The organism is Mycobacterium sp. NGS48 (genome assembly GCF_059812585.1).
Window position 1 is genome coordinate 342,340 of the sequence record NZ_JCALCY010000002.1, and the last position, 54,172, is coordinate 396,511.

At 65.9% G+C, this 54,172-nt stretch carries 59 protein-coding genes, 1 pseudogene and 1 riboswitch (2 of these 61 running past the window's edge); of the genes and pseudogenes, 25 read left to right on the forward strand and 35 right to left on the reverse strand.

The window, feature by feature from the left end; translation table 11 throughout:
* Together AC5Y42_RS05295 and AC5Y42_RS05300 are read left to right on the forward strand one after the other, a co-directional pair.
* Positions 1–1,443: the 3' portion of a carotenoid oxygenase family protein gene (locus tag AC5Y42_RS05295; RefSeq protein WP_499896332.1), read on the forward strand. It extends 75 nt beyond the left edge of the window; the window shows 1,443 of its 1,518 coding nt (coding positions 76–1,518); its start codon lies beyond the left edge, outside the window; it ends in the stop codon at positions 1,441–1,443.
* Complete coding sequence (locus AC5Y42_RS05300) at positions 1,444–2,415, forward strand: winged helix-turn-helix transcriptional regulator (protein WP_499896333.1); 972 nt, start codon at positions 1,444–1,446, stop codon at positions 2,413–2,415. It begins immediately after the preceding gene.
* On the opposite strand, the gene AC5Y42_RS05305 is transcribed toward AC5Y42_RS05300, so the two are convergent.
* Positions 2,351–2,788: a hypothetical protein gene (locus AC5Y42_RS05305; RefSeq protein WP_499896335.1), complete on the reverse strand. Its 438-nt coding sequence runs from the start codon at positions 2,786–2,788 to the stop codon at positions 2,351–2,353. The genes AC5Y42_RS05300 and AC5Y42_RS05305 overlap by 65 nt on opposite strands.
* A 34-nt stretch (positions 2,789–2,822) precedes the next feature.
* On the opposite strand from AC5Y42_RS05305, the gene AC5Y42_RS05310 reads away from it, so the two are divergent.
* Positions 2,823–3,263, forward strand: coding sequence for a cupin domain-containing protein (locus AC5Y42_RS05310; protein WP_499896336.1), 441 nt, complete (start codon positions 2,823–2,825; stop codon positions 3,261–3,263).
* On the opposite strand, the gene AC5Y42_RS05315 is transcribed toward AC5Y42_RS05310, so the two are convergent.
* From AC5Y42_RS05315 to AC5Y42_RS05335, 5 genes are all read right to left on the reverse strand, one after another.
* Entirely contained in the window at positions 3,260–4,033 is a 774-nt protein-coding gene (locus tag AC5Y42_RS05315; protein ID WP_499896337.1) for a VOC family protein, read from the reverse strand. The two genes, AC5Y42_RS05310 and AC5Y42_RS05315, sit on opposite strands and share 4 nt — an antisense overlap.
* A gap of 96 nt (positions 4,034–4,129) precedes the next feature.
* Positions 4,130–4,567, reverse strand: coding sequence for a type II toxin-antitoxin system Rv0910 family toxin (locus AC5Y42_RS05320; protein WP_499896339.1), 438 nt, complete (start codon positions 4,565–4,567; stop codon positions 4,130–4,132).
* Positions 4,568–4,569: 2 nt separating this feature from the next.
* Positions 4,570–4,749, reverse strand: a complete 180-nt coding sequence (locus AC5Y42_RS05325) for an antitoxin (protein WP_499896340.1) — start codon at positions 4,747–4,749, stop codon at positions 4,570–4,572.
* Positions 4,750–4,774: 25 nt separating this feature from the next.
* The gene (locus AC5Y42_RS05330) at positions 4,775–7,165 is read right to left on the reverse strand and encodes a cation-translocating P-type ATPase (protein ID WP_499896342.1); all 2,391 of its coding nucleotides are present in this window, start codon (positions 7,163–7,165) and stop codon (positions 4,775–4,777) included.
* A gap of 43 nt (positions 7,166–7,208) precedes the next feature.
* On the reverse strand, positions 7,209–8,597 hold the full coding sequence (locus AC5Y42_RS05335; RefSeq protein WP_499896343.1) for a 13E12 repeat family protein: 1,389 nt from the start codon (positions 8,595–8,597) through the stop codon (positions 7,209–7,211).
* A gap of 274 nt (positions 8,598–8,871) precedes the next feature.
* Between AC5Y42_RS05335 and AC5Y42_RS05340 the strand changes: the two genes are divergently transcribed.
* Positions 8,872–9,111, forward strand: a complete 240-nt coding sequence (locus AC5Y42_RS05340) for a restriction endonuclease (RefSeq protein ID WP_499896781.1) — start codon at positions 8,872–8,874, stop codon at positions 9,109–9,111.
* Positions 9,075–9,782: pseudogene (locus AC5Y42_RS05345) on the forward strand (type ISP restriction/modification enzyme); the annotation flags it as partial. The gene AC5Y42_RS05340 and the pseudogene AC5Y42_RS05345, both read left to right, overlap by 37 nt.
* Positions 9,783–10,092: 310 nt before the next feature.
* Here the strand turns inward: AC5Y42_RS05345 and AC5Y42_RS05350 are convergent.
* The 4 genes from AC5Y42_RS05350 to AC5Y42_RS05365 form a co-directional block, all read right to left on the reverse strand.
* Positions 10,093–11,478, reverse strand: coding sequence for a WXG100 family type VII secretion target (locus AC5Y42_RS05350; protein ID WP_499896344.1), 1,386 nt, complete (start codon positions 11,476–11,478; stop codon positions 10,093–10,095).
* The gene (locus AC5Y42_RS05355; RefSeq protein WP_499896345.1) at positions 11,478–11,789 is read right to left on the reverse strand and encodes a WXG100 family type VII secretion target; all 312 of its coding nucleotides are present in this window, start codon (positions 11,787–11,789) and stop codon (positions 11,478–11,480) included. The genes AC5Y42_RS05350 and AC5Y42_RS05355 overlap by 1 nt, the downstream gene beginning before the upstream one ends.
* Before the next feature lie 386 nt (positions 11,790–12,175).
* Positions 12,176–13,285, reverse strand: a complete 1,110-nt coding sequence (locus tag AC5Y42_RS05360; RefSeq protein WP_499896346.1) for an MBL fold metallo-hydrolase — start codon at positions 13,283–13,285, stop codon at positions 12,176–12,178.
* 4 nt (positions 13,286–13,289) lie between these two features.
* Positions 13,290–14,018 (reverse strand): enoyl-CoA hydratase, encoded by a 729-nt coding sequence (locus AC5Y42_RS05365; RefSeq protein WP_499896348.1) that lies wholly within the window; start codon positions 14,016–14,018, stop codon positions 13,290–13,292.
* Between the two features lie 26 nt (positions 14,019–14,044).
* On the opposite strand from AC5Y42_RS05365, the gene AC5Y42_RS05370 reads away from it, so the two are divergent.
* The 3 genes from AC5Y42_RS05370 to AC5Y42_RS05380 all read left to right on the forward strand — a co-directional run bounded on the left by AC5Y42_RS05370 (position 14,045) and on the right by AC5Y42_RS05380 (position 17,690).
* Entirely contained in the window at positions 14,045–15,547 is a 1,503-nt protein-coding gene (locus AC5Y42_RS05370) for a carboxyl transferase domain-containing protein (RefSeq protein WP_499896350.1), read from the forward strand.
* Positions 15,548–15,637: 90 nt separating this feature from the next.
* A complete protein-coding gene (prrA, locus tag AC5Y42_RS05375; protein WP_499887105.1) occupies positions 15,638–16,339 on the forward strand; it encodes a two-component system response regulator PrrA in 702 nt (233 codons plus the stop codon).
* A 10-nt stretch (positions 16,340–16,349) separates the two neighbouring features.
* The gene (locus AC5Y42_RS05380) at positions 16,350–17,690 is read left to right on the forward strand and encodes a sensor histidine kinase (protein ID WP_499896351.1); all 1,341 of its coding nucleotides are present in this window, start codon (positions 16,350–16,352) and stop codon (positions 17,688–17,690) included.
* A 13-nt stretch (positions 17,691–17,703) separates the two neighbouring features.
* Here the strand turns inward: AC5Y42_RS05380 and arfC are convergent, their stop codons facing one another.
* From arfC to pdxH, 7 genes are all read right to left on the reverse strand, one after another.
* The gene (gene arfC / locus AC5Y42_RS05385) at positions 17,704–17,862 is read right to left on the reverse strand and encodes a channel accessory protein ArfC (RefSeq protein WP_499896353.1); all 159 of its coding nucleotides are present in this window, start codon (positions 17,860–17,862) and stop codon (positions 17,704–17,706) included.
* Positions 17,859–18,011: a channel accessory protein ArfB gene (gene arfB, locus AC5Y42_RS05390; protein WP_499896355.1), complete on the reverse strand. Its 153-nt coding sequence runs from the start codon at positions 18,009–18,011 to the stop codon at positions 17,859–17,861. Before arfB ends, arfC begins: the two co-directional genes overlap by 4 nt.
* 27 nt (positions 18,012–18,038) lie before the next feature.
* Positions 18,039–18,668: a channel-forming protein ArfA/OmpATb gene (arfA, locus tag AC5Y42_RS05395; RefSeq protein ID WP_499896357.1), complete on the reverse strand. Its 630-nt coding sequence runs from the start codon at positions 18,666–18,668 to the stop codon at positions 18,039–18,041.
* Positions 18,669–18,722: 54 nt separating this feature from the next.
* Positions 18,723–19,085 carry an FKBP-type peptidyl-prolyl cis-trans isomerase gene (locus AC5Y42_RS05400; protein WP_499896359.1) on the reverse strand — a complete coding sequence of 121 codons (363 nt, stop codon included), beginning with the start codon at positions 19,083–19,085 and terminating at the stop codon, positions 18,723–18,725.
* Between the two features lie 38 nt (positions 19,086–19,123).
* A complete protein-coding gene (locus AC5Y42_RS05405; protein ID WP_499887115.1) occupies positions 19,124–20,419 on the reverse strand; it encodes a citrate synthase in 1,296 nt (431 codons plus the stop codon).
* Positions 20,420–20,528: 109 nt separating this feature from the next.
* Positions 20,529–21,842, reverse strand: coding sequence for an MFS transporter (locus AC5Y42_RS05410; protein ID WP_499896360.1), 1,314 nt, complete (start codon positions 21,840–21,842; stop codon positions 20,529–20,531).
* A 32-nt stretch (positions 21,843–21,874) separates the two neighbouring features.
* On the reverse strand, positions 21,875–22,531 hold the full coding sequence (gene pdxH, locus AC5Y42_RS05415; protein ID WP_499896361.1) for a pyridoxamine 5'-phosphate oxidase: 657 nt from the start codon (positions 22,529–22,531) through the stop codon (positions 21,875–21,877).
* 83 nt (positions 22,532–22,614) lie between these two features.
* On the opposite strand from pdxH, the gene AC5Y42_RS05420 reads away from it, so the two are divergent.
* Complete coding sequence (locus tag AC5Y42_RS05420) at positions 22,615–23,736, forward strand: citrate synthase 2 (RefSeq protein ID WP_499896363.1); 1,122 nt, start codon at positions 22,615–22,617, stop codon at positions 23,734–23,736.
* Positions 23,737–23,763: 27 nt separating this feature from the next.
* Here AC5Y42_RS05420 and AC5Y42_RS05425 read toward each other — a convergent pair whose 3' ends face one another.
* Both AC5Y42_RS05425 and AC5Y42_RS05430 read right to left on the reverse strand, forming a co-directional pair.
* Complete coding sequence (locus AC5Y42_RS05425; RefSeq protein ID WP_499896365.1) at positions 23,764–25,458, reverse strand: FAD-dependent oxidoreductase; 1,695 nt, start codon at positions 25,456–25,458, stop codon at positions 23,764–23,766.
* A gap of 16 nt (positions 25,459–25,474) precedes the next feature.
* Complete coding sequence (locus AC5Y42_RS05430; protein WP_499896783.1) at positions 25,475–26,497, reverse strand: AurF N-oxygenase family protein; 1,023 nt, start codon at positions 26,495–26,497, stop codon at positions 25,475–25,477.
* Between the two features lie 174 nt (positions 26,498–26,671).
* Here AC5Y42_RS05430 and serC point away from each other — a divergent pair, with 174 nt between their 5' ends.
* A complete protein-coding gene (gene serC / locus AC5Y42_RS05435) occupies positions 26,672–27,790 on the forward strand; it encodes a phosphoserine transaminase (RefSeq protein ID WP_499896367.1) in 1,119 nt (372 codons plus the stop codon).
* Between the two features lie 90 nt (positions 27,791–27,880).
* Positions 27,881–28,657, forward strand: coding sequence for a septation protein SepH (sepH, locus tag AC5Y42_RS05440; RefSeq protein WP_499896369.1), 777 nt, complete (start codon positions 27,881–27,883; stop codon positions 28,655–28,657).
* A 25-nt stretch (positions 28,658–28,682) separates the two neighbouring features.
* Here sepH and AC5Y42_RS05445 read toward each other — a convergent pair whose 3' ends face one another.
* From AC5Y42_RS05445 to AC5Y42_RS05455, 3 genes are read right to left on the reverse strand one after another with little or no spacing between them, the layout of a single operon-like run.
* Complete coding sequence (locus AC5Y42_RS05445) at positions 28,683–28,958, reverse strand: DUF2537 domain-containing protein (protein WP_499896371.1); 276 nt, start codon at positions 28,956–28,958, stop codon at positions 28,683–28,685.
* Between the two features lie 9 nt (positions 28,959–28,967).
* A complete protein-coding gene (locus tag AC5Y42_RS05450) occupies positions 28,968–29,798 on the reverse strand; it encodes a TrmH family RNA methyltransferase (protein ID WP_499896373.1) in 831 nt (276 codons plus the stop codon).
* The gene (locus AC5Y42_RS05455) at positions 29,795–30,178 is read right to left on the reverse strand and encodes a MarR family transcriptional regulator (RefSeq protein ID WP_499896784.1); all 384 of its coding nucleotides are present in this window, start codon (positions 30,176–30,178) and stop codon (positions 29,795–29,797) included. The genes AC5Y42_RS05450 and AC5Y42_RS05455 overlap by 4 nt, the downstream gene beginning before the upstream one ends.
* A 155-nt stretch (positions 30,179–30,333) precedes the next feature.
* On the opposite strand from AC5Y42_RS05455, the gene AC5Y42_RS05460 reads away from it, so the two are divergent.
* Together AC5Y42_RS05460 and AC5Y42_RS05465 are read left to right on the forward strand one after the other, a co-directional pair.
* Positions 30,334–30,642 carry a DUF2530 domain-containing protein gene (locus AC5Y42_RS05460; RefSeq protein ID WP_499896375.1) on the forward strand — a complete coding sequence of 103 codons (309 nt, stop codon included), beginning with the start codon at positions 30,334–30,336 and terminating at the stop codon, positions 30,640–30,642.
* Between the two features lie 15 nt (positions 30,643–30,657).
* A complete protein-coding gene (locus tag AC5Y42_RS05465; protein ID WP_499896376.1) occupies positions 30,658–31,113 on the forward strand; it encodes an SRPBCC family protein in 456 nt (151 codons plus the stop codon).
* Here the strand turns inward: AC5Y42_RS05465 and AC5Y42_RS05470 are convergent.
* Positions 31,110–31,910: a DUF3027 domain-containing protein gene (locus AC5Y42_RS05470; RefSeq protein ID WP_499896786.1), complete on the reverse strand. Its 801-nt coding sequence runs from the start codon at positions 31,908–31,910 to the stop codon at positions 31,110–31,112. The genes AC5Y42_RS05465 and AC5Y42_RS05470 overlap by 4 nt on opposite strands.
* A gap of 148 nt (positions 31,911–32,058) precedes the next feature.
* Between AC5Y42_RS05470 and AC5Y42_RS05475 the strand changes: the two genes are divergently transcribed.
* Complete coding sequence (locus AC5Y42_RS05475; protein WP_499896787.1) at positions 32,059–33,690, forward strand: MFS transporter; 1,632 nt, start codon at positions 32,059–32,061, stop codon at positions 33,688–33,690.
* The gene (locus AC5Y42_RS05480; RefSeq protein WP_499896377.1) at positions 33,687–34,175 is read left to right on the forward strand and encodes a DUF2771 domain-containing protein; all 489 of its coding nucleotides are present in this window, start codon (positions 33,687–33,689) and stop codon (positions 34,173–34,175) included. Before AC5Y42_RS05475 ends, AC5Y42_RS05480 begins: the two co-directional genes overlap by 4 nt.
* Positions 34,176–34,232: 57 nt before the next feature.
* On the opposite strand, the gene AC5Y42_RS05485 is transcribed toward AC5Y42_RS05480, so the two are convergent.
* The 3 genes from AC5Y42_RS05485 to AC5Y42_RS05495 form a co-directional block, all read right to left on the reverse strand.
* Positions 34,233–35,231 carry a glutathione S-transferase family protein gene (locus AC5Y42_RS05485; RefSeq protein WP_499896378.1) on the reverse strand — a complete coding sequence of 333 codons (999 nt, stop codon included), beginning with the start codon at positions 35,229–35,231 and terminating at the stop codon, positions 34,233–34,235.
* Positions 35,232–35,235: 4 nt separating this feature from the next.
* Complete coding sequence (locus AC5Y42_RS05490) at positions 35,236–37,173, reverse strand: acyl-CoA dehydrogenase family protein (RefSeq protein ID WP_499896379.1); 1,938 nt, start codon at positions 37,171–37,173, stop codon at positions 35,236–35,238.
* A gap of 100 nt (positions 37,174–37,273) precedes the next feature.
* A complete protein-coding gene (locus tag AC5Y42_RS05495) occupies positions 37,274–37,681 on the reverse strand; it encodes a cold-shock protein (protein ID WP_499896380.1) in 408 nt (135 codons plus the stop codon).
* Between the two features lie 210 nt (positions 37,682–37,891).
* Here AC5Y42_RS05495 and AC5Y42_RS05500 point away from each other — a divergent pair, with 210 nt between their 5' ends.
* The 4 genes from AC5Y42_RS05500 (at position 37,892) to AC5Y42_RS05515 (ending at position 41,004) form a co-directional block, all read left to right on the forward strand.
* Positions 37,892–38,296: a YccF domain-containing protein gene (locus AC5Y42_RS05500; RefSeq protein WP_499896381.1), complete on the forward strand. Its 405-nt coding sequence runs from the start codon at positions 37,892–37,894 to the stop codon at positions 38,294–38,296.
* Entirely contained in the window at positions 38,293–39,375 is a 1,083-nt protein-coding gene (moaA, locus tag AC5Y42_RS05505; RefSeq protein ID WP_499896383.1) for a GTP 3',8-cyclase MoaA, read from the forward strand. Before AC5Y42_RS05500 ends, moaA begins: the two co-directional genes overlap by 4 nt.
* A 3-nt stretch (positions 39,376–39,378) precedes the next feature.
* On the forward strand, positions 39,379–39,657 hold the full coding sequence (locus AC5Y42_RS05510) for a MoaD/ThiS family protein (protein WP_499896385.1): 279 nt from the start codon (positions 39,379–39,381) through the stop codon (positions 39,655–39,657).
* A 236-nt stretch (positions 39,658–39,893) separates the two neighbouring features.
* A riboswitch (cyclic di-AMP (ydaO/yuaA leader) is annotated at positions 39,894–40,086 on the forward strand.
* 9 nt (positions 40,087–40,095) lie between these two features.
* Positions 40,096–41,004 carry a transglycosylase family protein gene (locus AC5Y42_RS05515; protein ID WP_499896387.1) on the forward strand — a complete coding sequence of 303 codons (909 nt, stop codon included), beginning with the start codon at positions 40,096–40,098 and terminating at the stop codon, positions 41,002–41,004.
* 8 nt (positions 41,005–41,012) lie between these two features.
* Here AC5Y42_RS05515 and AC5Y42_RS05520 read toward each other — a convergent pair whose 3' ends face one another.
* From AC5Y42_RS05520 to AC5Y42_RS05535, 4 genes are read right to left on the reverse strand one after another with little or no spacing between them, the layout of a single operon-like run.
* Complete coding sequence (locus AC5Y42_RS05520; RefSeq protein WP_499896389.1) at positions 41,013–41,438, reverse strand: molybdenum cofactor biosynthesis protein MoaE; 426 nt, start codon at positions 41,436–41,438, stop codon at positions 41,013–41,015.
* A 52-nt stretch (positions 41,439–41,490) separates the two neighbouring features.
* A complete protein-coding gene (locus tag AC5Y42_RS05525) occupies positions 41,491–41,973 on the reverse strand; it encodes a MogA/MoaB family molybdenum cofactor biosynthesis protein (RefSeq protein WP_499896391.1) in 483 nt (160 codons plus the stop codon).
* Positions 41,973–42,458: a cyclic pyranopterin monophosphate synthase MoaC gene (moaC, locus tag AC5Y42_RS05530; protein WP_065013273.1), complete on the reverse strand. Its 486-nt coding sequence runs from the start codon at positions 42,456–42,458 to the stop codon at positions 41,973–41,975. The genes AC5Y42_RS05525 and moaC overlap by 1 nt, the downstream gene beginning before the upstream one ends.
* A 7-nt stretch (positions 42,459–42,465) precedes the next feature.
* Positions 42,466–42,675 carry a hypothetical protein gene (locus tag AC5Y42_RS05535; protein WP_499896392.1) on the reverse strand — a complete coding sequence of 70 codons (210 nt, stop codon included), beginning with the start codon at positions 42,673–42,675 and terminating at the stop codon, positions 42,466–42,468.
* Positions 42,676–42,784: 109 nt separating this feature from the next.
* Here AC5Y42_RS05535 and AC5Y42_RS05540 point away from each other — a divergent pair, with 109 nt between their 5' ends.
* Entirely contained in the window at positions 42,785–45,037 is a 2,253-nt protein-coding gene (locus AC5Y42_RS05540) for a helicase-associated domain-containing protein (protein WP_499896394.1), read from the forward strand.
* 8 nt (positions 45,038–45,045) lie between these two features.
* On the forward strand, positions 45,046–46,695 hold the full coding sequence (locus AC5Y42_RS05545; protein ID WP_499896395.1) for a DNA repair helicase XPB: 1,650 nt from the start codon (positions 45,046–45,048) through the stop codon (positions 46,693–46,695).
* Positions 46,696–46,708: 13 nt separating this feature from the next.
* Here the strand turns inward: AC5Y42_RS05545 and AC5Y42_RS05550 are convergent, their stop codons facing one another.
* The 4 genes from AC5Y42_RS05550 to AC5Y42_RS05565 all read right to left on the reverse strand — a co-directional run bounded on the left by AC5Y42_RS05550 (position 46,709) and on the right by AC5Y42_RS05565 (position 49,915).
* Positions 46,709–47,851 carry a thiolase family protein gene (locus AC5Y42_RS05550; RefSeq protein ID WP_499896397.1) on the reverse strand — a complete coding sequence of 381 codons (1,143 nt, stop codon included), beginning with the start codon at positions 47,849–47,851 and terminating at the stop codon, positions 46,709–46,711.
* 15 nt (positions 47,852–47,866) lie between these two features.
* The gene (locus tag AC5Y42_RS05555) at positions 47,867–48,280 is read right to left on the reverse strand and encodes a Zn-ribbon domain-containing OB-fold protein (protein ID WP_499896398.1); all 414 of its coding nucleotides are present in this window, start codon (positions 48,278–48,280) and stop codon (positions 47,867–47,869) included.
* Between the two features lie 83 nt (positions 48,281–48,363).
* Complete coding sequence (locus AC5Y42_RS05560) at positions 48,364–49,353, reverse strand: LLM class F420-dependent oxidoreductase (protein ID WP_499896399.1); 990 nt, start codon at positions 49,351–49,353, stop codon at positions 48,364–48,366.
* Positions 49,354–49,375: 22 nt separating this feature from the next.
* Entirely contained in the window at positions 49,376–49,915 is a 540-nt protein-coding gene (locus tag AC5Y42_RS05565; protein WP_499896401.1) for a TetR/AcrR family transcriptional regulator, read from the reverse strand.
* Positions 49,916–49,989: 74 nt separating this feature from the next.
* On the opposite strand from AC5Y42_RS05565, the gene AC5Y42_RS05570 reads away from it, so the two are divergent.
* From AC5Y42_RS05570 to AC5Y42_RS05585, 4 genes are read left to right on the forward strand one after another with little or no spacing between them, the layout of a single operon-like run.
* Complete coding sequence (locus AC5Y42_RS05570; protein WP_499896403.1) at positions 49,990–51,195, forward strand: FAD-dependent monooxygenase; 1,206 nt, start codon at positions 49,990–49,992, stop codon at positions 51,193–51,195.
* A 3-nt stretch (positions 51,196–51,198) separates the two neighbouring features.
* On the forward strand, positions 51,199–52,062 hold the full coding sequence (locus AC5Y42_RS05575; RefSeq protein ID WP_499896404.1) for an LLM class F420-dependent oxidoreductase: 864 nt from the start codon (positions 51,199–51,201) through the stop codon (positions 52,060–52,062).
* A gap of 10 nt (positions 52,063–52,072) precedes the next feature.
* Positions 52,073–52,498, forward strand: coding sequence for a pyridoxamine 5'-phosphate oxidase family protein (locus AC5Y42_RS05580; RefSeq protein WP_499896406.1), 426 nt, complete (start codon positions 52,073–52,075; stop codon positions 52,496–52,498).
* Between the two features lie 4 nt (positions 52,499–52,502).
* Complete coding sequence (locus AC5Y42_RS05585; protein WP_499896407.1) at positions 52,503–53,123, forward strand: class I SAM-dependent methyltransferase; 621 nt, start codon at positions 52,503–52,505, stop codon at positions 53,121–53,123.
* Here AC5Y42_RS05585 and AC5Y42_RS05590 read toward each other — a convergent pair.
* Positions 53,098–54,172 carry the 3' portion of a 3-hydroxyacyl-CoA dehydrogenase NAD-binding domain-containing protein gene (locus AC5Y42_RS05590; RefSeq protein ID WP_499896409.1) on the reverse strand. It continues 1,058 nt past the right edge of the window, so 1,075 of the gene's 2,133 nt are visible here — the last part of the coding sequence; its start codon lies off the right edge, out of view; it ends in the stop codon at positions 53,098–53,100. The two genes, AC5Y42_RS05585 and AC5Y42_RS05590, sit on opposite strands and share 26 nt — an antisense overlap.

Genomic DNA, 54,172 nt, shown 5'->3' on the forward strand with positions numbered 1-54,172 from the left:
TGGCGACCCCAGAGCACCGAATGGGATGCCGACGACCTCACCGTTGTCGAGGGTGAGATCCCCGCCGATCTCGACGGTGTTTATCTACGCAATACCGAAAATCCGCTGCATCCGGCGTTGAAGACATATCACCCGTTCGACGGCGACGCCATGTTGCACGTCGTGGGCTTCCGCGAGGGAAAAGCGTTCTACCGCAACCGCTTCATCCGCACCGATGGCTTCCTGGCCGAAAACGACGCCGGCGGACCGTTGTGGCCGGGCTTGGCCGAGCCGCCGTCGCTGGCCCGACGCGACGACGGGTGGGGCGCCCGGGGCAGGATGAAGGACTCGTCGAGCACCGATGTCATCGTGCACCGGGGGACCGCGCTGACCAGCTTTTACCAGTGTGGTGATCTGTATCGGGTCGACCCGTACTCCGCCGAAACCCTTGGTAAAGCACAGTGGAGCGGTCATTTTCCGTTCGACTGGGGAGTGTCGGCACATCCCAAGGTCGACGCCAAGACCGGTGAACTTCTGTTCTTCAACTATGGCAAGCGCGCCCCGTACATGCACTACGGGGTCGTCGACGCGGACAACAACCTGGTGCACTATGTCGATGTTCCACTGCCCGGGCCGCGGCTGCCACATGACATGGCATTCACCGAAAACTATGTCATTCTCAACGATTTTCCGCTGTTTTGGGAGCCCGAGCTGCTGGCCCGCGATCTACACGTGGCGCGGTTCCATCGCGAGATGCCGTCGCGGTTCGGGGTGCTGCCGCGGCGCGGGCACACTGCTGACATTCGATGGTTCGAAGCCGACCCGACGTTCGTGCTGCATTTCGTCAACGCCTACGAAGACGGCGACGAGATCGTGCTGGACGGCTTCTTCCAGGCCGACCCCGAGCCGGCTGACACCGGTACCGGCACCAAATGGCAACGGGCCTTTCGTTTTCTGGCCCTTGACCGCATGCAGGCACGGCTGCACCGGTGGCGGCTCAACCTGGTGACCGGTTCAGTGCGAGAAGAACAGCTGTCGGAGACGATCACCGAATTCGGCATGATCAATGCCGATTACGCCACGCGTGACTACCGCTATGTCTACGCCGCCACCGGTAAGCCCGGCTGGTTCCTGTTCGACGGGCTGGTCAAACACGACGTGCTTACCGGCCGCGAGCAGCGTTATGCGTTTGGTGACGGCATCTATGGAAGCGAAACCGCGATGGCGCCGCGCCCAGGTGGTGGCAGTGAAGACGACGGCTATTTGGTCACGCTGATCACCGACATGAACGCCGATGCCTCCTACTGTTTGGTGTTCGATGCCGCACAGCTCAGCGATGGGCCGGTATGCAAACTCCTGCTGCCGGAGCGTATTTCCAGTGGCACCCATTCCACGTGGGCGCCTGGGCCGCAGCTGCGGCGCTGGGATTCCGTCGACTCGGCAGCCGAAGCGATCGGATTGTAGGTGCCGACCGCACTAACTCCCGGAGGCACCAACGCGGTGGGCCGGATCCTGGGGTTGCTCGGCGACGAGTGGACGCTGCTGATCATCCAGCAGGCACTATTGGGAGCGACTCGCTACGGCGAGTTCATGGCGCGATTGCCGATCTCCAATTCGGTTCTCACCAACCGGCTGCGGGCGCTGACACAGAACGGGCTGTTGAACCGGATGGCCTACCAGACGCGTCCGGTCCGCGCCGAATATCAGCTCACCGAACGCGGCCGGTCGTTGTGGCCGGTGCTGCTGTCGATTTGGGAATGGGAGCGGCGCTGGTCGCCCCAGCACACCCCTCGGCTTCCCGACATGCGCCACCACGTCTGTGGCGCTGATTTCGCACCGTTGTTGACGTGCCGGTCATGCGCCGAGGTAGCGACCGAGAAGCAGGTGGCGGTCCGCTGGGGCCCCAGCGGCTCGTGGCCGCGGTCGGTGCCCGAGGCGGCGACCCGTCGCCGAACGGCTGCCGGCAACGGACAGACCCAGGCCGGGCTGTTTCCCGAGACCATGAGCGTATTCGGAAACCGTTGGTCGGCAGCCTTATTGGTGTGCACGTTCTTGGGCGCTACCCGCTACACCGACTTTCAGTGCCAGCTCGGCGCACCGCCCACCCTGTTGGCCGGCCGACTGCAGACATTCTGCGCGACCGGTGTGCTGACGACGTCGCGGCAGGACGGTCCGCAGAATGCTCGCTACCAACTCACCGAAAAGGGACGAGCCTTCTTCCCGGTGCTGATCACCGCACTGCATTACGGGCAGCAGTGGTTTCACGCACCCGAGGGTCCGGCGGTGCTGCTGACCCATCGCGCTTGTGGCGCGGCGTTCACCGGCGAGTTGAGCTGCGACCAGTGTGCCCAGCGGCTGGCAGGTGCACAGATCAGCGCGGTCGACGGCTCCGGTCACGATAGAGCGACGACGCCAATGCCCACACTGAACACATGACCGCGCCCGCAGCGCCGACGAAACCGACATACAACCCGTAGGCCGCCGATACCGGCGGACTGACATTCACATCGTAATACCACATCGTCAACGCCACTATCAACAGCGAAAGGATCAGCGCGGCAACCGATGCCAGCTTGACCGACAGCCCGCGGCCGACCATCGCGCCGGCCACCAGCAGCGTCGAGGAGAGCAAGACGATCAGCTGTCCCGTCCCGAATCCGCGCGGCAGGTCCAGGCTTCCCATGCTGCCACCGATGGCGCTCGCCCGGCCGCCGCCGTTGACACTAGTCATCAACCACGGCAGCCACGTGCTGATCGACACCACCGCCGCGAACAGCGCAACCAGCCAACCGGGATGCAGGCGGGACATACTGCGACAGTAGCGCGCACTTTAGGGTAGATGCATGACCGAGCTGCCCGATTGGGCACAACAGCTGGACCTGGCGCCCAACCCAGAGGGCGGCTGGTTCCGGCAGACCTGGCGCAGCGATGTCACGGTCGGACAATCTGCACTGCCGCCGGACTACACCGGGCCACGCAGCGCCGGAACAGCGATCTTGCTGCTGCTGATGCCGGGCCAGCAGTCCGCATGGCACACCGTGCGCAGCGCCGAATTGTGGCTGCATCATCGGGGCAGTCCGCTGCTGCTCGACATCGGACCTGAACGGCCCAGCAGCACAACACATGTGCTCGGTAGCGACATCCTGGCCGGTGAGCAACCCCAGCTGCTGGTGCCGCCACGGCACTGGCAGCGGGCCAGACCGCGCGATGACGAGCCCAGTTTGGTGAGCTGCGTCGTGGTGCCCGGCTTCGACTACGCCGATTTCGGCCTCGGCGCAGATTAATCCTGCAGCGACGACAGGTTGAACACCGCACCCGTCGGGTCGGCCGCCGCGGCCAGCCGCCCATAGGGGGTGTCCTCCGCGGCCTGCAGCACCGCGCCACCGTTGTCGGCGATCATCTGCAGCGTCTTGTCGACATCTTCGGCGCCGAAGAACGTCGTCCAGTGGGACGGGATGCCGTCGGGCAGACAACTGCTGCCGTCCATCACCCCGAGCAACTGCTGATCGCCGAACCATGCCGTGGTGTAACGGAATTCACCGGTGTCGGAGATCTGCTCGGTCCGCCATCCGAGTATCTCGCGGTAGAAGTCGACTGCGGCGCCGTAGTCGCGTGTCGTCAGCTGGTGCCAGACCGGTGCGCCGGCTTCGCCGATCACCTCGAAACCGACGTGCTCCGCCGGCTGCCATAAGCCGAACGCTGCGCCGGACGGGTCGATGGCCATGCTCATCGTTCCCTTGGCCGGTATCTCCATCGGCCCAAGGCACGACGAACCGCCGGCCGCAGTCAGCGCAGTCACGGTGGCGTTGACGTCAGCCGTGTGAAAGTAGGTGGTCCAGACGTCGGGACCCTGCCATTCCGGATTGTTGGCCATCAGCCCGGCAACCGGCCGGCCGGCGGTGGTGACGTTGATGTAGCCGCCGTATTCGGGGCCCGCCGATTCGAAGGACCAGCCGAACACGGTGCCGTAGAAGTCTTGGGCGCGGTCCAGGTCCGACGAAGTCAGGTCGATCCAGGTGGGCGCGCCCAGCGGCGCGTCGTGACGAATGGGCACGATGGTCTCCTTCGGTGCGGTCTGGCCCCCGTACGGGGCTCACTGATACCGACTACCGCTGACGCCGAAACTCATCGCGGCGCGCGTGAAACCGGGTCATGCCGGGGCGAACACCGTGACGAACTTCTGCAATGACTCGCGGATATCGCCCTTGAGTGCACCCGCGACCACCATGCCGATCGGACCGAACAGTGCCGGACCACCCAGATGCACATCAAAACTCACGACCGAGCCGTCGCCCTTGGGTTGGACTTTGGCGAGCAGCTTGACTTTCACACCGCCGACCCCCTGGCCATTGAGGGTCATGGCCTCCGGTGGCTTGTAATGCACGATTGTCCATTTGATCCGGTTGGGCATGCCCTTGACTTCGACGATCGACTCGATGACCGTGCCTTTTTCCAGGGTCTCAGGAATCTTGCTGCGCCAGACCCGGTGAATGGTCAGCCAGTCCTTGAAGCGGGAGAGGTCGGAGGCATGTCCCCAGGCTTGCTCGGGCGGCAAGGGCACGTCGATGGAGCCGGAAAGTTTTGCCATGACTAATTCTGCGGGTCGCCTTTGTCGACGGCCTTTTTGGCAGCGTCCTGCACCTTGTCGACGGTGTCCTTGTATTTGCCTTGCGTCTTGGTGTCAACGAAGTCGCCTGCTTTGTCGATCGCCTGATCAACCTTGTCGGCGTTCTGCGACAACAGATCCTTGGCCTTGTCCAGGAATCCCATGAGTCCCTCCCTTCCGCTGCAGAGCCTACTGCCACAGCTGCCGGCGTTCGCCCAGGGCAAAGCCCTGAATCCACCACACCGCCTCGACCGCTGCCGCACCGAGCACACCGATGCCCATGGCCGTCGACGTGATAACCAGGTTCGAGGGATCCAGCAGGAACTTCTCCTGCGCCAGCGGCAGACTGAGGATCACCGCATAGGCCAGTCCCGACGCGATGACCAGCGCTAACCGCCACCACTGATAGGGGCGCGCCACCACGGCCAGCACCCAGATCGCGGTCATCAGCAACGTGATCAACGCACCCGTCGACGCCTGGGTCTGCTGCTCCGGTCCGGCCGCCCGGCCCTGATAGGCCGCCAGGTACGAGATGAAGGTGGCGACGCCGACGACGAGCCCGAAGGGCAGCGCAGATGTCATCACTCTGCGGACAAAGCCGCGGTGAGCGCGCTCGTTGTTGGGCGCCAGCGACAGAATGAACGCCGGAACGCCGATGGTGAACCAGGCCGCGATCGTGACGTGGATGGGCTGAAAGGGATACAGCAACGGATCGGCGCCGAACAGCTTTGAAATCAGCCCGGCAATACCCACCAACAGCGCCAGCAATACCGAGTACACCGTTTTGGTCAAGAACAGATTCGCGACCCGCTCGATATTGCCGATCACCCGGCGGCCCTCGCCGACGACGTAGGGCAGCGTGGCGATTTTGTTGTCCAGCAACACGATCTGTGCCACCGCGCGCGACGCCGGACTGCCCGAGCCCATCGCGACGCCGATGTCGGCGTCTTTGAGCGCCAGCACATCGTTGACTCCGTCGCCCGTCATCGCCACCGCGTGCCCGTGCGCCTGCAGCGCATGCACGATCGCCCGCTTCTGGTCGGGACGCACCCGGCCGAAGGTGGTGTACTGCTCCAGCGTGTCGGCCAGCTCGGCCGGCTCGGTGGGCAATCGCCGCGCATCCATGGTCGCTCCGTGCAGGCCAAGCTTGTCGGCTACCGCACCAACCGACACCGCGTTGTCGCCGGAGATGACTTTTATCGAGACCTGCTGTGCGGCAAAATATTCCAGGGTCTTGCGGGCGTCGGGACGCACCTTCTGCTCAAGAACGACCAGCGCGATCGGCGTCACCCGGCCGGGCGCATCCGGGTGCTCGACGGATAAGTCACTGGACCCCAGCAGCAGGACGCGCAGGCCCCCCGCGCCGATCTGTTCGGCCTGCTTGGCGGCCGCCGATGCCGGGTCGGCCAGCACATCGGGCGCACCGATCACCCAGTTGCCGTGTTCGCGGTAGGAAGCGCCACTCCACTTGGTCGCCGACTTGAACGGCGCCATCGCGGTCGCTACCCAGCCGGGCGGCCGGTTGTAGGCGCTGCCGATGGCCTGCATGCTGGCATTCGGCCGGGCGTCGGCCACAGCCAGCGAAGCCAGCACATCGGTAAGGTCTTCGCGGTGTCGGCTCGAATCGGCGACCTCGACGACCTCCGAGACCCGCATGCCGTTTTCGGTCAGCGTGCCGGTCTTGTCCGCGCAGACCACGTCGACTCGGGCGAGACCTTCGATGGCGGGCAATTCCTGCACCAGGCACTGCCGCTGGCCGAGCCGAATGACGCCGACCGCGAACGCAATCGAGGTCATCAGCACCAGCCCTTCGGGCACCATCGGCACCAGCGCGCCCACCATCCGCAGTACCGACTCCCGCCAGCCCGCGTGCGTGGTGAACAGTTGGCTGTAGATCGTCAGCAGACCTGCGGGCACCAGCAGGTAAGTGATGAACTGCAGGATTTTGTTGATGCCGACGCGAAGTTCGGATTTCACCAGCGTGAACTTGCTGGCTTCCTCGGCCAATCTGGCCGCGTAGGCTTCCCGGCCCACCTTGGTGGCGCGGTATGCGCCGATGCCGGCGACGACGAAACTTCCCGACATGACCGGATCATCGGCATTCTTGCCGATGGGGTCGGCCTCCCCGGTGAGCAGCGACTCGTCGATTTCGAGGCTGGCCGCCTCCACAAGTTCACCGTCGACGACGATCTGGTCACCAGGACCCAGTTCGATGATGTCGTCGAGCACCACCTCGTTGGCCAGTACCTCGCGAATCCCAGATTGCCGCCGCACCACCGGTTTTGACTGTCCGACGATCGCGAGCTTGTCCAGCGTCTGCTTGGCCCGGATCTCCTGGACCATGCCGACGATGCTGTTGGCGATGATGAGCAAGCCGAACATGCCGTTGATCACCGAACCGGTTGCCAACACGATGACCAACAGCACACTCAAAATGGCGTTGATGCGGGTGAAGACGTTGGCACGGATGATCTCTGGCACGCTGCGCGTGGCGCGCGCGGGGATGTCGTTGCTCTTACCGTCTGCTACCCGCTGCGCCACCTCGGCGTCGGACAGGCCAGCGCTCAGCGAGGTGGTCATCACCGCATGCTAGACCGCGCACCTTTCAACCAGCAGAACCCGGCTACGGGTCCTCATCATCGAGAAGCTCGTCGGGGCGGTGGATGCGGTTGACGCGTGGTGGCCCGGTGCCGTCGCTCCAGGCAAGACGACCATCGTCGGTCACGGTCGTCGTGGCGTTGCCGCAGGTTTCCTCGGCGTGGTCGGGCGCACATGCGAAATACAAGCTGTCAGCATCGGTTTGGCCGCCGCTGGCCCAGGCGACTGCGTGGTGAACCTCGCAGTGGTAGCCGGGCTCGAGGCAGTCCGGCCGGGTGCAGCCGCGGTCCCTGGCGTAGCACACAATGCGTTGGTCCACCGTCGCGATGCGTTTGCTGCGGCCCAAATAGAGCGGTCGCTCCGAGTGGTCGTCAAAGACGACGAGGTAGTGAATGCTCTCGCCGGCCATTCGAATCAGGTCGCGCATGGGCAGTCGAGTGTTTCCGCCGGTACGTGCCGGCGCCGGCATCGGGATGTCCGGATCGTTGACCGCGCGGGCGGCCTGATCGAGCTCAGTCAGCGTCGTCGTCGCGATCACGGTGACCGGGATGCCACGATGCGCGCCCAGCCCGCCGGAGCAAATGCCTTGGCGCAAGCCAAACTTCACGGCGTCGTGGCAACGCTGTGAAGGTGTGCGCCGATCGCGTTCGTCGTCGGCCGCCGTCTCGGGTACGTGACGACCGGGCCGCATCGCCGCCGTGACGGCTTCCAGATAGGCGCGGGCCTCGGGATCCAGCCAGCCGCTGAGCCGGCTCATCCCATCGATGCCCTGCCGACCCAAGACCAGGCCACGGCGCTTTGCGCGGTCCTCATCGGAAAAGTTGCCGTCGGGGTTGAGGCAGTCGGCGATGTGCTGGCCCACTGCGGTCACGAATTTCGCGTCTTGCCTGCCCGCATGGCCGACCAGCGTGCGCTCGGCCTTCTCGCGGTCGGCGGCACTGACCGCCGCAGGGAGTACATCAAGGGCATGGCATACCACGGCGATGTGATCATCACCGACGCTGCCCGATTCGACCGCGGCGGCCAGCTTCGGCAACTCCGGCGGCAAGACCGGCCCGGTCAACGACCGTCGGGGGCGGATTCGCAGCGCGACCCGGAACCGGCGCTTGACTTCCGCCGAGGTAATCCGCAGCCGCGAACACAGCACACGACGTATCGACACGTCGGCCGGCAGCGCCGGATCGTCGGGTCCGTCGACCGGGTCGGCGATCTCACCGAAAACCCGGTAAGACAAGCCGCGGTTGATTCGGTCCAGCGTCTCCAACTGCTCGGCCATTTCAACGCGAAAAGCATTGCCCACCAGGTCGGTGCAGGTAGCGCGTAGCCGGGCGTAAACAGCGTCGATCAGCTCGAAGTCGTCCCGTATCTGTGCGCGCGTCGCGTCGGCGGGAAGAGCATGACCGGCGGAATCCATACTTTCACGGTATCGAACCTCTGTTCGATCCACATCGCCGGAAAGGCCATCTGTGGATAAAGGCTCAACTGTGGATAACTGCCGCGGGCCACCATTCATCAGCCGGGTGTCGGCTGTCGGCAGTATGGTCGTCCGGACTGGGAAGAGTGAAGGGAATCGGCCGGCGATGGGGTCCGTGCACGAGGTCATCGAGGCGTTCCGCAAGGCTCCGTCGAACTCGGAGCGGGGAACGAAGTTCGAGAAGCTAATGGTGCGGTATTTCGAACTGGACCCGATGCTGTCGCAACGGTACGACGCGGTGTGGCGGTGGATCGACTGGCCGGGGCGGCAGGGCAAGACCGACACCGGTATCGACCTGGTGGCCCGCGAACGCGACACCGGTGACTACACCGCGATCCAATGCAAGTTCTACGAGCCGATGCACACGCTGTCCAAGGGCGATATCGACTCGTTCTTCACCGCGTCAGGCAAGACGGGACCTACGAGAAGGCTGAATCCGCAGAAGGCAAGCTAGATTACGCCCCTGGCACCTCTGACGTCGACCAGCACGGCTACGGCTACCGCCGCGTCGACAACATCACCGACGGCATCCTCAATCTCTACCGCGACGCGATCGGCGAGAACGTCGCCAAGGACGACATCTTCTACTACGTGTACGGGCTGCTGCACGACCCTGCCTATCGCGAGAAGTACGCAGCTGACCTGAAGAAGATGCTGCCTCACATCCCGACACCGGAAACTCCTGCACGTTTCGAGCAGCTTGCCGATGCTGGCCGCAAGCTGGCCGAACTGCATGTCGGTTACGAGGACGTGGACCCGTATCCCCTTGATGTGCAAGTGAAGCCAGGTGTCGACCTAACGGACCGCGAGACCTGGCGAGTGGAGAAGATGAAATGGCGGTCCAAGCAAGACCACTCAGCGATCGTCTACAACACCAAGGTCACTATCGCCGGAATCCCTGAGGATGCCGAACGCTACATGCTCGGCTCACGGTCCGCGCTGGGCTGGATTATCGACCGGTATCGGGTGACCACCGACAAGGCCTCGGGAATCGTCAACGACCCCAACGACTGGTGCGACGAGCACGACGATCCGACCTACATCGTTGACCTCATCAAAAAGGTCACCACCGTCAGCGTCGAGACCATGAAGATCGTCGACAGCCTGGCGCCGGCAGGCGACTAGCCGGATTCGCTTCTTTCTTCGGCCGCGGGATGCTCGGCTGGAGTTCGGCGCGCCCAGGCAACTAAGAAGCCGAGAGCGAGGATTATCGGGACGGTAACCCACCAAAAGAACAGCACGTACATCGGGGCAGCAAATACTATGTCCCACATCAAAAGACCGACATATGGGTTTGAGGATGCCGATTCTGCGACGTTGTTCGTCACCAGAGCCAGGACATATACCGCGACTATCGCGACAATGTAAACCAAGAACGCTGCCGCCACGACGGACCACAAGAGCCGCCACCAAGACGGTTTTGCGAACGTCAGACTCATCGTCCCACTGCCACGTTGGGAATGCCGCCCTGGAACGGACTGGTCAGTTGTGTGGTGTGCGACAAGAAGGGGTCGCCTCCCAATGGATTGGCGTTCTCCAGCTCCCACAACCAACCCGGCATGTTGGGCCGTACCGGCGGAATCGTGGCGTCGCCGATCCAGTGATGCCGGGAAAGGCTGGTGCCTGGTCCGTACTCGCTGCCTGAGTTCGCAGGCGTCCATTGCAGTTGAGAAGGTGCGGCGCCGTCGCGGTATTGATATGTCTCCATGCTCGGATAGATCGTAGTGTTTCCACCGAGGGCGACCGTGCCGTCCGCCTGCGGACTCAGGGTGATCCTTCCATTGACGGTGATGCCTAATGCCTTACCTACGGGGTTCTCGTAGGCGTCGTAAGCGTTGTAGTCGATGGTCATCCGCCCGTCCGGCGCCTGGACGACGTGGACGTTAGGAGTACCCGCTGCCGCACCGCCGCGTTGCCCATCGACATTCACGGTCGGGTTTTGGCGGACGACGACGACGCCGTGGTCGTAATCCACGAACACGGACACGCGCGACGCTTCGGGGTCCGCTGTAGCGCTCGGGCCACGGTTATCTCCGAGATTCATCGGGAACAACCGCCCTTTGCCGACATCGTCTAAGTCCTTAGCAGTATTTATCACCTGGTCGGTAGGGATGAACATGTTGGACCGAACGACCCCTTTGCCCGGCTGCGGTGTGACCCGCCCAGCAACGACCTGCGGCGGCACCCCGCCGTACTTGGGGTCATAGCTGTGCGGATCCAGAGCCGCTGCCATCCGCCAATCGTTTGCGCTGACCGGCTCGCGTCCGTACACCTTTTTGAACGCTTCCTCTTGGTTGTGTGTGCGCTCGCTGTTCGGGTCCAGCGGGACAGTCGGCGGGCTTCCAGGCTGGTCCACTCCGTCGAGCAAGTTCACCGCGTGCGTCAATTCGGCGTCGGTCTTCTCACCGGCGGCGTGAATTTCCTTAAGTGCGTTTACGATTCGTTCCTGGTCTTCCGGTTTGGCGTCTTCGGTAAGCGGTGTGACGGTGCCGGTGGCCATGTCGATGGCAAACTTGCCTTCGGCAAGTGCTTTGATGTCCCTCAGCTGCTTCTGAACAGCTTCGATGTCATCGGCCGCGCCTGTCATCGCCTTGGCCGCTTCCTGGTGGGCCTCGGTATGGGTCGCCAGGTAGGCGGCGAGTTTGTCCAAGCTCTGATTCGCTGCCTCCGCAGCTTGTCCGCTCCACGTGCTGTTGATCGGCAGGTGCTTCAGCGCACCCTTGATCTCGTCCATCGACGCGGCGCGATTGTTCAGCGCTTTGGCCACGTCACGAACGTCGTGGGCGTCCCATCGCTCGATGTCGGCCAGGGTCAGCGGCATCAGAGATGATCTTCGCGCACTCGGATAATGTCCGCCGCGGCGTTATCGTCGATGTTCTCGTAGGCATGCCCGATCTTCGTGAACGCCTCGCAGTGGTGCTGCAACTCATTGCTGATTTGGGCCGTGATGCCTTGCAGATGGGCAAGTTTGTCCCGCAACGCTGCCGTCGACGAACCGACCCATCCCGACGCTGCTGATTCGATGGTGGCGTTCGCCGCTTCGTGCGCCTCGGTGTGCTCGGCGCGGTGCATGGCGAGGTGATCCGACGAGATGAACAGGTCGGCGGGATCAACCTCCAGCGGCTCAGGCACCGTTCCTCCTCCCCGGCTGTGCACAACCCCTACCACGTGATTCTAAGTCTCGCTCACTTCTTCGTCCGACACAGATTCGTCTTGTACCCTTCTGAGCTGGGGCTTGTCGCGCCTCAACGCCTGCTGAACGGTGTCACCATCTGGCATCGACGCCAGGTAGTCGGCCTTGGTGAAGGGCTGACCGGTCTGACGCCGCGTTCGGATTCGGCGAAGATGCGCGCGTGCACCGTCCACGGCTCGTGGCGAACCACGTCGCGGAAAAGCTCGTTGTCCATCGCATAGACACCGGGCACCGACAGATTTTTCGGCTCGCGGACTTGCAAGATTTGTGTTGGAGACGGACTTACTTGACAGGTACCAAATGCACAACGGCCGGTGTCATCGGCTCAAAGCCGCCACCATGGTTCGAATTCCGCCGGCAGCTTCGGATCCACGCGCTGGCCGGGCTTGGGCACCACCACTCGGACGTCGGACGCCTCGGCGGCGGCCAGCAGCCGTTCGATCGGCTCGGCCCACGGGTGTGGCGCCAACCGGAAGGTGCACCAGTGGATCGGCACCAAAAGTCGGCCACCGATGTCCAGGTGTGCCTGGACCGCCTCCTCGGGGTTCATGTGAATGTCCGGCCACGCCTTGTTGTAGGCACCGACCGGCATCAGCGTGACGTCGAACGGTCCGTGGTCGGCGCCGATCTGCCCGAAGCTCGTGGTGTAGCCGGAGTCACCGGCGAAAAAGGCGCGATGGCGCGGACCGATGATCGCCCAGGACGACCACAGTGTGGTGTTGCGGTTCAGGAACCGCCCGGAGAAATGGCGCGCAGGTGTGCAGATCAGGGTGAGCTCGTCGATCTGGGTGCTCTCGTTCCAGTCGAGTTCGATGATGCGTTCCTCGGGGATCTCCCATTCGCGCAGGTGCGCGCCGACGCCGAGTGGGACGACAAACGGTGCTCGTTGGCTACGGGCCAACGCCACGATGGTGTCGATGTCCAGATGGTCATAGTGGTCGTGGCTGATCACAATGGCGTCGAGAGCCGGCAGTCCATCCAACTCCCCCGGCGGCGGATGCATCCGTTGCGGGCCGACGACATCGGACGGTGAGCAGCGCTCACTCCACACCGGATCGGTCAGGACGCGATAGCCGTCGATGTCGAGCACCGCCGTGGCATGGCCGTACCAGCAAACCTCGAGAGCAGTGGAACCGCTGTCGCAGCCCGGCGGCGATTCCACCGGAATCGACGCCGCGGGCCGGGATGCGGCGCGCCCGCCGAGAACCTCACGCAGGACCAGCCGCTGTTGTTCGCGGTCCATGCTGAACAGGGACGCCGGTTCGAGGTTGGTGAAGACACCGTCGTGGAAATTGGGTGAGCGATCGGCTACCGCACGAATTTTGGCGGGGCCGGCGCCGAGCGCGGCCGGTGCGCCGTGCACCGCGCGCAGCACCCACCCACCGCCGGCCAGCGTCACCGTGCCGGCGGCCAGTCGCAGCGCTCCGCGCAGCATGCGGTCAGGCCCCCTGAAACTTCGGTGGCCGCTTCTCCACCCGAGCGACCTGCGCTTCGATCACGTCCTGACTGCCCCACGCCTTGTCGAAGAGCTCTTTGTGGACCGAACTCGCCTCCTCGATGGCGTCGTCATTGAGCACCCGCTTGGCGTGCTGCAGCGCCAGCGGCGCCAGCCCGGCGATCTCGGCAGCCCACTCTTGTGCCTCGGTCAGCGTTCCGATCCGGTTGGCCATACCGGTCTGCAACGCGACGTCGGCGGTCAGCTTTTCCGCCGACAGCAGCATCGCCCGTGCACGGCCATGGCCGACCAGCGACGCTAGTCGACGGATGCTCCAGTTATCCAGCGCCAGGCCGTATTTCGACGTGGGGAATTGGAAGAACGCTTCGGGTGCCACCACCCGCAGGTCACATTGCATCGCCAGCTGCAGCCCGGCGCCGATCGCGGGGCCGTTGATCGCCCCGATAATCGGCATCGGCGACGCATCCAACACTTTGTGCAGCTCGACGAGCCGGTCCGGGTAGTCGGCGGCGAACGCGTCGCCGCTCAAGTCCGCGCCGGCGCAGAACACGGTGCCCTGCCCGGTCAGCACGATCGCGCGGACGTTCTCCCCCGATGCCTTCTCCACCGCCTCGCGCAACTCCTCGACAAGCTGGGAGTTCAGCGCGTTGCGCCGTTCGGGTCGCTGCAACTCGATGGTCATGACGAGTTCGACCTGGGTGACACCGATCATGCGGGCCAGCCTATTAGCCTCTCCTCGTGAGCCAGATCGGGACCGTCGAACTGCGCGACGCCGTGCTCGACGATGGATCCTTCACCAGCTGGGACGACACGCCGCTGACCGTGCCGACCAACGAGTCGTATGCACGCGAGCTGGCGAAGGCCCGCGCCGCGACCGGACGTGACGAGTCGGTGCTGACCGGCGAGGGCCGGGTGTTCGGTCGTCGGGTGGCCGTGGTGGTCGGCGAGTTCGGCTTCCTGGGCGGTTCCATCGGCGTCGCCGCGGCCGAGCGAATCACGACTGCCGTAGAGCGTGCGACCGCCGAGCGGCTGGCGCTGGTTGCATCGCCGAGCTCCGGGGGCACCCGGATGCAGGAGGGCACCGTCGCATTCCTGCAGATGGTGAAGATCGCCGCGGCCGTCACCTTGCACAAGCAAGCGAACCTGCCCTACCTGGTGTATCTGCGCCATCCGACAACCGGCGGGGTGTTCGCGTCATGGGGTTCGCTGGGGCATGTGACCCTCGCTCAGCCCGGAGCGCTGGTGGGCTTTTTGGGCCCACGCGTCTACGAGCAGCTCTACGGCGAACCGTTCCCGGCCGGTATCCAGACCGCCGAGAACCTGGCGCGCCACGGGGTGATCGACGGCGTCATACCGCTCGCGGAGCTCCGAGAGACGCTGGATCGCACATTGACGGTGGTCGCCGACGATCCCGAGCTGCCGCCGGCGCCCGCGCCGGTCGACGAAGTGCCCGACGTCGAGGCGTGGGATTCGGTGGTCGCATCACGACGCCCCGATCGGCCCGGGGTCAAGCATCTGCTGCGGCACGGCGCCACCGACCTGGTCCTGCTGTCCGGCACGGGCCAGGGCGAGGCGGCGACAACGCTGTTGGCGCTGGCCCGCTTCGCCGGCCAGCCCGCAGTTGTCCTCGGCCAGCAACGCGTCGTAGGCGGGATCGTGGGGCCGGCAGCGCTGCGCGAGGCTCGCCGGGGCATGGCTCTGGCCGCCGAACTGCGCCTGCCGCTGGTCCTGGTCATCGACACCGCCGGACCGGCCCTGTCGGCCGAGGCTGAGGAGGATGGGCTGGCCGGTGAGATCGCCCGATGCCTGTCCGATCTGGTCACACTGGACACCCCGACGGTGTCGGTGCTGTTGGGGCAGGGCAGCGGCGGGCCGGCGCTGGCGATGGTGCCCGCCGACCGGGTCCTGGCCGCACGCCACGGCTGGCTGGCGCCGCTGCCGCCGGAAGGCGCCAGCGCGATCGTCTTCCGCGACACCGCGCACGCCGCTGAACTGGCTGCCGCACAAGGAATCCGGTCGGCCGATTTGTTGGCGTCGGGGATCGTCGACGCGGTGGTGCCCGAGTACCCTGATGCCGCCGACGAGCCCGTCGAGTTCTCCCAGCGCCTCTCCCGCATGATCGCCACCGAGCTTCACGCGCTGCGCGGGGTGCCGGACGCCGAGCGTACGGCGGCGAGGTTGCAGCGCTACCGCCGCATCGGGCTTGCCGGGCCTATGGCGGGCCGCTTGCCGGAGGATTAGCATCCTGTTCAACTTGATATCGAATGCGATATCACTTCTCCGCGGCATGTCATCGCCGCTGTCCGATGCCCGATCAGGCAAGATGGGCGCATGGACACTGGTGCGACCTCACCCCGGGTTTTGGTCGTCGACGACGACTCCGACGTGCTGGCCTCGCTGGAACGCGGCCTTCGGCTGTCCGGCTTCGAGGTGTCTACCGCGGTCGACGGCGCCGAGGCGCTGCGCAGTGCCACTGAGACCCGGCCGGATGCGATCGTGCTCGACATCAACATGCCCGTGCTGGACGGCGTCAGCGTGGTCACCGCGTTGCGCGCCATGGACAACGACGTGCCGGTCTGTGTGCTGTCGGCGCGCAGCTCGGTCGACGACCGGGTGATGGGTTTGGAGGCCGGCGCCGACGATTACCTGGTCAAGCCATTCGTGTTGGCCGAATTGGTAGCGCGGGTCAAAGCGCTGCTGCGTCGCCGCGGCTCCACCGCGACGTCCTCGTCGGAAACCATCACGGTCGGCCCGCTGGAGGTCGACATCCCCGGCCGGCGGGCACGAGTCAACGGCGTCGACGTCGACCTGACCAAGCGGGAATTCGACCTGCTCGCGGTGCTGGCCGAGCACAAGACCGCGGTGCTGTCGCGTGCTCAACTGCTGGAGCTGGTGTGGGGCTACGACTTCGCCGCCGACACCAACGTGGTCGACGTGTTCATCGGCTACCTGCGGCGCAAGCTGGAGGCCGGCGGCGGACCGCGGCTGCTGCACACCGTGCGCGGGGTGGGATTCGTACTGCGCATGCAGTGACCAGGCGGCCATGAACTTCTTGTCCCGGATCCTCACCCGTACGCCCTCGCTACGCACCCGGGTGGTGATCGCGACCGCGATCGGTGCGGCGATCCCGGTGCTCATCGTCGGCACTGTGGTGTGGGTCGGCATCACCGGCGACAGCAAGGAGCGGCTGGACCGCCGACTCGACGAGGCGGCGGGTTTCGCAATCCCCTTCCTGCCCCGCGGCCTCGACGAGATCCCCCGATCGCCGAACGACCAGAACACGGTGATCACCGTGCGCAAAGGCACTCAGGTGACGTCCAACGCGAACGTCACGCTGCCGGAGTTGCCCGTCGGGTACGCAGACACCTATGTCGACGGCGTGCGCTACCGGGTACGCACGGTCGAAATTCCGGCGCCGCAACCGATTTCGGTGGAGGTAGGAGCCACCTACGACGACACCATCCTGCGCACCAACAACCGGCATCGGCGAGTGATTCTGATCTGCGGCTTAGCGATTGGCGCGGCGGCGGTATTCGCTTGGCTGCTGGCCGCATTCGCGGTACGACCGTTCAAGCGGCTGGCCCAGCAGACCCGGGCGGTCGACGCCGGCGACGAAGCGCCGCAGGTGAAAGTCCGCGGCGCGACCGAGGCAGTGGAGATCGCCGAGGCGATGCGGGGCATGCTGCAGCGAATCTGGAACGAGCAGGACCGCACCAAAGACGCACTGGCGTCGGCCCGCGACTTCGCGGCGGTGTCGTCGCATGAACTGCGCACCCCGCTGACCGCGATGCGCACCAACCTCGAGGTGCTCTCCACGCTGGATCTGCCCGACGACCAACGCAAGGAAGTGCTCAGCGACGTGATCCGCACGCAGTCGCGCATTGAGGCCACCTTGAGCGCACTGGAGCGGTTGGCCCAAGGTGAGTTGTCGACGTCGGACGATCATGTGCCGGTCGACATCACCGAGTTGCTGGATCGCGCAGCCCACGACGCCATGCGGGTCTACCCCGATCTCGATGTCTCACTGGTCCCGTCGCCGACGTGCATCATCGTCGGGCTGCCGGCCGGGTTGCGGCTGGCCGTCGACAACGCGATCGCCAACGCGGTCAAACACGGCGGTGCCAGCCGGGTTCAGCTGTCAGCGGTCAGCTCGCGAGCCGGGGTGGAAATCGCCGTCGACGACAACGGCAGCGGGGTGCCCGAGGAGGAACGTCAGGTGGTGTTCGAGCGATTCTCGCGCGGCTCGACGGCCTCCCATTCAGGCTCGGGTCTGGGCCTGGCGCTGGTGGCTCAGCAGGCTCAATTGCACGGCGGGACAGCGTCTCTGGAGAACAGCCCGCTAGGCGGAGCGCGGCTGCTGCTACGGCTCCCCCCGCCACGCTGACTCCAACGCCGAGTTACGGATCAGCGGGTAGGTCGTCCTGTGTGGCGTCGTCCTCAGCGGCGTCGGAGCCAACCGGCGCGTCAGATTTGACCCGCCGAATCATCAGCGCGAACGTCAGCGCCAACCCGAGCGCAAAAGCCAGCACCATCAACCACCAGTTCGGGTCGGTCATGGCGCTCCTATCTCTCGCGAACCGGGCGTCTCCACGAGGGCCTGCTCTTCACTGGTGCGCTTGACAGATATCACGGTGATCGCCCAGGCGACCCCCGAACCCACCACGAAAGCCAACAGGTACCAGAGCCATTGGGTGACGAAGTCCATATCGGGTTCTCCTCAGCTGCCGCGATTTCAGCGCGGTCCGGTCGGCATGACGGGACCGGAGTTCTCCATCTCATTGACGAGATTCAAGTTGGGCCAGGCGTCTTCGGCTGCCTGCTCGACCGCATCCTCCTGATCGGCCGATGCGGCGGTCCCGGTTAGCGTGATGGTGTCACCCTCGACGGTCAGGCTGAAATCGGGAATCGCCGCTGCCGCGTTGAAAACCGGCCCCGCATCGGAGAAATCGAGCGAGTTGACGTCGGGGTTGATGCCGAGATAATCGATCACGTTGGCGTTCGAACCGACCGATGCGATCACCGCGTCCAGCAGCGCCGCCTTGGCTTTGGCGTCGGGAAATTCGCCGCGCAGCGTGATGTCGTTGCCCGTCCGGATGATCGACACCGGCGCCAACGTGATCGGCGGAATGGTCGGTGTATTCGGCAAGGCGCCCGGCTGCGACGGCGGGTTCAGCGTCGGCAGGGCGCCGGGCGACTCGTTGGTCTCCGAGCGCGTTCGATCCAGCAAGCCGTAGCCGATCACTCCCAAGAGCAGCGGAATCACCACTAGCCCGATCAACCACGGGACACCAGGAGATCGTCGGTAGAACTTCGAAGCCGCCCGCCGCTCGGGGGTTTTGGGTGCTTCGCCGGAATCCGCCATCGGCCCTCCACGGTCGAGTTCTTGTTCGGGCGATTTGAAGCCTAAGCCTGCGGGCTACCGGGTGGCGAGCAGGTCGATGACGAAGATCAACGTTTTACCTGAGAGCTGGTGCCCCGAGCCGGCCGGACCATAGGCCTGCGCGGGCGGGATGACCAGTTGGCGCCGACCGCCCACCTTCATTCCGGGGATACCGTCCTGCCAGCCCTGGATCAGGCCACGCAGCGGGAATTCGATGGACTCGCCGCGACTCCACGAACTGTCGAACTCCTCGCCGGTGTCGTACTCCACCCCCGCGTAGTGGACCTCGACGGTGCCGCCCGGGACGGCTTCGGGCCCGTCGCCGACCACAAGGTCTTGGATGACCAATTCAGTGGGCGCGGGACCGGCCGGGAATTCGATCTCTGGTTTCTGTGTCACCGGGCCACCATAGCCTCGGAGCCGCGGCAGCCGGTCGGCTACCGCGCGTCGATGGTGGCGTAGTTCCGCTCGGTGTAGCCGGTGTAGATCTGGCGCGGACGGCCGATCTTGCTGTCGCCCTCGTCGTGCATCTCGCGCCAGTGCGCGATCCAGCCCGGCAGCCGCCCGAGCGCGAACAGCACGGTGAACATCCGCGTCGGGAAACCCAGCGCCCGGTAAATCAGCCCGGTGTAGAAGTCGACGTTGGGGTACAGCTTGCGCTCGACGAAGTAGTCGTCGGTCAGTGCGGCCTCTTCGAGTTCCTTGGCGATATTCAGCAGGTCGTCGTCGCCGCCCAGCTTGGCGAGGATCTTGTCGGCCTGTTCCTTGACGATGCGCGCCCGCGGGTCGTAGTTCTTGTAGACGCGGTGGCCGAATCCCATCAGCTTGACGCCTTCTTCGCGGTTCTTGACCTTGCGGACGAACTCGCCGACGTTGTCGTCGCTTTCGCGGATCTGCTCGAGCATCTCCAGCACCGCCTGGTTGGCGCCGCCGTGCAGCGGCCCCCACAGCGCGTTGATGCCACCCGAGATCGAGGTGAACAGGTTGGCCCGCGACGAGCCCACCAACCGCACCGTCGACGTCGAACAGTTCTGCTCGTGATCGGCGTGCAGGATGAACAGCATGTCCAGCGCCCGAACGATCTCCGGGTCTGGGTGGTAGGGCTCAGCGGGCAACCCGAACGTCATTCGCAGGAAGTTCTCCACCAGTGTCTGTGAGTTGTCCGGGTAGAGGAACGGCTGGCCGACCGACTTCTTGAACGCGTAGGCGGCGATGGTCGGCAGCTTGGCCAGCAACCGGATCGTGGAGACCTCCACCTGGTCGCCGTCCATCGGGTCCAGCGAATCCGGGTAGTAGGCGGAGAGCGCGTTGACCACACTGGAGAGCACCGGCATCGGGTGGGCGTTGGGCGGGAACCCGTCGAAGAACCGCTTCAGATCCTCGTGCAACATGGTGTGCCGCTGGATACGACGGGTGAACTGATCCAGTTCGTCCTTGGTCGGCAATTCCCCATAGATCAGCAGATAACTGACCTCGATGAACGTCGACTTCTCGGCGAGCTGCTCGATCGGGTAGCCGCGGTAGCGCAGGATGCCGGCCTCGCCGTCGATGTAGGTGATCGCGCTTTTGGTGGAAGCGGTGTTCATGAAGCCGCTGTCGAAGGTGGTGTACCCCGTCTTGGCCAGCAGCGAGCCGAGCGCAATACCGTCGGCTCCCTCGGTGGCGTGTGTGATCTCCAGGTCCAACTCACCACCCGGGTACCGAAGAGTGGCGGTGTCGTCGGTTGCGGCCACAAGAACCCCTTTGCGCGTCTCTGATGCTGCCTAGGTTGCGTATAGCTGAAGGTAGTCGTTATTGCGATGGCGCGCCCGCCCGGGGGCGGAGTGCGCGGCGGGTCGATGGTCAGGTAGAGCCCCGGCGCGCCGCCGCTCTCGGTGCGCGGTAGCGGACGAACGCCGGGGCGGCCAGCGCGGCGACCACGATACCCGCGACCACCAGCGCACCTCCGCCCGCGGCGGTGGCCGATGTCCCGATCACTTCGGCCGCGGCGCCGTGCACCGCGTCGGCCAATCTGGGCCCGCCGGCAACCACCACGATGAACACTCCTTGCAGGCGCCCGCGCAGGTCGTCGGAGGCGGCCGCTTGCAGGATCGTCGAACGGAAGGCGGCCGACACCATATCCGCGGCACCGCCAAGGGCCAGAAATGCCAACGCCGCCCACAGCAGCGACCCGGCCCGACCGTGCGCCGCGCCGCTGACCACTCCGAAGCCGACCATCGCCATTCCCCATACCGCGATCGCGGCGACGGTTACCAAGCCTTGGCGCCCGACTCGTGGCAACCAGCCGGAGAACACGCCGCCCGCCACCGCGCCGACCCCCATCGCCGCGGCCAACAGCGCCATCGCGGTTCCGCCTTCGACCGGCCCGCCGAAGCTCTCGTGAGCCATCTGCGGGAACAAAGCGCGCGGCATGCCCAGGATCATCGCGATCAGGTCCACCACGAACGACATCAGCACCACGGTGTTGCCGGCGAGGTAGCTAAACCCGGCCAGCACCGCGCTAAAGCCCCACCGCGACGAGGCGGCCCGCGGTTCGATTACCGGCATCGGCGTCAGCCGAAACGTCGCCCAGATCGGCGCCAAACAGGTCAGCGTGTCAATCAGATACAGCGTCGACAGGTCAACCCAGTTCAGCATCAATCCGGCCAACAGCGGGCCGACGATCACGCCGAACGACGTCACCGTCATGTTCAGCGAATTGGCGGCCGGCAGCTGGTGGCCGGGCAGCATTCGCGGGATGGCCGCCGAGCGGGTTGGCGAGTTGACCGCATAGAACGCCTGCTGCACCGCCAACAGGCCCAGCACCACCCACACGTCGTCGACCGACAGCGCGGCCTGCAACCACAGCAGCAGCGAGGACACCGCCAGTCCGCACGAGGCGATGATCAGCAGGATCCGCCGGTCCATCGCATCGGCCCAGGCGCCGCCCAGCAGGCCGAAGACGATCAGCGGAACTAACGCGAAGATTCCGGAAAGCCCGACATATGCCGAATTGCGGGTGAGCGCATAGATTTGCACCGGCACCGCGAAGATCGTCAGGTTCGCGCCGATCACGGTGACGATTCCAGACAGCCACAGCCGACGGAAGTCCGCGGTCCGCAGCGGTGTGGTGTCGGCAATAAGCCCGCTCGGTCTGATTGTCCGACTCCTCCTCATCGCGCTGCGCGCTCTGCATCGTCGTCGGACGTTCAGGGCTGCAGGCGTTCGACAACCCCGCTGATGACGCGAATTCGGTTGTGCACCCGGTTTTCTCGACCCTGCCAGAATTCGACGACGTCGGGCGCGATGCGGTAGCCACCCCAGGCGGGCGGGACCGGGATGTCCTCGGTGTCGGCGAAGCGCGCGGTCACCTCGGTGAGCTGATCGAGCAGCGCGGCACGCGACGCGATCGGCTGTGACTGCTGCGACGCCCACGCGCCCAGCTGTGAACCGCGGGGCCGCTTCGACCAGTAGTCCTGCGTCGTCTGCGGATCCACCTTGGTGACCGGGCCGCGGATGTGGAATTGCCGGCCCAACTGATACCACGGGAAAGTCGCCGACGCGTACGGCGTTGCGGCAAGTTCGGCGCCTTTGGCCGAGTCGTAGTTGGTGTAGAAGGTGATGCCGTCCTCGTCGACGTGCTTGCACAGCACCGACCGGCTGACCGGCTTCCCGGACTCGACGGTGGCCAACACCATGGCGTTGGGCTCAGGAATCCCCGCGCGCTCGGCCTCGTCGATCCACTTGCAGAACAACGCAAGCCATCCCTCGTCGAGCCACTTCTCGTCGAGGTCGCCGCTGCCGTCTTTCTCTGACCCGTATTCCACTCGCATTGCCGCCAGGTGCTCGTTGTCTAGGCCTGCCACCGGTCAACGCTACCGCCCGGCTAACCGCCGCTTGATTACCGGCCGGTAGCAACGAGCCCGGAGCAGGGTGCGAGAATTCACCTATGACTGTGATCCCGGAGAATTTCGTCGCCGGCCTCGAAGGCGTGGTGGCATTCACTACCGAGATTGCCGAGCCGGACAAGGACGGCGGCGCGCTGCGGTACCGCGGCGTGGACATCGAGGATCTGGTGAGCCGACAAATCACCTTCGGTGATGCGTGGGCTTTGCTGGTCGACGGTAAGTTCGGTCACGGTCTGCCGCCGGCAGAACCGTTCCCGCTGCCGATCCACACCGGTGACGTGCGGGTGGACGTGCAGGCGGGCCTGGCAATGCTGGCACCGATCTGGGGATACCAGCCGCTGCTCGACACCGATGACGACACCGCGCGCGCCCAGTTGGCGCGGGCCTCGGTGATGGCGCTGTCCTACGTCGCGCAGTCGGCGCGCGGCATCTACCAGCCCGCGGTGCCGCAGCGTGTTATCGACGAATGCACCACGGTCACAGCGCGTTTCATGACCCGGTGGCAGGGTGAACCGGACCCCCGGCATGTCGAGGCCATTGACGCCTACTGGGTGTCGGCCGCCGAGCACGGGATGAACGCCTCGACGTTCACCGCACGGGTGATCGCCTCGACGGGTGCGGACGTGGCCGCGGCGCTGTCAGGCGCGATCGGGGCGATGAGCGGCCCGCTGCACGGCGGCGCGCCGGCCCGCGTGCTGCCCATGCTCGAAGAGGTCGAGCAGACCGACGATGCACGTGGACTGGTCAAGGGCATCCTGGACCGCGGCGAAAAGCTGATGGGATTCGGTCACCGCGTCTACCGTGCCGAGGATCCGCGCGCCCGGGTGTTGCGCGCAACCGCCAAACGTTTGGGGGCGCCGCGCTACGAGGTGGCGGTGGCGGTGGAGCAGGCGGCGCTGTCCGAACTGCGGGAGCGCCGGCCAGACCGCGCAATCGAGACCAACGTCGAGTTCTGGGCCGCAGTGATCCTGGACTTCGCCCGAGTGCCGGCCAACATGATGCCGGCGATGTTCACTTGCGGTCGCACCGCCGGGTGGTGTGCTCACATTCTCGAGCAGAAGAAGCTGGGCAAGCTGGTCCGTCCGTCGGCCATCTATGTCGGCCCGGACCCGCGCAGCCCGGAATCCGTCGAGGGGTGGGAACAGGTTCGCGAGGCCTCATAGTCCGCCGCGACGAGATAGTGGCTCCGACTATGAAATCCGGTCCACCAGCGCATCGAGCAGCCGTCGGCCAACCGATGGTCTGGGCGCCGCCGCCGCGATCGCCAGCATGTCGTCGACGGCGGTGAACTTGTCGCGCGGCCGCTCGTCGGCGGCGCCGCGCGCGACCTCGGCGGCGTCGATGGCGTGCCAGCCGGCGGCGTCGATAGCCTCGGGCCGGCGCGCGTGCACCAGTCTGGCCAGGGTCCGCGGCCCGGCTTGCGGATCGGCCAGCAGGCCGTCGTTGAAGTCGGCGACCAGCGCCTGCACAGTGTGCAGAGAGCAGGACTTGTTGGTGCCGATGAACCCGGTCGGTCCGCGTTTGATCCACCCGGCCACGTAGGCGCCGGTCACCGGTTGTCCCGAATCCGGATCAACGACGCGGCCCCCGTCATTCGGTACTACTCCAGCGGCATCGTCGAACGGCAGGTCACGAATCGGGTTGCCGTGGTAGCCGATTGACGTCAGCAGCAGCCCAGCGTCCAATTGGCGCACCTCGTCGGTGCCGGTGACCGTGAACTCCACGCCGCTGACGCGCTGCTCGCCGAGGACGCGCGCAGGGGTGAGCTGATAGGTCAGCCGGATCCGCGGTCTCGACGGCACCGTTGAGGCGTCACCGAGTTTGCTGAGGATCTGCAGTTTCTGCCTGGTCGATTTGTCGGAGACGGACGCGAGGTCGCGGCGCACCAACTCGTGGTCGGCGGCGTCGAGCACCACGTCGGCGGTGGTGGTCAACCCGATCAACTCCGGCAGCGTGAACGCCGACTGTGCGGGTCCGCGCCGAGCCGCGATCACCACCTCCTGCACCCGCGACGCACGCAGCACTTCCAACGCGTGGTCGGAGATATCGGTGCCGGCCAGCTGATCGGGATCGGCGGTGAGAACGCGGGCGACATCGAGCGCAACGTTGCCGTTGCCGACGATGACGACTCGCTCATGGCTCAAATCGACTGGCAGATCAGTGAAATCGGGATGGCCGTTGTACCACGCCACCATCTCCGTCGCGGTGCCGGTGCCGTTAAGGCCCATCCCGCCGATGTCGAGCCGTCGATCATTCGGCGCACCAACGGCATACACGACGGCGTGGTGGTGAGCCAACAGATCCGCGTGGCTCAGGTGCTCACCAACCTCCACGTTGAGAAAGAACTGGAAGCCCCGACGATCGGCGACCTCCTCGAACAGCCGGGTTACCCGCTTGGTGTTTTGGTGATCGGGTGCCACCCCGGCACGCACCAACCCGTACGGGGTGGGCAGCTTTTCGAACACGTTGACCCGCACTCCGGGCTGGGTGAGCAGCTCGTCGGCCGCGTACATCGCCGCCGGCCCGGAGCCGACGATCGCCACGGTCAGCGGGCAGCCGCGGGCATGCACCTCCGACGCCGGAATAACCGGGGCCAGCTTCGAAGTCGGCGGCAGCTTCACATCGGCGGGCCGTTCCGGGTAGAACGACGAGTTGATCTCGATGAACGGCAGTTGCTTAGACTCCAGCCGGGTATCGGGCGCAATGGCTCCCACCGGGCAGGCGCTCACGCAGGCTCCGCAGTCGACGCAGGCCACCGGGTCGATGTAGAGCATCTCGGAGGTGGCGAAACCCGGCTCGTCCGGCGTGGGATGGATGCAGTTCACCGGACAAGCGAAGACACAGGACCCGTCGTTGCAGCACGACTGGGTAATAACGTGCGGCATGAATCAACCGGGACTGTCAGGCAGCCGGCACCGCGGCCAGGTGCTGGCGCGCTGGTTCGCTGCGGTAGCGCGACGGCTTGCCGTTGATCTTGCAGATCCGCCATATCAACTTGGCGACCGGGTTCATCAACCCAGTGTCGTGACACAGCATTCGGACATCGCCGAACATGTCGCGAAGCATCTGCTGGGACTCCGGCGAGCGGAAGAACACGTCCTTGCGCACCTGACGGGGGATATCGAACTCACGCCAAAAAGCCTTCGGCGGCACCACAATCGCCGAGCACAGGATCCGCATGGTCACCGGGACAAACAATGACAGCCAAAAACGCTTGCGGCGCGGCAGATCCGGGACACGCTTGCGCAGGTACTCGTGGGCAAACGAGATGTGGCGAGCCTCTTCGGCGACGTGAATCGCCATCACCCGTTCCATGATCGGGTGCAGCTCCTTGCCCTCGCGCAGCACGTTCTTCTGCGTGTGGTCGATCGGCTCCTCGCCCGCCAGGATGCCGAACCAGAACGGGATGGGCAGCGGGCCGGCGACCAACGGGATCAAAGGCTGAACCCATTTCAGCAACCGCGGCATGCCTGGCACGTCGGCCCCGATGTGGTTCACCATCTCCTGGAACATCATGGTGTGGTTGCACTCTTCGACCGCTTCGTGCAGGCAGTACCGATACTCCGGCGATCCGTTCGGAACCCAGAAGGCGTACTCCATCAGGCCGCGAATCAGGATCGACTCGAAGTGCAGGCCGACCTTGGCGACGTTCGCCTGGCGCCACATGCCGATCTGGATCTGGCGTTCGGCGGACTGCGCCTGATACCAGGGGTGGCGGCCCAACGGATCAGTCGTCGGCAGTTTCCAACGCGGGTCGTTGTCGGTGACCGCGAACTCGGGTGACTTCCAGTCGATGTCGGTGTAGGGGTTGAAGTTGCGCCGCACCGACCCCTCGGACAGCGTGTTCAGCATGTCCACGTACTGCTGGTCGTCTTGGACGTCCATGTTGCGGCGCCAGCGCCGTATCATCTTCGTCCGAGCCATCTTCTGAGCCATCCCCGGTCTCTCCTGATGAGGTTTACATTTGGACGTCTTGTGTCTAGACAGTACCGCAGGTATCGCAAACTTTCTAGACCCCCGCGGACACTGTGGTGCAGCGGCGGACGACGACCATGATGTGGTCTGGGTCACACAGCCGCAGTCACTAGCCTGGTGATCATGGCTGAGGCATTGACGATCCCCGACGGCATTAAACCCCGCGACGGCCGGTTCGGATCGGGTCCCTCCAAGGTGCGCCCCGAGCAGCTGCAGGCGCTTGCCACCAGCGCCGCCGGGCTTTTCGGAACCTCGCACCGGCAGGCGCCGGTGAAGGATCTGGTCGGCCGGGTACGCACCGGCTTGCGTGACTTCTTCTCGGTGCCCGACGGCTACGAAGTCATCCTGGGCAACGGCGGCGCGACCGCGTTCTGGGACGCCGCGGCGTTCGGGTTGGTCGACAAGCGGTCGCTGCACCTGTCCTACGGCGAGTTCAGCTCGAAGTTCGCTTCGGCGGTCACCAAGAACCCGTTCATCGGGGAGCCGATCGTCGTCAAATCCGAGCCCGGTAACGCACCCGAGCCGCAAAGCGACCCGTCGGTCGACGTGATCGCCTGGGCACACAACGAAACCTCGACCGGCGTGGCGGTGCCGGTACGGCGCCCGGCCGGCTCGGGTGACGCGCTGGTGGTCATCGACGCCACCTCCGGCGCAGGCGGGCTGCCGGTCGACATCACCGAGACCGACGCCTACTACTTCGCGCCGCAGAAGAACTTCGCCAGCGATGGTGGTTTGTGGCTGGCGATTCTGAGCCCGGCGGCGCTGGCCCGCATTGAGACCATCGCGGCATCTGGACGCTGGGTGCCCGATTTCTTGTCGCTGCCGATCGCGGTGGAGAACAGCCTGAAGAACCAGACTTACAACACCCCGGCGATCGGAACCCTGGTACTGCTGGCCGAGCAGATCGACTGGCTGTTGGGCAATGGCGGGTTGGACTGGGCAGTCAAGCGCACTGCGGACTCGTCGCAGCGGCTGTATGGATGGGCCCAGGAGCGGCCGTACACAACGCCGTTCGTTGCCGAGCCGGGGCTGCGTTCACAGGTGGTCGGCACCATCGACTTCAGCGACGACGTGGATGCTGCGGCCGTCGCGAAGGTGCTACGGGCCAACGGCATCGTCGACACCGAGCCGTACCGCAAATTGGGACGCAACCAGTTGCGCGTCGCGATGTTCCCCGCCGTGGAGCCCGACGACGTCAGCGCCCTCACCGAATGCGTCGACTGGGTCGTCGAACGGCTCTGAGCCGGGCGGCGTGTCAAAACGGTAACGGTCGGTCGCTGCACTAAAGTGCGCACCAATCGGGTCGGATGCAACGGCTCGGAGGAGGTCGCCATGCGGGAACTCAAAGTCGTCGGACTCGACGTCGATGGCAACCACATCATCTGCGAGAGCGACAATCCGGCCGACAAGTTCACCCTGCGGCTCGACGACCGGTTGCGGGCCGCGGTGCGCGGTGACGGGGCACGGGCGGGGCAAACTCAGATCGAGATCGAGGTCACCAGCATGCTGCGTCCCAAGGAGATCCAGGCCCGTATCCGTGCCGGCGCGTCCGTCGAGCAGGTAGCCGCGGCCGCCGGTGTGGATGTCGCGCGGGTCGAGCGGTTCGCTCACCCAGTGCTGCTGGAACGTTCGCGCGCCGCTGAGCTGGCGACTGCCGCACATCCCGTCCTGGCCGACGGTCCCGCCGTGCTGACACTGCTGGAGACCGTCACCGCCGCACTGGTGGCGCGCGGCCTCAACCCGGATGCCACCACGTGGGACGCCTGGCGCAACGAGGACGGACGCTGGACGGTGCAGTTGGGCTGGAAGGCCGGGCGCTCCGATAACCTGGCGCATTTCCGCTTCGTCCCGGGTGCCCATGGCGGGACTGTTACGGCGATCGACGACACGGCCAGTGAGCTGATTGACCCAGACTTCGACCGCCCACTGCGGCCGCTGGCACCGGTCGCCCAGTTGGACTTCGAGGAACCGGAACCGGAACCGCCGACCGCAGAAGACACTGCACCGGAGGAACCCCCGAGTGAGCCGGCACGCGGACGTCGCGGCAAGCCGCCGGTCCCGGCGTGGGAGGACGTGCTGCTGGGGGTCCGCTCCGGCGGGCAACGCTGATCTGGATCGTCGGCAGACCTGGGAGCTACCTCCCCAATATCGCCAGCGTCAGCAGGGCTAGCCACGCGCCCGTGACACCCACTCCTGCGCCCAACACGAACCAACGCAACACCGGCGTATACCGCCACCCCCAGAGGGTGGGTGCTAGACCTCCGGCCGCGACGACGTTGAGCCCGACCGCCAGTAACGGATGCACGCGGACCAACCCCAGACTGAGCACCACGATCGCGACTGCAGTTACTGCGGCGACAAACCCGGCCACCGTCAAACCCGTTGCCCACGGGGTGGTTTCGTCAGACACCAGCCGAGCCTAACCCGATTGCTCGCGTGCACGTTCGTAGAAGGCGAGAGCCGCCGCGGTAGCGACATTGAGCGAATCGGTGCCGCGCGACATCGGAATGCGCACCCGTACATCGCTTGCCTGCATCGCGGCCCGACTCAGTCCGTGTCCTTCGGCGCCCACCAGCACTGCAACCGGTTCGTCACGCACCAGGCGCATCGCCGCCGGCAGCGTCTCGCTATCGCAGCCGGGCGTCATGGCCAGTAGCCGAAAACCCTTTTGCCGCAGGATGTTTAAGTCATCAGGCCAGTCGGATGCCCTGGCGTACGGTACCAACAGCGCGTGGCCCATCGACACCCGCACCGCGCGCCGGTACAGCGGATCCGCGCATCCCGCACCGAACACCACCGCGTCCACGCCGAGTCCGGCCGCGTTGCGAAAGATCGACCCCAGGTTCTCGTGGTCGTTGACGCCCTCGAGCACCGCAACGGTCCGCGCTCCGTCGAGAACCTGCGCGACACTCGGATCCGGCACCCGACGCGCCGCGGCCAGCACCCCGCGGTTGAGGTGAAACCCAACCACCTGTGCCATCACTTCCGCGCACACCCGGTAGCACGGGGCGGTACTGCCAACCAGGTCCGGTCTGAGCTCGGCGAGCCTGCGATCGGTGCCCAGAAACGCCAGCGGCGTAAACCGGGATGCCAACATGCGCTGCACCACCAGCACACCCTCGGCGATGACCAGACCTTTTCCGGCCGGAAGGTCGGGGCGACGATCGATGCTGTTCAGATCCCGGAAGTTGTCGAGCCGCGGATCGCCGGGATCGTGGATATCGCAGACCACGACGTGGTCTGTGCTCACGGACTTTCGTCGACCAGCGCCAAGATGAGGTCCGCAGCGTTGCGCAGAGTGTCACGCTCGGCACGGGCCAGGCCCGCCAACCGCTGAGCGAGCCACTCCTGGCTGGCACGATATTCGGCCTCCAGCAGTTCAGTGCCGGCTTCGGACACCGAAACCAGCACCTGCCGACCGTCGTCGGGGTGTGCGACACGGTCGACGAACCCCAGATCGGCCAGTGAGGCGATCACTCGGGTCATCGAGGGCGGCCGGACCCGTTCACGACAGGCCAACGTGCCGGGCGTCATCGGCCCGTCTTTGGCCAAGGTCGACAACGCCGACAGTTGCGACAGCGATACCGGGGACTGCGGGCGCCGAAACCGCAGCTGCCGGGCCAGCCGCATGACTGCCAACGACAAGTCGCTGGCCAGCCGCGTATCGCCGTTGATCACAGCGCGAAGGTTACGACACAACGTCCGTTCGTAAACAGCGAATCACCGACACATGCGGCGCGGGCCGGGTTTGATGGGCCGCTTGCCGCCGGGTTAGCGTGATCTCGATGTCCGTCGAGCCAAAGCAAAGCCCCAAGCCGCCACGTCTGCCGGTTGCGTTGCTGGACGTGTGGCCCGTCATCGCGGTGGGCGCGCTGGCCTGGCTGATTGCTGCGGCGGCTGCATTCATCGTGCCCGGCCTGGACAACTGGCGACCGGTGACGCTGGCTGGGCTGGGCGTCGGGCTGCTGGGCACCACGATCTTCCTCTGGCAGCGCGACGCTGCTCGCCGCGGCGCGCGCGGCGCACAAATCGGGTTCGAATCCCAACTTGATCGGGTCCAAAGTGAGTTTGACCCAACGAACGAAGACCACTAACAGGAGGACAGTTCAATGGCAGCGCCGCTATTGCAAGCACAAGTCGACATCAAGGCGCCGGTGGCCAAGGTTTGGTCATTGGTATCGGATTTCCGGCTGATGCCGCAGTGGAGTCCGCAGTGCCGCTGGATGAAGCCCCTCGGCCCGCTACGTCAGGGCACCCGGACCCTCAACCTCAACCGCCGCAACTTCCTGTTCTGGCCGACCACGTGCACCGTCACCGAGGTCATCCCCGAGGAGAAGGTGGCGTTCAAGGTCAACGCCAACGGCACCATATGGTGCTACGAGCTGCAAGCGATCCCCGAGGGCACCCGACTGGTCGAGAGCCGGCACGCCGAAAACGGGGTCAAGGCGATCTCAAGCATGACGGTGAACGCGCTGATGGGTGGGTCGGACAACTTCGATCGCGAACTGGTCGAGGGAATGAACGTCTCGCTGGCCAACATCAAAGCCGCCGCCGAGAAGGGTTAGGACTCCGCGGGTTCGTCGGCGGGTTTCTCGGCGACGTCGAGCACGCCATCGTCGTAGGGCTCGTATGCCGGCGAGCCGCTGCCGGCCGGCGCCGGTGTGTCGGAATGCGCGCCGCACCCGTATTCGTAGTCGACGACGTGACCATCGGCGGACATCTCGTTGCCGCAGACGCCGAACATCGCGCCCAGCGAACCCGCCAACGGCAAGAAGAAGCCACAGTCGCGGCACACTCGTTTGGTCGACCGCGCCATCGGCGAACTGGGGCCGTAGTCGCCGTCGTGCCAGCGCCCGGCCGCGTGTGAGCGGCCCCAGGCACTCATCACCCGCCGCCGTCCGAATCCGACCTCGGCGGCGACGTCGTCGACCTGCGGGTCGCCGCTGGCCAGATAGCCCGGCACCAGTCGCGGGTCGTCGGGCAGCGGTGCGAGGAGATCTCCCGGTCCCAGGTCGCCCGGTCGCACCCGCTGATCCCACGGCATCCAGTCCGGCGCCAGCAGCGCCGTCGGCCCCGGAACCAGTACGACCTCGCTGATGGTGGCGTGGTCGGCGCCGGGGTAGGCGGCTACGACGACGGCCCATTGCCATCCCTGATAGCCAGGCAGGTGGGCCAAAAAGCGGTGGGTGGCCGCGGTAGGACCCTCGTAGCCGACGCCCAGGTATTCGCCCACTACGTCGGCCCCGCTGAACTCGCTCGCGGCCGTGCGAGCCTGGTCGGCCGCACCGGTGAGGACCGCGGCCAACGCTGGCGACCATTCGGCCGTCGCCGTCGCCGCCGATTCCCCTGTGGGCCCGGTCACGCTGTCCGCTGTCTCCATACTTCTTCAATAGTGCCGCAGGTCCATAGCGGCCAGCCGCGCCGGTCGCCTACGCGCTTGATCATCCGCGATGAGCGAGAATTGATTCGTGGGGCAACGGCGGCGTGATCACCCGACCGAGCATCCGGGGATGGCCAACTATCCGACAGCCGACCCGGCTTATCGCCGACCGCGCCGAGCGCCCGATGACCCGGCTGATCGCGCGTCACGCCCTGCATCGTCACCGCGCACCACGATGCCCAGCGCTAACCGCTACCTCCCGCCGCTGAATCGTCAGCCGGACCCTGGCCGTCGCAGCGAGGCGCCGCGTGCGGTTCCCACCGCCGAGCGGATCACCGTCACCCGCGCCGCGGCGCAGCGCAGCCGTGAAATGGGTTCGCGGATGTACGGTTTGGTGCAGCGGGCGGCGACCGCAGACGGCGCCGACAAGTCCGGTCTGACCGCGTTGACCTGGCCGGTGGTGGCGAATTTCGCGGTCGACTCCGCGATGGCGGTGGCGCTGGCCAACACGCTGTTCTTCGCGGCGGCCACCGGGGAGAGCAAGGACAGAGTTGCGCTGTACCTGCTCATCACGATCGCGCCGTTCGCGGTAATCGCCCCGCTGATCGGTCCGGCGCTGGATCGGTTGCAGCACGGCCGTCGCGTCGCGCTGGCGCTGTCGTTCGTACTGCGTACCGCATTGGCCGTGGTACTGATCACCAACTACGACGGCGTCACCGGCAGCTTTCCGTCCTGGGTGCTTTATCCGTGCGCGCTGGCCATGATGGTGCTGTCGAAATCGTTTTCGGTGCTGCGCAGCGCCGTGACGCCGCGGGTAATGCCGCCGACAATCGATTTGGTGCGGGTCAACTCCCGGCTGACCACCTTCGGGCTGTTGGGCGGCACCATTGTCGGCGGCGGTATCGCCGCCGGCGTGGAGTACGTGTTCAACCACCTGTTTGCGCTGCCCGGCGCGTTGTTCGTCCTCATCGCGGTGACCGCGGTGGGCGCTTGGCTGTCGATGCGGATTCCGCGTTGGGTCGAGGTAACCGCGGGCGAGGTTCCCACCACCTATCGCTACCGGCAGTCGCGTCGAAATTGGCCCGAAGAAGTTCGCCGCGCCAGCGGGGTGATTCGACAGCCGTTGGGCCGCAACATTATTACTGCTTTATGGGGCAATTGCACCATCAAAGTCATGGTCGGGTTCTTGTTCTTGTACCCCGCCTTCGTCGCCAAAGCACACGACGTCAGCGGGTGGGTGCAGTTGGGCATGCTGGGTCTGATCGGCGCTGCGGCCGGGATCGGCAACTTCGCGGGCAACTTCGCCAGCGCACGCCTGCAACTGGGCAGGCCCGCGGTGCTGGTGGTGCGGTGCACAGTGGCGGTGACGGCCGCGGCGCTGGTGGCGGCCGTCGCCGGCAGTCTCGTTGCGGCCACCATCGCCACCTTGGTCACGTCCGGGTCGAGCGCGATCGCCAAAGCCGCGCTGGATGCCTCCTTGCAAAACGATCTGCCAGAGGAGTCACGGGCCTCGGCGTTCGGACGCTCGGAGTCGACGCTGCAATTAGCCTGGGTGCTCGGCGGCGCACTGGGCGTGTTGGTGTACACCGAGCTGTGGGTCGGGTTCAGCGCCGTAGGCGCATTGCTGATCCCGGGTCTGGCGCAGACCATCCTCAGCTTCCACGGCGACTCGTTGATACCCGGCTTCGGGGGTAACCGGCCCGTCATGGTCGAACAGCAAGGCCGCCGCCACGACGGCGCCGCCGCGGTGCTGCGCGAGTGAAACGCCCTGTCGCGGTGCTGGTCGCCGTCGTGGTGGTGCTAGTCGCGGCCGGCGCCGGGTTCGGTGCCTGGCTGCTGGTGCGGGGGCACGGCCCGTCGCGGCCCGAGATCAGCGCGTATTCGCATGGTCATCTGACTCGGGTTGGGCCATACCTGTATTGCAATGTGCTCGACCTCAGCGATTGTCAGACGCCGGGGGCACAAGGCAAGTTGCCGGTGAATGACCGCGATCCGGTGCAGCTTTCGGTGCCGACGGCGATCGGGCGGGCGCCCTGGCGGCTGTTGCGGGTGTATGAGGATCCGGCCAACACCACGACCACCGTGTTCCGGCCGGACAGCCGGCTGGCGGTCACCATCTCCACAGTCGACCCGCAGCGCGGCCGGCTGAGCGGAATCGTCGTCCAGCTGATGACCCTGGTGGTCGACCCGGCCGGCGACTTGCACGATGTCCCGCACGCCGAGTGGTCGGTACGCCTGGTCTTCTGACGCCGAACGTCGAGTTGTCGGGTGAAATTGCGTGATTTTGCCCAACAACGCTCGGCGCTAGAGGTTGTGTAGAACCCGTTCGCCCTCGACCGGTGGGCCCGGCGGAGTGCCGTCACCAAAGGGCTTGCCGCCCAGCGCTTCTCGCTCATGTGGAGTCAGCCAGCCAGCCAAGTCCGGACCCTTGGGCACGATGCGGGTCGGGTTGATGTCGGCGTGCATGATGTAGTAGTGCTGTTTGATCTGCACGAAGTCGACGGTGTCGCCGAAACCCGCCGTCTGGAACAGGTCACGTGCATAGGCCCACAGCACCGGCATCTCGGACAGCTTGGATCGATTGCATTTGAAATGCCCGTGATAGACCGGGTCGAAGCGGGCCAGCGTGGTGAACAGCCGCACATCGGCTTCGGTGATGGTGTCGCCCACCAGGTATCGCTGCCCGCTGAGCCGCTCGCTCACCCAGTCCAGCGCGGTGAACAATCGGTCGTAGGCCGCGTCGTAGGCCTCCTGTGAGCCGGCAAATCCACACCGATACACCCCGTTGTTGATCTCGGTGTAAATCCGCCTGGCCACCTCGTCGATCTCGGCACGCAGCGACTCCGGGTAGAGCTCGGGCGCGCCGTCACGCTGGTAGGCGGTCCACTCGGTGGAGAAGTCCAGGGTCATCTGCGCGAAATCGTTGGTGACCACCGCGCCGGTAGGCACGTCGACCATCGCCGGGACCGTGATGCCCTTCGGGTAGTCGGGAAACCGCTTGAAATAGGCGTCCTGCAAGCGGGGGATCTTCAGCACCGGGTCGACGCCGCCGGGGTCGAGGTCGAAGGTCCAACTGCGCTCGTCGTGGGTAGGGCCGCAAAAGCCAATGGAGATAACCTTTTCCAGCCCTAGCAGCCGCCGGACGATGATCGCGCGGTTGGCCCACGGGCACGCGCGGGCGACGATCAAGCGGTATCGGCCCGGTTCGACGGGATACCCGTCTCGACCGTCTGCGGTGATGCGTGTCTCGATGTAGTTGGTGTCGCGGGTGAACTCACCGGCCCCGGCGACATACGAAGCCATGCTGTCAGGAGTCCGATACGGTCAAGACCCGCCGGGACATGTCCTCCTCGGTGGACGCACCCGGTTCCCATTCGGCGATCCACGGCCCGGTGCCCTCCGACGGGTCCAGGATTCCGGCTTCCAGCCAGGTGTAGCGTCCGCTCAGCACCTCCTCGGCCAACCGGACGTCGGTGCTGTCGGTGTTGGACCATAAGGCACCGAACAGTGCCTCGACCCGCAAGGTGGCCTGTTGGCAGAACGCGTCGGCAAGCTCGTAGGCCTGTTCGCCCTCGGCCCGGTCGGCAACCCGCTGTGCTTCGGCGCGCACGCATGCCGCCGACATGGCGAACAACTCCGCTCCGATATCCACGATGCGGCCGAGGAATCCTTGCTTTTGCTCCAAAGCTGCTTGCCAGCGCGCCATTCCGTAGAACGTGTTGCGCGCGAGCTTGCGCGCCGAGCGCTCGACAAACCTCATATGAGTCGCCAGCTTGCCGAACTCACGGTAGGTGGTCGGCAGTTGCCCTTCACCGAATGCCAGTTGCGGCAACCATTTTGCGTAGAATCCACTGGCGCCTGCTGCGGCCTTGGCCTTCTGCCGCATGTCGGCTTTGGGATTCGCCAGATCCCCGGCCGTACTCAGGTGGGTGTCGACCGCCTCGCGGGCGATCAGTAGCCGCATGATCTCGCTGGATCCTTCGAAGATGCGGTTGATCCGCAAGTCGCGCACCAACTGCTCGACGGGAACCGCGCGCTCTCCGCGCGCGGCCAGCGACTCGGCGGTCTCATAGCCGCGACCGCCGCGGATCTGCAGCAGATCGTCGGCGATCACGTCGGCCATCTCGCTGGACCACAATTTCGCCAGCGCCGCCTCGATTCGGATGTCGTTGCGGTCTTCATCGGCCATCTGAGCGGACAGTTCAAGCACCGCTTCGAGCGCGTAGGTGGTTGCGGCGATAAACGAGATTTTGCCCGCGACCGCCGCGTGCTTGCCGACCGGCTTGCCCCACTGGACGCGTTCGCACGACCACTCCCGGGCGATCTTCAGCGACCATTTGGCGGCGCCGGCCGCCATCGCGGGGATGGAAAGCCGTCCGGCGTTCAGGGTGGTCAGCGCAATCCTCAGCCCGTCGCCTTCCCGGCCGATCAGGTTTTCCCGTGGAACGCGAACCTTATGCATGCGAGTCAGGCCGTTTTCGATGCCGCGCAGCCCCATGAACTTGTTGCGCCGCTCGACAGTGATGCCCGGCGAATCCGCCTCGACGACAAACGCGCTGACTCCCCCACGGTGCCCGTCGCTCTTGGGCACTCGGGCCATCACCACCAGCAGATCGGCGACCACACCGTTGGTCGTCCACAACTTCACGCCGTCAAGTTCGTATGCCTGCCCGTCGTCGACCGGGGTCGCCGTCGAGGCCAGCCGGGCGGGGTCGGAACCCACATCGGGCTCGGTGAGCAGAAACGCCGATATCCCTCCGGCCGCGCACCGCGGCAGGAACTTCCGCTTCTGTTCCTCAGTGCCGGCCAGTTTGAGTGGTTCGGGTACCCCGATCGACTGATGCGCCGACAGCAGTGCACCAAGACTGGGATTGACCGTCGCGACCATCACCAATGCGCGGTTGTACGCGACCTGCGACATGTTCAGGCCGCCGTACTCGGCGGGAATTTTCATGCCAAAACAGCCGAGTTCGGCAAGACCCTTGACGTACTCGTCGGGAATCTGGGCATCTCGCTCGATGACGCTGCCGTCGACGCCCTCGAGAAACTCCCGCAGCTTGGCCAGGAACTCTTCGGCACGGGCGGCGTCCTCGTCGGCCGGGCGGGGAAACGGGTGGATCAGCTCTAACGGAAAGCGACCGAGAAATAACTCCTTCGCGAACGACGGCTTATCCCAACCGCTTTCGCGAGACTCCTCGGCTACCGCTCTCGCTTGCTCCTCGCTGACCTGTGCCTGCTGCGCCATCGAACACTCCTGGGGTTACGACCATTGTTACGCGTCAGTAACCAGTGTTGCCCGCGGCGCACTTCCGTACACCATCTTTTAGGAGAATCGCAGTTGCGACTCAGCCATCCAACTCGCGGGCCACAGCTTTAACCACCTCGGAAACGCGACGGGCCGTCTTTCGGTCCGGGTAGCGGCCCTTGCGCAGTTCGGGCTGCACGGTGCTTTCCAGCAAGGTGATCATGTCCTCCACCATGCCGTGCAGCTCGTCGGGGCTGTGCTTGTGTTCGGCCGGGCCTTCGCGGCGAGTACGCGACAGGGTGGGCGGCGGATCAATCAGCTTGAGACTCAATGCCTGTGGCCCGCGACGACCAGAAGCCACGCCGAACTCGACGCGCTGTCCGGCCTTAAGGTCCTCGACGCCCGCGGGTAACGCCGACGAACGCACGTAGACGTCTTCGCCATCCTCCTGTGACAGGAAGCCGAATCCCTTCGCGGCGTCGTACCACTTCACCTTGCCAGTCGGCACTGGTCTCACCTGCTTGTCTAACGAAATCTCTAGAATGGGCAACACAATGAAGCGTCCCGCCTGCGCAGGACGCAATGACTGCTGATCCTACTCGGACGCGGGCTGCCCAAGCATCCCCGTTACTTGTGGGCACGGTGGCGACCCTCACCGCCCGGCTGAGCCGCGTTGGCGATCGCCACTGGGTAGGCTGGCACTACCGCTGGAGGTGATATGCGCCTGATTCTGAACGTCATCTGGCTGATCTTCGGCGGCCTTTGGTTGGCCGCCGGCTATCTAGTGGCGGCCGTCGTCTGCTTTTTGCTCATCATCACCATCCCGTTCGGCTTCGCTGCCCTGCGTATCGCGCTGTATGCACTGTGGCCGTTCGGGCGCACGATCGTTGAAAAGCCGGGCGCCGGGACCGGAGCGCTGATCGGGAACGTCATCTGGGTGCTGCTATGCGGCATCGCGCTGACGATCATTCATGTGACAACCGCGATCGCGCAGGCGGCGACGATCATCGGTATCCCGCTGGCGCTCGCCAACCTCAAGCTGATCCCGGTGTCGCTGGTGCCGTTGGGCAAAGAGATCGTGCCAGTCACTTCGCGCACTCGACCCGAGTCGGTGCTGGCATGACGTTGATCGCACTCGGTGTGCCTACGGTGCGCCGCCCCGAGGATGACCCGAGCAACCGCGGGCCCGCCCCGGCCACTGGGCCGTTGGTCGACACTTTCGGGCGGGTTGCCACCGATCTGCGGGTCTCGTTGACCGACCGCTGCAATCTGCGCTGCACCTATTGCATGCCCGCAGAGGGGCTGGACTGGCTACCCGGCGAGCAGCTGCTACAGCCCGACGAACTGGCTCGGTTGCTGCGTATCGCGGTGACGCGGCTCGGGATTACCAGCGTGCGATTCACCGGCGGTGAGCCGTTGTTGGCCCGTCAGCTCGAAGAGGTGGTGGGCGCGGTAGCGGCACTGCGGCCACGTCCGGAAATCTCGCTGACCACCAACGGCCTGGGGCTGGACCGGCGAGCCGCCGCGCTCGCCAAGGCCGGCCTGGACCGCGTCAACGTGTCGCTGGATACCGTGGACCGCGCCCACTTTGCCGCCATCACCCGGCGCGACCGGCTTGACGACGTGCTGGCCGGGCTGGCCGCAGCCAAGGAAGCCGGCTTCGATCCCGTCAAGGTCAATGCCGTACTCGATCCCACCACCGGACGTGCGGACGTCGTGGAGCTGCTGCGGTTCTGTCTCGAGCACGGGTACCAATTGCGGGTCATCGAGCAAATGCCACTCGACGCCGGCCACCAGTGGCGCCGCGGGGAGGTGCTGAGCGCCGACGACGTGCTGGCGGCGTTGCGGCCGCATTTCCGGCTGCGACCCGACCCGGCACCACGCGGGTCGGCGCCGGCCGAGCTGTGGCTGGTGGACGAGGGCCCGGGCACTCCGGTCGGGAAAGTCGGCGTCATCGCCTCGGTATCGCATCCGTTCTGTTCGACGTGTGATCGGGTGCGGTTGACCGCCGACGGCCAGATCCGCAACTGCTTGTTCGCCAAGCAGGAGACTGACGTTCGTAACCTGCTGCGCAGCGGGGCCGACGATGACGCGATCGAAGCGGCCTGGCGCACCGCGATGTGGGCCAAAGCTGCCGGACACGGCATCAACGACCCCGACTTCATCCAGCCGGACCGCCCGATGAGTGCGATCGGCGGCTGACACGTGGCTCAACCGTCGGACGCACTCACAGAGATACCGGTCACGGTCCGCTACTTCGCCGCGGCACGGGCCGCGGCCGGCGCCGAGTCGGAAACCATCGCGGTGCGGGCCGGCGCCACGGTGGCTGAACTCGTCGGCGGCCTCGCCGGACGCGACGCAAGCCTGGCGACGGTGCTGTCCCGATGCTCCTACTTATGCGACGGGATCGCGGTCAAGGACGACGCGACCGTCCTGCGCGCCGGCGACACGATCGACGTCTTACCGCCCTTCGCTGGCGGTTAATCACGTGATTTGCGTCACATAACGGTTTGATCACGGCACGGCCACGGCCTGGTTGCGACACGTCGTGACCTGCGCAAACTAAGCACGTTCCTGGTGTTTCGGCGGTGTGCCGCAACGGAAATCGCCGAATTCATTGAGACGTGACTCTCCCGGCGCGACCCGCTACCGTCGTCCGCGGGCTTGCCGCGTCTACTCGACCGCTGGGCCTACCCCGCCTGTAGCGCCGAGCTCCATCCAGCAGACGGGGGCCAACGACAACCCGTGGATGGAGGCGGGGGACCCACCGGTCCGCCGAAATCGGACTGGAGCCTCATCAAGGCTCCTAGGGGTGAAGCCACCGCCGTTCCCCCGTGGACGCGGCAGTGGCCGGGCGACCTCTCCTAGCCCGAACCCGACAGCTGACCTCGTGGGCGCATACAGAGAGGACATCACCGGCGTATGAGTGGACGGCATCGTAAGCCCACGACATCTAGCGTCAGCGTCGCCAAGCTCGCCTTTACCGGGGCCGTGATCGGAGGCGGCAGCATCGCCCTCGCCGGCCACGCCGCGGCGGCGACCGACGGCGAATGGGACCAGGTAGCCCGCTGCGAGTCCGGCGGCAACTGGGCGATCAACACCGGCAACGGGTACCAGGGCGGGCTGCAGTTCAACCGAGGTACCTGGGCCGCTCATGGCGGCGGCGAGTTCGCCCCGTCGGCGCATATGGCGAGCAAGGAGCAGCAGATCGCGGTCGCCGAGCGGGTGTTGGCTACTCAGGGCCGCGGCGCCTGGCCGGTATGCGGTCACGGGTTGGGTGCCGCCACGCCGCGCAACGTCGTTGCCGACGAGCCGGTGAACGCGCCTGAAGACGACCCGGCTGCCAACGGCGAGCCGGCAGCACTCGATGCGCCGTTGCCACCGCCTGCCGAAGAACCGGCTCCGCCCGTCGAGCTGGTGGCCGTCGACGAGCCGGCGCCGCCGGCAGAACCCGCGGCGTTCGACGAGTCGGCGCCGATCGACGAACCGGCACCGCCGGTCGACGAGCCCGCCCCGGTAATCGAGGCGGTGGCAGACGAAGCACCGGTGGACGAGCCCGCACCGCCGGTTGAGACCATCGCGCTCGACGAGGCGCCGCCCGCCGACGCCCCGGAGGAAATTCAGCAGGCCCAAGCGGTGTCGAGTTGGACCGTCGCCGACGATGCACCGCTGGCGCCTGTTCCCAACGAGCCGGCACCGCTCGAGGCACCGCAGAACATGGACCTCGACTTTCTTGGCAACTTGTGGCAAGCCATCCAAGCAGAGGGCGTCAACGGCAACGACGCACTGACCGCGCTCGGCCAGCAGCCTGCGACCGCTCCGGCCCCGTAAGCCTGCGGTTAGGCCGAGCCCACCCACTCGTCGGTGCCGTCGGCGAAGAACTGGTGCTTCCACACTGGTAACCGCGCCTTGATGGTGTCCACCAGATGCGCGCACGTCTCGAATGCCGCGCGGCGATGATCGGAGGCCACCGCCGCCACCAGCGCCGCATCGCCGATCTGCAGGACACCGACGCGGTGGCTGGCCGCGATGGCCCGCACCCCGCGGCACTGCTCGGCAACTTCGGCGAGCACGTCGGCCATGACCTGCTCGGCCGACGGATGCGCGGAATATTCCAGCCGCAGCACGCCGCGTCCGCCGTCGTGGTCGCGGATCATCCCGACGAACCCTACGACCGCGCCGGCGGCCTGATGCCCTACTAAATCTTCGTGTTCGGCCAGCAGGATCGGCTGCTCGGTCAGCGCGGCGCGCAAAACCTGCGTCATCAGCGCCACTCCTCCATCCCGGCTACGCCGGCATCATCGTCGTCGGCGCGCGTCATCGCGGATGGTCCCCGCCGGCGAGTTGATCCAGCGCATGATCCAGCACGCCGTCGAGCACGCCGAGCCCGTCACGCACTCCGCCGGTCGAGCCGGGCAGGTTGACGACGAGGGTCCGGCCCGCCACACCGCTCACCCCGCGGGAGAGCACCGAGGTCGGCACCTTCGGCAGACCCGAGTTCCGGATCGCATCGGCCAGTCCGGGAATCTCGTAGTCGAGCACTGCCGTCGTCTGAGCCGGCGTGTCGTCGCTGGGTGAGATGCCGGTGCCACCCGAGGTGATGACGACGTCGACGCCCTCGCCGACGGCGTCGCGCAGGGCCTTCCCGACCGGGTCACCGTCGGGTACTACCAACGGCTCGGACAGCGAAAATCCGCGTTGCCCGAGCCATTCGGTGATGATGGGTCCGCACCGGTCGTCGTAGACGCCGGCAGCTGCGCGAGTGGAGGCGATGATGACGCGTGCCGACCGGGCGGCCATCACCGCACCCAGGTCCCGTGCCGGCCGCCGTCCTTGCGCAGCACCCGGATGTCGTCGATGCGAGCAGCCGGGTCCACCGCTTTGATCATGTCGTAGAGCGTCAGGCCGGCCACGCTGACAGCGGTCAGCGCTTCCATCTCGACACCCGTGCGGTCGGTGCTGCGCACGGTTGCGGTGATGTCGATTGCCGACTCGCCGACGGTGAAGTCGACCTCTACACCGGTCAGCGCGAGCTGGTGGCACAGCGGAATCAGGTCGCTGGTGTGCTTGGCGGCCAGGATGCCCGCCACCCGGGCGGTAGCCAGCGCATCACCTTTGGGCAACCCGCCGGCCGAGATGAGCGACACCACCTCCGCGGAAGTGTGGAAGGTGCCGGCCGCGACGGCGGTGCGCTTGGTGGCTCCCTTTTCGGTGACGTCGACCATGTGCGCAGCGCCTCGCTCGTCGATGTGCGAGAGCGGGCCCGAAGCTGCAGCGCCAGACATCGACCGCCTACCGGTTGACGTCAGTGACCGGGTGTAGGTAGGGCAGGTCGTCGGAGGGCAGCGGAAAGACCAGGTCACCGAACGGCGAGAGCGCGCCGACTCGGTCGGTCGCCAGTTCGCTCACCGCGTGATCGTCGGGGTCGGTCGTCGGCCAGCCCTTGTCGACGTACCGCGCCTTTTGCGCCTTTTTGTCACCGTTATCAGCCACGAGGTCCATTCTGACAGGTCGCCCACCGAGGGACCTGCCGAGTAGCCAGTTAACGCACCCGATCGGGCCCTTCGGCCGTCATGCTTCGCGTCAGCCGACTGCTTTACGCTGGTCAGCAATGACTGAACACACCCCGAGCATCGCGTTGGGGTCCTGGCTGGCCGACTTGCCCGACGAGCGGCTGATCCGCCTACTGGAGCTGCGGCCCGACCTTGCCCAGCCCCCGCCCGGCAGTATCGCGGCACTGGCCGCCCGGGCCCAGGCGCGTCAGTCGGTGCGGGCTGCCACGGACGAGCTGGACTTCTTGCGGCTGGCAGTGCTTGATGCGCTGCTAGTCCTGCATGCCGACACCGCGCCGGTGCCGGCCGCCAAGCTGCTCTCGCTGATCGGTGATCGTGCGCCCGAGGCCGACGTCGTCGCCGCCCTCGACGACCTCAAGGAGCGCGCCCTGGCTTGGGGCGACGCCGAGGTTCGGGTGGCCGCCGACGCCGCCGCCGGACTGCCCTGGCATGCCGGGCAAGCAATCTTGGAGGACGAGCCGCGCACCCGGGAACAGACCGTCGCGCTGCTCGACGAGCTCGACGCCTCAGCCTTAGAGGTGTTGGAGAAGCTGCTGGAGGGCTCCCCGCTGGGGCGTACCCGCGACGCCGCACCCGGCGCCGCGCCGGACCGCCCGGTACCGCAACTGCTGGCCAAGGGCCTGTTGCGCCGAGTCGACGCCGAGACGGTGATCCTGCCGCGCGACGTCGGACACGTGCTGCGCGGCGAGGATCCGGGGCCGGTGCAGCTGACCGCGCCGGATCCGGTCACCGCCACCACTACGGCTGCCGACGCCGATGCTGCCGCCGCCGGAGCGGTCATCGATCTACTGCGCGAACTCGAAGCTCTGCTGCAAACCCTCAGTGCTGCACCGGTTGCCGAGTTGCGCAGTGGCGGTCTGGGGATACGTGACGTCAGACGGCTGGCGAAAGTCACCGGGGTCGACGAGGCCCGGCTGGGTTTGATTCTCGAACTGGCGGCGGCCGCCGGCCTGGTCGCGAGCGGCATGCCGGATCCGCCGCCCGACGATGGCGAGGGCCCGTTTTGGGCGCCGACGGTGGCGGCCGACCGGTTCGCCGAGACATCCACCGCTGAGCGATGGCAGCTGCTGGCCAACACCTGGCTAGACCTTCCCAGGCGTCCTGCGTTGATCGGCACGCACGATCCGACAGCCAAACCCTATGGCGCCCTGTCGGATTCCATCTACTCCACGGCAGCGCCGCTGGATCGCCGTCTGCTGTTGAACATGCTGGCCGAACTGCCGCCCGGCACCGGGGTCGACACGACATCCGCGTCGGCGGCGCTGGTGTGGCGCCGGCCGCGCTGGGCCAAGCGGCTGCAGCCGGGCCCAGTCGCCGACCTGCTGGACGAGGCGCATTTCCTCGGGCTGGTCGGCCGCGGCGCGATCAGCACCCCGGGCCGCGCGCTGCTGGATCAGGGCGAGCACGATGCAGTGCTCGACGCGATGAACCGGGCCCTTCCCCCGCCGGTCGACCACTTTCTGGTGCAGGCCGACCTGACCGTGGTGGTGCCCGGACCGCTGGAACGAGATCTCGCCGAGGAGCTAGCCGCGGTGGCAACCGTTGAATCGGCCGGGGCGGCGATGGTTTACCGGGTCACCGAACAGTCGATCCGGCACGCGCTCGACATCGGCAAAACGGCCGACGAACTGCACGGATTATTCAGGACATACTCTAAAACGCCCGTGCCGCAAGCACTTACCTACCTCATCGACGACGTGGCCCGTCGGCACGGCCAGCTGCGGATCGGTATGGCGGCCTCCTTCGTCCGTTGCGAAGACCCGACGCTGCTGGCCCAGGCGGTGGGAGCCCCCGCGGCCGAACAGCTGGGGCTGCGGATGCTGGCATCGACGGTGGCGATCTCTCAGGCACCGATCGCCGAGGTGCTCGCTGCCCTGCGCAAAGCAGGTTTCGCCCCAGCCGCCGAGGACTCCACCGGGACCGTCGTCGACATCCGGGCCCGCGGCGTTCGGGTGCCCACGCCGCAGGTGCGCCGGATGCATCGCCCGATCCCTCGCCCCAGCAGCGAGACGCTCAGCGCAGTGGTCGCCGTGCTGCGCAAGGTCAGCGGCGCGCCGTTTGCCAACGTACGGATCGACCCGGCAGTCGCGATGTCGTTGTTGCAACGCGCCGCGCGGGATGGCATCACGGTGGTAATCGGTTACGTCGACGCCGCCGGGGTGGCCACTCAGCGAGTGGTGACGCCGGTCGCGGTGGTGGGCGGTCAGTTGGTGGCCTTCGATGCGACGTCCGGGCAGGCCCGGGAGTTTGCCATCCATCGCATTACTACCGTGTCGGCCGAGTCGGGATAATCGACGGTATGACCGACGGGCCCTTGATCGTGCAGTCCGACAAGACGGTTCTGCTCGAGGTTGACCACGAGCTGGCCGGCGCTGCGCGCGCGGCGATCGCGCCGTTCGCGGAGCTGGAACGCGCCCCCGAGCATGTGCACACCTACCGCATCACCCCGCTGGCGCTATGGAACGCCCGGGCCGCCGGCCACGACGCCGAGCAGGTGGTCGATGCACTGGTCAGCTATTCCCGTTACGCGGTACCGCAGCCGCTGCTGGTCGACATCGTCGACACCATGGCCCGCTACGGGCGCCTGCAGCTGGTCAAGCACCCCGCACACGGCCTCACACTGATCAGCTTCGACCGCGCGGTACTCGCAGAGGTGCTGCGGCACAAGAAGATCGCACCGATGCTCGGCGCCCGCATTGACGACGACACCGTGGTGGTTCATCCCAGCGAACGGGGCCGGGTTAAGCAGATGCTGTTGAAGATCGGTTGGCCGGCCGAGGATCTGGCCGGCTACGTCGACGGCGAAGCGCACCCGATCAGCCTGCGTCAGGACGACTGGCACCTGCGCGACTACCAGGAGATGGCGACCGAGTCGTTCTGGTCGGGCGGCTCGGGTGTGGTGGTGCTGCCGTGTGGGGCGGGCAAGACACTGGTCGGCGCGGCTGCGATGGCGAAAGCCAGTGCGACGACGCTGATTCTGGTGACCAACACCGTCGCCGGTCGGCAGTGGAAGCGCGAGCTGATCGCCCGCACCTCGTTGACCGAAGAAGAGATCGGCGAATACTCCGGTGAGCGCAAGGAGATTCGCCCGGTCACCATCGCCACCTACCAGGTGATCACCCGGCGCACCAAGGGTGAATACCGCCACCTGGAGTTGTTCGACAGCCGCGACTGGGGACTGATCATCTACGACGAGGTGCATCTGCTGCCCGCGCCGGTGTTCCGGATGACCGCCGACCTGCAGTCGCGCCGGCGACTTGGCTTGACCGCCACCCTGATCCGCGAGGACGGCCGCGAAGGCGATGTGTTCAGCTTGATCGGCCCGAAACGCTATGACGCGCCGTGGAAGGATATCGAAGCGCAAGGCTGGATCGCGCCGGCCGAGTGCGTCGAGGTGCGAGTGACGCTGACCGATAGTGAGCGGATGACCTATGCCACGGCAGAACCGGACGAACGCTATCGGCTCTGCTCGACCGCGCATTCGAAGGTCGCGGTGGTCCGTTCGATTCTGAGTCGACACCCCGGCGAGCAGACGCTGGTCATCGGCGCTTACCTGGATCAGCTCGACGAACTCGGCACTGTGCTCGACGCCCCGGTGATCCAGGGATCCACCAAGACCGCCGAACGCGAGGCGTTGTTCGACGCGTTTCGCCGCGGCGAGATCACCACCCTGGTGGTGTCCAAGGTAGCCAACTTCTCCATCGACTTGCCGGAAGCCGCAGTGGCGGTGCAGGTTTCGGGGACTTTCGGTTCACGCCAGGAGGAGGCGCAGCGGCTGGGCCGGCTGCTGCGACCCAAGGCCGACGGCGGGGGCGCGATCTTCTACTCGGTGGTGGCCCGGGACAGCCAGGATGCCGAATACGCCGCGCACCGGCAACGCTTCCTCGCCGAGCAGGGCTACGGCTACATCATCCGCGACGCCGACGATCTGCTCGGTCCGGCGATTTAGGGTCCGTCGACTTCTAGAGCGTCAGGATCGTCGCCGAGGCGGTGCCGGGGGCGCCATACACCTGCGCCAAGCCGACGCGGGGGTTGCCGGGAACCTGCCGCTCGCCGGCCTCACCGCGCAGCTGGCGGACCAGTTCGTGCACCTGCCGCAATCCCGAGGCGCCGATCGGCTCACCGTTGGCGATCAGACCGCCGTCGGTGTTGACCGGAATCGAGCCGTGAATCTCGGTGGCGCCGTCGGCCACCAGCTTCTCTTGCTCGCCGTCGGCGCACAGCCCCGTTTCGGCCATGTGGATGACCTCGGCGCCGGCGTCGGTGTCCTGCAGCTGGGCAATGTCGACGTCCTCGGGACCAATGCCGGCGGCATCGTAAGCGGCTTTGGCCGCGTACACCGTCGGCGAGGCGTCCTCGTCCAGCGGTGCCGACGTGGCGTGCACTTCGTACGCCCCGAACCGCCGGGTACGGATCTCACTGGCTTGCACGTACACCGGCTTGTCGGTGAACTTGCGGGCAATGTCGCTGCGGCACATGATTACCGCGGCCGCGCCCTCATCGGGTGCGCAGAACATGTACTGCGTCAACGGATAGTTGAGCACGGCCGAGTTGAGGATCTCTTCCTCCGGAATCGGCTTGCGGCGGAAAGCATTCGGGTTCAGCGCGCCATTGCGGAAGTTCTTGGCGGCGACTTTGGCCAGCGTCGCTTGCGAGATGTTGTGGTCGTGTATGTACTTGTTGGCCTTCATGCCGAAGAACTTGGTGGTGACGAACTGCCCGTTCTCGGCATACCACTGCGGCAACGCCAGCTTGGCCGGGTCGTCGGTGAACGCGCCGCGCGGGTGCTTGTCCAGGCCGATAGCGATGCCGATGTCGTACTTGCCCAACCGGATGGTGTCGGCGGTCTGCTGAATGGCGCTGGCGGCGGTGGCGCAGGCGTTGAACACGTTGGTGAACGTGATACCGGTCAGGCCGACCAGACGGGTCACCGCGTCGGGGTTGGATACTTCGTAGCTGCCGCCGAAGCCGAACTGGATGTCCTTCCAGTCCAGACCGGCATCGGCCAGCGCGGCCTGAATCGCGTCGGCGCCCATCTGCATCGCGGTCTTGTCGAATCGACCGAACGGGTGCAGGCCCACTCCGATGATGGCTACGTCATTCATCGCTTGACTCCCTGATCAGGCCGGTTGGAAGGCGAACGTCACGACCTCGTTGCCCTCCTCGTCGGTGGTCAACGGCACCATGGTCAGCTCGACGTCCATGCCGAACTGCAGCTTGTCCGGATCGTTTTCGGTCAGGCGTCCCTCGACGCGAATCACGTCGCCGAGTTGCACCAAGCCGACCCCGAAAGGGGTGAAGGCCTTCCCCGTCGGCCCCGCATACGGAGCTCCCGGGGGAAAGCCCTGGGTGGTCCAGGCCACCAGGGTTCCGCGGCGGGGCAGCAACACCTCGGACATTGCGGCGCCGCTGCACCGCGGGCACCGCTGCTGCACCGGGAACGTGGTAGCCCCGCAGCCGTCGCATTGGCTGCCGATCAATTGCGGGCTGTCGTCAGGCCAGGTCGAGATGTCGGGCGCCAGTGCCTTCTGCATCGAACGATCCTCCTAGTACGACACGAGAATAATGCTGACTAGACGGTACAACAACGTTCGATTAAAGCGGAAATCACATTCTCCTAGCTCAGCGCCGGGATCACCTCACGCTCGAAGAGCTCTACGCCTGAGCGGTCATAGGCCGCCTCGGGGAAGTAACAGATCACGTATTGGCAACCGAGGTCGCGCAGGCGCTGGAGTCGCTCGACGACTTGCTCGGTTGTGCCGGTCGCCGTCTCGGGCCCGGTGGTGCCGGCGATCATGGAATCCGCCGCAGTTTCGGGCACGCAGCCGGCTAACCGGTCGCGGACCCGACCCAGCCGGTCTTTGACCTCGGCCTCGGTGGCGCCGACGACCGCGTTGAGGTTGGCCGAGCGAACGATGGCATCGAAATCGGTGCCCACGTCGCGACAATGCTGGGCCAACACGTCGGATTTGTGGGCAAACGCCTCGGGCTCGGGAGTGAAGTTGGTGTACTGCGCATACTTAGCGGCGATCCGCAGCGTCACCTTCTCGCCGCCCCCGGCGATCCACAACGGGATGCCGCCGGCCTGCAAAGGCCTGGGCGCGACGATTGCGCCGTCGACCTGGTAATGCTCACCATCGAAGCTGACCGTGCCGTCCCGCCAGGCGTCGCGCATGATCTGGACGCCCTCGTCGAGCCGCCCCAGTCGTCTGCCCGCGGATGGGAAGCCGTAACCGTAAGCGCGCCACTCGTGTTCGTACCAGCCGCCACCGATACCCATTTGGACCCGGCCACCGGAGATGATGTCGGCGGTGGCGGCCACCTTGGCCAGATAGACCGGATTGCGGTAGCTGATCGCCGTGCACATCTGGCCGAGTTTGATCCGCGATGTCGTCGCCGCGTAGGCCGACATCAGCGACCACGCCTCGTGGGTGGCTTCGCCGGTGGGCATCGGCACAGTGTGGAAGTGGTCGTACACCCACAACGAGTCCCATGCGCTGTCGTCGGCGTAGCCGGCCAGCTCGCGCATCACCGCCCAGTGCTTGTCGGGTTCGATCCCGACCAGATCCAATCGCCAGCCCTGCGGGATGAAAAATCCAAAGCGCATAGCTTGGGACTTTAACCCTGCGTCAGATGTCCAGGGCGGCAAGCGCGCCTTCGACCGACGCGGCCCGGGCCCTGTCCAGCGGCGCATCGATGAAGTGCATGCAGCAATCCTGCAGACCGCCGAACGCGATCACCGCACGGGCGGCTTGCTCCAGGGTCGGCTCTGGTCCAAACACCAGCCTGCCGAGCCGTTCGCGCCAGGCCAGCACCTTCTCGACCAAGTCGAGGTCCTCGAGGATCCCGAATTCGGCAAGGACCACGACGAGATCCCGCCGATGTCGGTAGTGGAAGTCGAAGTACCCCTCGAGCAACTCGCGCACATCGGTATGAGCACGCTGCTCTTGCTCGACGACGAACTGCTCGCCGTCGTCGATCAGCGGTTGAACAATGCTGCGTACCAGTTCTTCTCGTGACGGGAAGTGGTAGTACAACGCCGGCTTGGTGATTCCCAGTTTGTCAGCGATGTCTTGCAAGCTGGTCCGTTGCACGCCTTGCTGCACGAACAGTTCGCGGGCAGCGTCTTGGATGCGCTCGCGGGTATCCGAGCGCGGCCTGGTCACCATGCCAGTTTAACTGACTTACCGATAGGTAAGCGGGCAATGGTAGGCTTACCTATCGGTAAGTAAGGAGGTGCGAGATGCGCGTATTGATCTCGGGCGCCAGCATCGCCGGACCGGTGCTGGCGTTCTGGCTGGACCGGTATGGGTTCGACGTGACCGTGGTCGAGCGCGCGCCGACGTTACGCAAAACCGGTGGCCATGCCGTCGATTTGTTCCGCCCGGCGATGGAAATCTCGGCCAAGATGGGCGTGCTCCCTCGCATCGAGGCGCATGCCACCAACACGACGCGACTGAACATCTTCCGCGGCGACGACGGGCGACCGATCCGCGTCGACCTCACCAAGATCTACGGCGCTGCCTCCGACCGGCACGTCGAGGTCATGCGCGACGACCTCAGCGAAATCTATTACAGTGCCGCTGATGTCGAGTACCTGTTCGGCGACTCGATCGCAGCCATCGGCGCAGACGGTGAGGTGACATTCGAGCACGCGGCTCCCCGCAGGTTCGACGTCGTGGTCGGCGCCGACGGGCTGCATTCCAACGTGCGGCGGCTGGCGTTCGGTGACGACGCCGGCTTCACTCAGCACCTCGGGGGTTACCTGGCAGTCGCGTCGGCACCCAAAGCGCTGGTGCCCGATGGCGAGATGGTCGGTCAGGTCGACATCGGCCGCATCGCGGGGATCTACAGCGCACAGCATTTGGACGACGCGCGGGTGCTGTTCATGTTCCACAGCCCTGAACTCCAGTACCACCACCGAGACGTACTGCGGCAGAAGGATTTACTGCGCGACGCGTTCACCGGAACCCATCCGCGGGTGGACGGCTGGCTCGAACAGCTCGACACGACGCCGGCGTTCTACTTCGACTCGATCACCCAGCTGCAGCTCGAGAGCTGGTCGCGCGGTCGGGTCACGCTGGTCGGCGACGCCGGCTACTGCCCGGGGCCGGCGGTGGGCGGCAGCACCAGCCTCGCGGTGATCGGCGCGTACGTGTTGGCCGGCGAGTTGGCCCGCGCGCGCGGCGATTACCCGGTGGCGTTCGCAGCCTACGAACAACAGATGCGCGAGCCGGTGCGCCGCAGCCGCGCTTTTGCACGCAAAGCCGCTAAAACCGTCGTCCCTGGCTCGACGGCCGCGCTGTGGGCGGTGACCCGAGGTGCACAACTGGTGTCGGCGCTGCCCGCACCGATCAGCCGCGCAGTCGCGAAGCTGAACGTCACCGGAGTGCGCATGCATGATTCGATACCGGTGCCCGACTACACTGCACTCGTTTGGCAACATTGACGCATGGAACTTACCGGTATTGGCGTATGGAGTAGTCAACTGCGGTACGGCGATCCAGCCGAATCCGCCGAAGCAGCAGCTGAATTGGAGGAACTCGGCTTCGAAGCGCTGTGGATTCCCGATGTCGGCGGGCCGGTATTAGACGCGGTCGGCAACCTGCTGGCCGCAACCAAACGGACGGTGATCGCGACCGGGATTCTGAATCTGTGGATGCACTCGCCGGACGATGTCGCGGCCGGCTATGCCGACCTGACCGCCGCTCATGGTGACCGTTTCCTGCTGGGAATCGGTGTCAGCCACGCCCCGCTGATCGACTCTCGCGAGCCGGGCAAATACCGCAAGCCGCTGGCGGCCACGGCGTCGTTCCTGGACGGGTTGGATGCCGCGCATCATCCGGTGCCGGCCGAGCAACGGGTGCTGGCCGCGCTCGGCCCGAAAATGCTGGCCCTGGCCGCCGGCCGCGCCCGCGGCGCCCACCCGTACCTGGTCACCCCGGAGCACACCGCGGCCGCCCGCGCGGTCTTGGGAGAAGGTCCGCTACTGCTGCCGGAGCAGACCGTGATCCTGACCGACAGCGCCGATGAGGCGCGCGCCATCGGAACCGATTGGCTGCGCTCGTATTTGGCGTTGCCGAACTATGCCAACAACCTGCTGCGCAGCGGCTTCTCGCCAGACGATTTGGCGCAGGTCAGTGACCGGCTCTTCGACGCGATCATTGTCTGGGGCGACGAGAACACCATCATGCGCCGGGTGACCGAACATCAGGCCGCCGGCGCCGACCATGTCTGCCTACAGGTGCTGCTGGCTGATCCGACCACCTTCCCGCGCGAGCAGTGGCGCCGCCTCGCTGTCGCGTGCCGCGGCTAGCCTGGCGTACATGCCGCTCTCTGACGACGAACGCGAACAATTTCTGGCCGAGCCGCACATCGCCGCGTTGTCGGTGACCGCCGGCGATAGTCGCGGACCGTTGACGGTGCCGATCTGGTATCAATATGCGCCGGGCGGCGAGCCGTGGGTGCTGACCGGAGCAGGGTCACGCAAGACGCGGCTCATCGAAGCGGCCGGCTACTTCTCGTTGATGGTCGAGCGGCTCGAGCCGACGGTGCGCTACGTCGCGGTCGACGGGCCGGTCAGCCGAATCGAGCCGGGCACTGACGATCAACTTGTCGAGTTGGCTCGTCGCTATCTGGCGCCGGAACGGGTGGACGCTTATCTGGAGTACGCCCGCAACGAACTCGGGGAGAACGTCGTCATCTACCTGCAACCGCAGCACTGGCTATCCGCTGACCTTGGGGAGGTGTGAGGTTATGGCATCTAGGCACAGGCTGTTTCGGGTCTTCTACCGGCTCGGGTTCACGCCATGGGACGGTCATCCGCAGTCAGCGACATTGCGCGGACTCGTCGAGGGAAGCGATGCTTTGCCACCCGGGTCAGCGCTGGACCTCGGGTGTGGCACCGGCGACGCGTCGATCTACCTGGCGCAACACGGATGGCAGGTCACCGGAGCGGATTTCGTACCGAAGGCCCTCGACGAGGCCCGCTCGAAAGCCCGCGCTGCCGACGTTACGGTCAATTTCGTCCACGCCGATGTCACGCACCTCAGTCAGGCCGGCATCGGAGTCGACTTCCAGATGATCGTGGACAACGGCTGCTTCCACGGCATGAGCGACAGCGATCGTGACCTCTACGTCCAAGAGGTCAGCGCGATCGCCGCCCCGGGCGCGCGGCTGTTCATGATCGCCTTCCAGCCCAGTGGCCGCTTCGGACCGCAAGGAGTCGATCAAGCCGAGATCGAGCGCCGCTTCACGCCCGCATGGTCGTTGCTGTCGGCCGCCGATGAACCGCGGTGGACATCTCAAAACAGATTCGCCGCGCGGTTTACGGCGCGCAGCTACGTGCTCGTTAGGTCAGCGACTTCGGCGGGGTGAACCGGTCGCCGTACTTGGCGGCCAGCTCGCGGGCCCGGGCGACGAAGCCCTCCTTACCGCCCGGGTAGCCGACGATGTATTGCGCAGTGCCGCCGGTCCACGGCGGGAAGCCGATCCCCATGATCGAACCGATGTTGGCGTCGGCCGTCGACGTCAACACACCCTCGTCGAGGCACTTCTGGGTTTCCAGCGCCTCGGCGAACAGCATCCGGTCGATCATGTCCTGCAGTGGCGGCTGCGCCGAGCCGGAGCTGAACGTCTCCCGCAGGCCCGGCCACAGCCGGGTGCGCTTGCCGTCGGCGTACTCGTAGAAGCCGGCGCCCTTCAACCGGCTGGGCCGCTCGAGCTCGATCATCTTCTCGACGACGGCTTCCGCCGGGTGCGGCTCGTAGCTGCCGCCGGCCTCCTCGACACCCTTGCGGGTGGCGACGGCGATCTTGTGCATCAGCTCCAGGTTGAGCTCGTCGGACAGCTGCAGCGGCGGGGCCGGGTAGCCGGCCTGCGAGCCGGCGTGCTCGATCGAAGCCGGCTCCACGCCTTCGCCGAGCATCGCCAGCGCCTCGTTGACGAAGGTGCCGATGACACGCGAGGTGTAAAACCCGCGGCTGTCGTTGACCACGATCGGGGTCTTGCCGATAGCCAGGGTGTAGTCGAAGACCCGGGCCAGCGCTTCGTCAGAAGTCTTCTCGCCCTTGATGATCTCGACCAGCGGCATCTTGTCGACCGGCGAGAAGAAGTGAATCCCGATGAAGTCCTCCTGGCGCTTGACGCCGGTCGCCAGACCGGTGATCGGCAATGTGGAGGTGTTGGATCCCAGCAGCGCGTTGGGCTCGACGACGTCTTCGATCTCCTGGAACACCTTGTGCTTGAGTTCCTGGCTCTCGAATACGGCCTCGATGACGAAGTCCACGCCGGCAAGGTCGGCGGCCTCACCGGTCGGAGTGATTCGGCCCAGCAGCGCCTTGGACTTCTCTTCGGTGGTCTTGCCACGCTCAAGTGCCTTGGCTTCCAGCTTCTCCGAATAGCCCTTGCCCTTCTGCGCGGCCTCC

What these genes read in the sequence shown, in the direction of transcription:
- AC5Y42_RS05305 (WP_499896335.1), bottom strand. Translation starts at nt 2,788, where the DNA reads ATGTCCCGCCTGCATCCCGGTTGGCTGGTTGCGCTGTTCGCGGCGGTG.
- AC5Y42_RS05310 (WP_499896336.1), top strand. Translation starts at nt 2,823, where the DNA reads ATGACCGAGCTGCCCGATTGGGCACAACAGCTGGACCTGGCGCCCAAC.
- AC5Y42_RS05320 (WP_499896339.1), bottom strand. Translation starts at nt 4,567, where the DNA reads ATGGCAAAACTTTCCGGCTCCATCGACGTGCCCTTGCCGCCCGAGCAA.
- AC5Y42_RS05325 (WP_499896340.1), bottom strand. Translation starts at nt 4,749, where the DNA reads ATGGGATTCCTGGACAAGGCCAAGGATCTGTTGTCGCAGAACGCCGAC.
- AC5Y42_RS05330 (WP_499896342.1), bottom strand. Translation starts at nt 7,165, where the DNA reads ATGACCACCTCGCTGAGCGCTGGCCTGTCCGACGCCGAGGTGGCGCAG.
- AC5Y42_RS05335 (WP_499896343.1), bottom strand. Translation starts at nt 8,597, where the DNA reads ATGGATTCCGCCGGTCATGCTCTTCCCGCCGACGCGACGCGCGCACAG.
- AC5Y42_RS05340 (WP_499896781.1), top strand. Translation starts at nt 8,872, where the DNA reads ATGCTGTCGCAACGGTACGACGCGGTGTGGCGGTGGATCGACTGGCCG.
- AC5Y42_RS05350 (WP_499896344.1), bottom strand. Translation starts at nt 11,478, where the DNA reads ATGCCGCTGACCCTGGCCGACATCGAGCGATGGGACGCCCACGACGTT.
- AC5Y42_RS05360 (WP_499896346.1), bottom strand. Translation starts at nt 13,285, where the DNA reads ATGCTGCGCGGAGCGCTGCGACTGGCCGCCGGCACGGTGACGCTGGCC.
- AC5Y42_RS05365 (WP_499896348.1), bottom strand. Translation starts at nt 14,018, where the DNA reads ATGATCGGTGTCACCCAGGTCGAACTCGTCATGACCATCGAGTTGCAG.
- prrA (WP_499887105.1), top strand. Translation starts at nt 15,638, where the DNA reads ATGGACACTGGTGCGACCTCACCCCGGGTTTTGGTCGTCGACGACGAC.
- AC5Y42_RS05380 (WP_499896351.1), top strand. Translation starts at nt 16,350, where the DNA reads ATGAACTTCTTGTCCCGGATCCTCACCCGTACGCCCTCGCTACGCACC.
- arfC (WP_499896353.1), bottom strand. Translation starts at nt 17,862, where the DNA reads ATGACCGACCCGAACTGGTGGTTGATGGTGCTGGCTTTTGCGCTCGGG.
- arfB (WP_499896355.1), bottom strand. Translation starts at nt 18,011, where the DNA reads ATGGACTTCGTCACCCAATGGCTCTGGTACCTGTTGGCTTTCGTGGTG.
- arfA (WP_499896357.1), bottom strand. Translation starts at nt 18,668, where the DNA reads ATGGCGGATTCCGGCGAAGCACCCAAAACCCCCGAGCGGCGGGCGGCT.
- AC5Y42_RS05410 (WP_499896360.1), bottom strand. Translation starts at nt 21,842, where the DNA reads ATGAGGAGGAGTCGGACAATCAGACCGAGCGGGCTTATTGCCGACACC.
- AC5Y42_RS05420 (WP_499896363.1), top strand. Translation starts at nt 22,615, where the DNA reads ATGACTGTGATCCCGGAGAATTTCGTCGCCGGCCTCGAAGGCGTGGTG.
- AC5Y42_RS05425 (WP_499896365.1), bottom strand. Translation starts at nt 25,458, where the DNA reads ATGCCGCACGTTATTACCCAGTCGTGCTGCAACGACGGGTCCTGTGTC.
- AC5Y42_RS05430 (WP_499896783.1), bottom strand. Translation starts at nt 26,497, where the DNA reads ATGGCTCGGACGAAGATGATACGGCGCTGGCGCCGCAACATGGACGTC.
- serC (WP_499896367.1), top strand. Translation starts at nt 26,672, where the DNA reads ATGGCTGAGGCATTGACGATCCCCGACGGCATTAAACCCCGCGACGGC.
- sepH (WP_499896369.1), top strand. Translation starts at nt 27,881, where the DNA reads ATGCGGGAACTCAAAGTCGTCGGACTCGACGTCGATGGCAACCACATC.
- AC5Y42_RS05455 (WP_499896784.1), bottom strand. Translation starts at nt 30,178, where the DNA reads ATGCGGCTGGCCCGGCAGCTGCGGTTTCGGCGCCCGCAGTCCCCGGTA.
- AC5Y42_RS05460 (WP_499896375.1), top strand. Translation starts at nt 30,334, where the DNA reads ATGTCCGTCGAGCCAAAGCAAAGCCCCAAGCCGCCACGTCTGCCGGTT.
- AC5Y42_RS05465 (WP_499896376.1), top strand. Translation starts at nt 30,658, where the DNA reads ATGGCAGCGCCGCTATTGCAAGCACAAGTCGACATCAAGGCGCCGGTG.
- AC5Y42_RS05475 (WP_499896787.1), top strand. Translation starts at nt 32,059, where the DNA reads ATGGCCAACTATCCGACAGCCGACCCGGCTTATCGCCGACCGCGCCGA.
- AC5Y42_RS05485 (WP_499896378.1), bottom strand. Translation starts at nt 35,231, where the DNA reads ATGGCTTCGTATGTCGCCGGGGCCGGTGAGTTCACCCGCGACACCAAC.
- AC5Y42_RS05490 (WP_499896379.1), bottom strand. Translation starts at nt 37,173, where the DNA reads ATGGCGCAGCAGGCACAGGTCAGCGAGGAGCAAGCGAGAGCGGTAGCC.
- AC5Y42_RS05500 (WP_499896381.1), top strand. Translation starts at nt 37,892, where the DNA reads ATGCGCCTGATTCTGAACGTCATCTGGCTGATCTTCGGCGGCCTTTGG.
- moaA (WP_499896383.1), top strand. Translation starts at nt 38,293, where the DNA reads ATGACGTTGATCGCACTCGGTGTGCCTACGGTGCGCCGCCCCGAGGAT.
- AC5Y42_RS05515 (WP_499896387.1), top strand. Translation starts at nt 40,096, where the DNA reads ATGAGTGGACGGCATCGTAAGCCCACGACATCTAGCGTCAGCGTCGCC.
- AC5Y42_RS05520 (WP_499896389.1), bottom strand. Translation starts at nt 41,438, where the DNA reads ATGACGCAGGTTTTGCGCGCCGCGCTGACCGAGCAGCCGATCCTGCTG.
- AC5Y42_RS05525 (WP_499896391.1), bottom strand. Translation starts at nt 41,973, where the DNA reads ATGGCCGCCCGGTCGGCACGCGTCATCATCGCCTCCACTCGCGCAGCT.
- moaC (WP_065013273.1), bottom strand. Translation starts at nt 42,458, where the DNA reads ATGTCTGGCGCTGCAGCTTCGGGCCCGCTCTCGCACATCGACGAGCGA.
- AC5Y42_RS05535 (WP_499896392.1), bottom strand. Translation starts at nt 42,675, where the DNA reads ATGGACCTCGTGGCTGATAACGGTGACAAAAAGGCGCAAAAGGCGCGG.
- AC5Y42_RS05540 (WP_499896394.1), top strand. Translation starts at nt 42,785, where the DNA reads ATGACTGAACACACCCCGAGCATCGCGTTGGGGTCCTGGCTGGCCGAC.
- AC5Y42_RS05545 (WP_499896395.1), top strand. Translation starts at nt 45,046, where the DNA reads ATGACCGACGGGCCCTTGATCGTGCAGTCCGACAAGACGGTTCTGCTC.
- AC5Y42_RS05550 (WP_499896397.1), bottom strand. Translation starts at nt 47,851, where the DNA reads ATGAATGACGTAGCCATCATCGGAGTGGGCCTGCACCCGTTCGGTCGA.
- AC5Y42_RS05555 (WP_499896398.1), bottom strand. Translation starts at nt 48,280, where the DNA reads ATGCAGAAGGCACTGGCGCCCGACATCTCGACCTGGCCTGACGACAGC.
- AC5Y42_RS05560 (WP_499896399.1), bottom strand. Translation starts at nt 49,353, where the DNA reads ATGCGCTTTGGATTTTTCATCCCGCAGGGCTGGCGATTGGATCTGGTC.
- AC5Y42_RS05565 (WP_499896401.1), bottom strand. Translation starts at nt 49,915, where the DNA reads ATGGTGACCAGGCCGCGCTCGGATACCCGCGAGCGCATCCAAGACGCT.
- AC5Y42_RS05570 (WP_499896403.1), top strand. Translation starts at nt 49,990, where the DNA reads ATGCGCGTATTGATCTCGGGCGCCAGCATCGCCGGACCGGTGCTGGCG.
- AC5Y42_RS05575 (WP_499896404.1), top strand. Translation starts at nt 51,199, where the DNA reads ATGGAACTTACCGGTATTGGCGTATGGAGTAGTCAACTGCGGTACGGC.
- AC5Y42_RS05580 (WP_499896406.1), top strand. Translation starts at nt 52,073, where the DNA reads ATGCCGCTCTCTGACGACGAACGCGAACAATTTCTGGCCGAGCCGCAC.
- AC5Y42_RS05585 (WP_499896407.1), top strand. Translation starts at nt 52,503, where the DNA reads ATGGCATCTAGGCACAGGCTGTTTCGGGTCTTCTACCGGCTCGGGTTC.